Annotated in this window: 47 protein-coding genes and 1 pseudogene (1 of these 48 running past the window's edge); 26 read left to right on the top strand and 22 right to left on the bottom strand. The window is 70.2% G+C overall.

The window, feature by feature from the left end; genetic code table 11:
• Positions 1-595, bottom strand: partial view of a DsbA family oxidoreductase gene (locus G6048_RS12960; RefSeq protein WP_165339656.1) — the 5' portion only. It extends 89 nt beyond the left edge of the window; 595 of the gene's 684 nt are visible here — the first part of the coding sequence; the start codon lies at positions 593-595; the stop codon falls past the left edge of the window.
• A 666-nt stretch (positions 596-1,261) separates the two neighbouring features.
• Here G6048_RS12960 and G6048_RS12955 point away from each other — a divergent pair.
• Positions 1,262-2,326: a LacI family DNA-binding transcriptional regulator gene (locus G6048_RS12955; protein ID WP_165339655.1), complete on the top strand. Its 1,065-nt coding sequence runs from the start codon at positions 1,262-1,264 to the stop codon at positions 2,324-2,326.
• Here the strand turns inward: G6048_RS12955 and G6048_RS12950 are convergent.
• The 4 genes from G6048_RS12950 to G6048_RS12935 form a co-directional block, all read right to left on the bottom strand.
• Entirely contained in the window at positions 2,289-3,689 is a 1,401-nt protein-coding gene (locus G6048_RS12950) for a glycoside hydrolase family 32 protein (protein ID WP_165339665.1), read from the bottom strand. The two genes, G6048_RS12955 and G6048_RS12950, sit on opposite strands and share 38 nt — an antisense overlap.
• Before the next feature lie 5 nt (positions 3,690-3,694).
• Positions 3,695-4,555, bottom strand: coding sequence for a carbohydrate ABC transporter permease (locus G6048_RS12945; protein ID WP_165339664.1), 861 nt, complete (start codon positions 4,553-4,555; stop codon positions 3,695-3,697).
• Between the two features lie 77 nt (positions 4,556-4,632).
• Positions 4,633-5,637, bottom strand: coding sequence for a carbohydrate ABC transporter permease (locus G6048_RS12940; RefSeq protein WP_165339654.1), 1,005 nt, complete (start codon positions 5,635-5,637; stop codon positions 4,633-4,635).
• Positions 5,634-7,043 (bottom strand): ABC transporter substrate-binding protein, encoded by a 1,410-nt coding sequence (locus G6048_RS12935; protein WP_165339653.1) that lies wholly within the window; start codon positions 7,041-7,043, stop codon positions 5,634-5,636. The genes G6048_RS12940 and G6048_RS12935 overlap by 4 nt, the downstream gene beginning before the upstream one ends.
• A gap of 209 nt (positions 7,044-7,252) precedes the next feature.
• On the opposite strand from G6048_RS12935, the gene G6048_RS12930 reads away from it, so the two are divergent.
• Positions 7,253-8,839, top strand: coding sequence for a glycoside hydrolase family 32 protein (locus G6048_RS12930; protein ID WP_165339652.1), 1,587 nt, complete (start codon positions 7,253-7,255; stop codon positions 8,837-8,839).
• Positions 8,840-9,412: 573 nt separating this feature from the next.
• Here the strand turns inward: G6048_RS12930 and G6048_RS12925 are convergent.
• Entirely contained in the window at positions 9,413-10,057 is a 645-nt protein-coding gene (locus tag G6048_RS12925) for a TetR/AcrR family transcriptional regulator (protein WP_165339651.1), read from the bottom strand.
• Positions 10,058-10,368: 311 nt separating this feature from the next.
• Between G6048_RS12925 and G6048_RS12920 the strand changes: the two genes are divergently transcribed.
• The 4 genes from G6048_RS12920 to G6048_RS12905 all read left to right on the top strand — a co-directional run bounded on the left by G6048_RS12920 (position 10,369) and on the right by G6048_RS12905 (position 17,198).
• Positions 10,369-11,181, top strand: a complete 813-nt coding sequence (locus G6048_RS12920) for an SDR family NAD(P)-dependent oxidoreductase (protein ID WP_165339650.1) — start codon at positions 10,369-10,371, stop codon at positions 11,179-11,181.
• A 64-nt stretch (positions 11,182-11,245) separates the two neighbouring features.
• Complete coding sequence (locus G6048_RS12915; protein WP_165339649.1) at positions 11,246-12,679, top strand: amidase; 1,434 nt, start codon at positions 11,246-11,248, stop codon at positions 12,677-12,679.
• The gene (locus G6048_RS12910; RefSeq protein ID WP_165339648.1) at positions 12,672-15,707 is read left to right on the top strand and encodes an aminotransferase; all 3,036 of its coding nucleotides are present in this window, start codon (positions 12,672-12,674) and stop codon (positions 15,705-15,707) included. The genes G6048_RS12915 and G6048_RS12910 overlap by 8 nt, the downstream gene beginning before the upstream one ends.
• A 15-nt stretch (positions 15,708-15,722) precedes the next feature.
• Entirely contained in the window at positions 15,723-17,198 is a 1,476-nt protein-coding gene (locus tag G6048_RS12905) for a purine-cytosine permease family protein (RefSeq protein ID WP_165339647.1), read from the top strand.
• 82 nt (positions 17,199-17,280) lie between these two features.
• Here G6048_RS12905 and G6048_RS48655 read toward each other — a convergent pair whose 3' ends face one another.
• A complete protein-coding gene (locus tag G6048_RS48655; RefSeq protein WP_206341534.1) occupies positions 17,281-17,925 on the bottom strand; it encodes a hypothetical protein in 645 nt (214 codons plus the stop codon).
• Positions 17,926-17,927: 2 nt separating this feature from the next.
• The gene (locus G6048_RS12895) at positions 17,928-19,373 is read right to left on the bottom strand and encodes an amidohydrolase family protein (protein WP_165339646.1); all 1,446 of its coding nucleotides are present in this window, start codon (positions 19,371-19,373) and stop codon (positions 17,928-17,930) included.
• Between the two features lie 201 nt (positions 19,374-19,574).
• Here G6048_RS12895 and G6048_RS12890 point away from each other — a divergent pair, with 201 nt between their 5' ends.
• The 8 genes from G6048_RS12890 (at position 19,575) to G6048_RS12855 (ending at position 28,943) form a co-directional block, all read left to right on the top strand.
• Complete coding sequence (locus G6048_RS12890) at positions 19,575-20,432, top strand: LysR family transcriptional regulator (RefSeq protein ID WP_165339645.1); 858 nt, start codon at positions 19,575-19,577, stop codon at positions 20,430-20,432.
• Positions 20,433-20,656: 224 nt separating this feature from the next.
• A complete protein-coding gene (gene ureA, locus G6048_RS12885) occupies positions 20,657-21,361 on the top strand; it encodes an urease subunit gamma (RefSeq protein ID WP_165339644.1) in 705 nt (234 codons plus the stop codon).
• Complete coding sequence (locus G6048_RS12880; protein WP_165339643.1) at positions 21,358-23,067, top strand: urease subunit alpha; 1,710 nt, start codon at positions 21,358-21,360, stop codon at positions 23,065-23,067. The genes ureA and G6048_RS12880 overlap by 4 nt, the downstream gene beginning before the upstream one ends.
• Positions 23,068-23,084: 17 nt before the next feature.
• Positions 23,085-24,128, top strand: coding sequence for an agmatine deiminase family protein (locus tag G6048_RS12875; RefSeq protein WP_165339642.1), 1,044 nt, complete (start codon positions 23,085-23,087; stop codon positions 24,126-24,128).
• 9 nt (positions 24,129-24,137) lie between these two features.
• A complete protein-coding gene (locus G6048_RS12870) occupies positions 24,138-24,638 on the top strand; it encodes a hypothetical protein (protein WP_165339641.1) in 501 nt (166 codons plus the stop codon).
• 53 nt (positions 24,639-24,691) lie between these two features.
• A complete protein-coding gene (locus G6048_RS12865) occupies positions 24,692-25,237 on the top strand; it encodes a TetR/AcrR family transcriptional regulator (RefSeq protein ID WP_165339663.1) in 546 nt (181 codons plus the stop codon).
• A 180-nt stretch (positions 25,238-25,417) separates the two neighbouring features.
• Positions 25,418-25,858 (top strand): Lrp/AsnC family transcriptional regulator, encoded by a 441-nt coding sequence (locus G6048_RS12860; RefSeq protein ID WP_165339640.1) that lies wholly within the window; start codon positions 25,418-25,420, stop codon positions 25,856-25,858.
• Positions 25,859-25,928: 70 nt separating this feature from the next.
• Positions 25,929-28,943: an aminotransferase gene (locus G6048_RS12855; protein WP_165339639.1), complete on the top strand. Its 3,015-nt coding sequence runs from the start codon at positions 25,929-25,931 to the stop codon at positions 28,941-28,943.
• Between the two features lie 37 nt (positions 28,944-28,980).
• Here the strand turns inward: G6048_RS12855 and G6048_RS12850 are convergent, their stop codons facing one another.
• A complete protein-coding gene (locus tag G6048_RS12850; protein ID WP_165339638.1) occupies positions 28,981-30,372 on the bottom strand; it encodes a pyridoxal phosphate-dependent decarboxylase family protein in 1,392 nt (463 codons plus the stop codon).
• 101 nt (positions 30,373-30,473) lie between these two features.
• Here G6048_RS12850 and G6048_RS12845 point away from each other — a divergent pair, with 101 nt between their 5' ends.
• The 4 genes from G6048_RS12845 (at position 30,474) to G6048_RS12830 (ending at position 32,890) form a co-directional block, all read left to right on the top strand.
• Positions 30,474-30,944 (top strand): Lrp/AsnC family transcriptional regulator, encoded by a 471-nt coding sequence (locus tag G6048_RS12845; protein ID WP_165339637.1) that lies wholly within the window; start codon positions 30,474-30,476, stop codon positions 30,942-30,944.
• A gap of 81 nt (positions 30,945-31,025) precedes the next feature.
• A complete protein-coding gene (locus tag G6048_RS12840; RefSeq protein WP_165339636.1) occupies positions 31,026-31,421 on the top strand; it encodes a nuclear transport factor 2 family protein in 396 nt (131 codons plus the stop codon).
• Between the two features lie 102 nt (positions 31,422-31,523).
• A complete protein-coding gene (locus tag G6048_RS12835; RefSeq protein WP_165339635.1) occupies positions 31,524-32,366 on the top strand; it encodes a helix-turn-helix domain-containing protein in 843 nt (280 codons plus the stop codon).
• A 128-nt stretch (positions 32,367-32,494) separates the two neighbouring features.
• Positions 32,495-32,890 (top strand): nuclear transport factor 2 family protein, encoded by a 396-nt coding sequence (locus tag G6048_RS12830; protein WP_165339634.1) that lies wholly within the window; start codon positions 32,495-32,497, stop codon positions 32,888-32,890.
• A 165-nt stretch (positions 32,891-33,055) separates the two neighbouring features.
• Here the strand turns inward: G6048_RS12830 and G6048_RS12825 are convergent, their stop codons facing one another.
• Positions 33,056-33,451 carry a MerR family transcriptional regulator gene (locus G6048_RS12825; RefSeq protein ID WP_165339633.1) on the bottom strand — a complete coding sequence of 132 codons (396 nt, stop codon included), beginning with the start codon at positions 33,449-33,451 and terminating at the stop codon, positions 33,056-33,058.
• Between the two features lie 138 nt (positions 33,452-33,589).
• Here G6048_RS12825 and G6048_RS12820 point away from each other — a divergent pair, with 138 nt between their 5' ends.
• Positions 33,590-34,663 carry an alkene reductase gene (locus G6048_RS12820; RefSeq protein ID WP_165339632.1) on the top strand — a complete coding sequence of 358 codons (1,074 nt, stop codon included), beginning with the start codon at positions 33,590-33,592 and terminating at the stop codon, positions 34,661-34,663.
• A gap of 90 nt (positions 34,664-34,753) precedes the next feature.
• A pseudogene (locus G6048_RS12815) lies at positions 34,754-34,915 on the top strand (peptide deformylase); the annotation flags it as partial.
• A 44-nt stretch (positions 34,916-34,959) separates the two neighbouring features.
• Here the strand turns inward: G6048_RS12815 and G6048_RS12810 are convergent.
• From G6048_RS12810 to G6048_RS12800, 3 genes are all read right to left on the bottom strand, one after another.
• Entirely contained in the window at positions 34,960-35,616 is a 657-nt protein-coding gene (locus G6048_RS12810) for a response regulator transcription factor (RefSeq protein WP_165339631.1), read from the bottom strand.
• Positions 35,617-35,755: 139 nt separating this feature from the next.
• On the bottom strand, positions 35,756-37,990 hold the full coding sequence (locus G6048_RS12805) for an MMPL family transporter (RefSeq protein ID WP_165339630.1): 2,235 nt from the start codon (positions 37,988-37,990) through the stop codon (positions 35,756-35,758).
• 263 nt (positions 37,991-38,253) lie between these two features.
• A complete protein-coding gene (locus G6048_RS12800; RefSeq protein WP_165339629.1) occupies positions 38,254-38,877 on the bottom strand; it encodes a TetR/AcrR family transcriptional regulator in 624 nt (207 codons plus the stop codon).
• Positions 38,878-39,068: 191 nt separating this feature from the next.
• On the opposite strand from G6048_RS12800, the gene G6048_RS12795 reads away from it, so the two are divergent.
• From G6048_RS12795 to G6048_RS12785, 3 genes are read left to right on the top strand one after another with little or no spacing between them, the layout of a single operon-like run.
• A complete protein-coding gene (locus tag G6048_RS12795) occupies positions 39,069-40,415 on the top strand; it encodes a flavin-containing monooxygenase (RefSeq protein WP_328825786.1) in 1,347 nt (448 codons plus the stop codon).
• Positions 40,412-41,290: an SDR family NAD(P)-dependent oxidoreductase gene (locus G6048_RS12790; RefSeq protein WP_165339628.1), complete on the top strand. Its 879-nt coding sequence runs from the start codon at positions 40,412-40,414 to the stop codon at positions 41,288-41,290. The genes G6048_RS12795 and G6048_RS12790 overlap by 4 nt, the downstream gene beginning before the upstream one ends.
• Positions 41,287-42,699, top strand: a complete 1,413-nt coding sequence (locus G6048_RS12785) for an aldehyde dehydrogenase family protein (protein WP_165339627.1) — start codon at positions 41,287-41,289, stop codon at positions 42,697-42,699. Before G6048_RS12790 ends, G6048_RS12785 begins: the two co-directional genes overlap by 4 nt.
• Positions 42,700-42,726: 27 nt before the next feature.
• Here the strand turns inward: G6048_RS12785 and G6048_RS12780 are convergent, their stop codons facing one another.
• The 5 genes from G6048_RS12780 to G6048_RS12760 form a co-directional block, all read right to left on the bottom strand.
• Entirely contained in the window at positions 42,727-43,800 is a 1,074-nt protein-coding gene (locus G6048_RS12780) for an AraC family transcriptional regulator (RefSeq protein ID WP_165339626.1), read from the bottom strand.
• A 133-nt stretch (positions 43,801-43,933) separates the two neighbouring features.
• Positions 43,934-44,347: a PIN domain nuclease gene (locus tag G6048_RS12775; RefSeq protein WP_165339625.1), complete on the bottom strand. Its 414-nt coding sequence runs from the start codon at positions 44,345-44,347 to the stop codon at positions 43,934-43,936.
• Positions 44,344-44,604 (bottom strand): type II toxin-antitoxin system VapB family antitoxin, encoded by a 261-nt coding sequence (locus tag G6048_RS12770; RefSeq protein WP_165339624.1) that lies wholly within the window; start codon positions 44,602-44,604, stop codon positions 44,344-44,346. Before G6048_RS12770 ends, G6048_RS12775 begins: the two co-directional genes overlap by 4 nt.
• Before the next feature lie 144 nt (positions 44,605-44,748).
• Entirely contained in the window at positions 44,749-46,053 is a 1,305-nt protein-coding gene (locus tag G6048_RS12765; RefSeq protein WP_235989647.1) for an alginate lyase family protein, read from the bottom strand.
• A gap of 303 nt (positions 46,054-46,356) precedes the next feature.
• Positions 46,357-46,929, bottom strand: coding sequence for a DUF3455 domain-containing protein (locus G6048_RS12760; protein WP_165339623.1), 573 nt, complete (start codon positions 46,927-46,929; stop codon positions 46,357-46,359).
• A 398-nt stretch (positions 46,930-47,327) separates the two neighbouring features.
• Between G6048_RS12760 and G6048_RS12755 the strand changes: the two genes are divergently transcribed.
• Positions 47,328-48,746 (top strand): RtcB family protein, encoded by a 1,419-nt coding sequence (locus tag G6048_RS12755; RefSeq protein ID WP_165339622.1) that lies wholly within the window; start codon positions 47,328-47,330, stop codon positions 48,744-48,746.
• A gap of 27 nt (positions 48,747-48,773) precedes the next feature.
• On the opposite strand, the gene G6048_RS12750 is transcribed toward G6048_RS12755, so the two are convergent.
• Positions 48,774-49,235, bottom strand: a complete 462-nt coding sequence (locus tag G6048_RS12750; RefSeq protein ID WP_165339660.1) for an archease — start codon at positions 49,233-49,235, stop codon at positions 48,774-48,776.
• 102 nt (positions 49,236-49,337) lie between these two features.
• Positions 49,338-49,757 carry a CBS domain-containing protein gene (locus tag G6048_RS12745; RefSeq protein ID WP_165339621.1) on the bottom strand — a complete coding sequence of 140 codons (420 nt, stop codon included), beginning with the start codon at positions 49,755-49,757 and terminating at the stop codon, positions 49,338-49,340.
• 200 nt (positions 49,758-49,957) lie between these two features.
• Here G6048_RS12745 and G6048_RS12740 point away from each other — a divergent pair, with 200 nt between their 5' ends.
• Together G6048_RS12740 and G6048_RS12735 are read left to right on the top strand one after the other, a co-directional pair.
• A complete protein-coding gene (locus G6048_RS12740) occupies positions 49,958-50,608 on the top strand; it encodes a phosphoribosyltransferase (protein WP_165339620.1) in 651 nt (216 codons plus the stop codon).
• Between the two features lie 510 nt (positions 50,609-51,118).
• Complete coding sequence (locus G6048_RS12735; RefSeq protein ID WP_165339619.1) at positions 51,119-51,676, top strand: Rv1733c family protein; 558 nt, start codon at positions 51,119-51,121, stop codon at positions 51,674-51,676.
• 116 nt (positions 51,677-51,792) lie between these two features.
• Here G6048_RS12735 and G6048_RS12730 read toward each other — a convergent pair whose 3' ends face one another.
• Positions 51,793-52,836, bottom strand: a complete 1,044-nt coding sequence (locus G6048_RS12730) for a rod shape-determining protein (RefSeq protein ID WP_165339618.1) — start codon at positions 52,834-52,836, stop codon at positions 51,793-51,795.
• A 152-nt stretch (positions 52,837-52,988) separates the two neighbouring features.
• Positions 52,989-57,320 (bottom strand): SAV_2336 N-terminal domain-related protein (locus tag G6048_RS12725; RefSeq protein ID WP_165339617.1); only part of this gene is annotated, 4,332 nt, incomplete at its 5' end.

Genomic DNA, 57,320 nt, shown 5'->3' with positions numbered 1-57,320 from the left:
TCCGGCGGTCGAGGACAACGAACGGAACGCCGGTCGCGCCCAGCTCCACACCCTCGCGGCGGTCGGCGCGCACACGGTCGGCGTACTCGTTGCTCGTGAGGATCTCGCGCACTCGCTGCCCGTCCAGCCCGACCGACTCCGCGACGCCTGCCAGAGCGTCCGAGTTGTAGGGGTTGAGGGTGCCCGCGAAGAAGCCGTCCTGCACGTCGGAGAAGAACTCGAACCCGCGGCCCTGGTCGTTGGCGTACTGCACCACGCGGTGCAAGTTGAACGTGTTGGCGTTCAGGCGGTCCAGAGAGTACTCGAGCCCCTCCTTGCGAGCCACGGCTTGCATCTGGCGCTCCGCCTGGAGGACGTGGGCGGCGGTGCCGCCGTGGGTCCGGATGAAGCTCTCCTCATTCTTCTCCAGCTCCTGCGGCGCCTCCGGGTCCAGCTCGAAGGATCGCATCATGATCTTGAACCGATGCGCATCCGGGCGCTGTGAGATCGCGGCCTGGAGCCGGTGCTTTCCGACGTAGCACCAAGGGCAGCCCAGGTCGGCCCACACCTCGATGATGACCCGCGACCCCTTGGATCGTGCCGCCTGCTCAACCATCTTCCTCACCTCACTAGTAGTGCGTAACACCATCATGAGTGAGTAAGAGAGGGCCTACAAAAGGCACTTTCAAGTGCGTGGGCACCGCCCGACAGGCACTACACCCCCGTCTGCGAAGAGCCGGTATGGCTCAGGGCTTTGGAGGGTGTGTCCCGTACATGCGGACGGCGACGATCAGGCCGGAGACGGCGGTGAGGGCGCGACGGCGAAGCCGCCGTCGCGCCACAGGCGGTAGACCCCGACGGCGCGGGCGTGCCTTCCCGGTCCCGTCTCTGGTGCGTACTTCAACCCTCAGCACGTCGAGCGCCCGCCGGTCCGGCGTCAGCATGCGGTCGAAGAGTTCGATGGGGGTCCTCAGGGTTGTGGACCGCTCGGGATGTGTCTTGGCCATGGCCGGTAAGTGGTGAGGAAACGGCCCCGAGAGAAAGCGGCCTCGCAGGGAGCCCACGACGGTTGTCGAGGGCGGTCGAGGCCGAGTCTCATTGAGGCGTGCTGACAGCCGCGAGGGACGGCGGTCGGACGTCCACGGCCGCACAGCGACCTGCACCCCGGCGTGCCGAGGCCAGCGGCTGTTCTACCCCGGTGTCCATTCGGTCTGCGGCGGGCTCCGCAGCATCTCCCGCGGGTAGGCTTTGCCTGATCAGGCAAAGTCGGCGGGGACGAGGCATGGGCGGGGTCGAGAAGACGCGGGGTGGCGGGGCTGAGCGGGCGACCTCGCGGGATGTCGCCCGGCTTGCCGGGGTGTCGCACACGGCCGTGTCCTTCGTCTTCAACGGGCATGCCCAGGGCAACCTCTCCGCCGAGACGCAGGAGAAGATCCGCAAGGCGGCCGAACAGCTCGGCTACCGGCCGAACGCGGTCGCCCGCGGCCTGCGCCGGAGTCGTACCGCCGTGATCGGTCTGGTCACGGACGAGATCGCCACCTCGCCGTTCGCCGGGCGGCTGCTGCGCGGGGCCATGGACATGGCCTGGAGCAGTGAGCACCTGGTGCTCACCGTCGACTCCGGGCAGGACCCGGTCGCCGAGGACGCGGCTGTCGCCGAACTGCTCGACCGGAGGGTCGACGGGATCATCTACGCCGCGCTGTCGTTGCGCCGCGCCCGAGTCCCGGAAGGGCTGCACCGCACGTTCGCCGTGCTCGCCAACTGTCTCCCCGAGGACGGATCCCTCCCGGCCGTCATCCCCGCCGAGCGGGCCGGTGGCCGCAGCGCCGCGCGCGTCCTTCTCGACGCGGGCCACCGTCGTGTCGCCCTGGTGGGCGGTCTGGACGACATCGCGACCGCGGAACGGTTGCGCGGCTTCCGGGACGTGTTGCGGACGGTGGGGCTGACCGCCGAGAAGGACTGGATCATGCGGACGGGAGGGGAGATCGCCGCCGGGTACGAGGGCGCGCTGCGGCTGCTGGACGGTGTTCCCGCCCACCGGCGGCCCACGGGGATCGTCTGTTACAACGACCGGGTCGCCGCGGGCGTCCTCCACGCCGCCGCGCGCCTGGGCCTCGACGTGCCCGCCGAGCTGTCCGTCGTCGGCTATGACGACCAGGAACACATGGCGGCTTTCCTCAGCCCGCCCCTCACCACGGTCGCTCTGCCCCATCGCGCGATGGGAGAGACGGCCGTCCGCCTGCTCCTGGACGCCATCGACAGCGGGACCGCGCCGCCGGTCACCACCCGGCGGCTGGAGTGCCCCGTCGTCACGCGAGGTTCGGTGGGACCAGCTCCCAGCCCGTGACCTCGACGTCCGTCCCCGACACGGCCAACTCCGCGATGTCGTCGTGCCGTCGGTACACCCGTTCCGTGGCCGTCGCCCGGTCACCCGCGAACAGTTCCAGCAGGGAGCCGTCCACGAGGATCCGCACGGTGAGGGTCTCGCCCGGCGGGGTCGGCAGGACCAGGGGCGCCGTGCCGTCCGGGCGGGAGCGTGGCCAGGCCGTGCGGTCCAGGGTCACCGTGCCGGACGCCGGGTCGAGTCGCACGGTCAGTTCGGCCCCGGACGTGGCCCGCAGCAGACTCACGGTCGCCGCTGAACGGGCGGTCACCAGCAGGTCGTACGCGAGGGGGAGTGGCCGGTGCGCTCCTGGTGCGGCCGTGAACGGGACGGCCGCTCGCAGTAGTTCGAGCTCCGGAGCCGGTACGACCCGTAGCGTGCCGTCCTCGTGGGTGTCCATCACCCGGGGTGCCGTGAGGACTCCGGACCAGCCCGCGCGGTCCACCTCCTCGGGCGGGCGTGACTCCCAGGACCAGCCCCAGAGCAGGGCGCGGCCGGACTCCGTGTCCTGGAGGACGGAGGGGGCGTAGAAGTCACGGCCGAGGTCCAGCGGGCCGCCGCCCGTACCGGCCGCGAAACTTAACTCCCCTTTGCTGGCCTCGATCAGACGTCCCGTCAGGTAAGCCGTGCTCACTGGATCACCGTCCCACAGGGCCACCGCCAGCACCCAGTCACCCCCGGGGGTCGCCCACAACTGTGGGCACTCCCAGCCGATCGCCCGCTTGCCGAAGGCGCGGGCCGCCGCCGGGTCCCGGCCGTCCAGCAGGACCCCGGCGAACCGCCAGTCGTACAGGTCCTCACAGTCGTACACCAGGACGGACGGGGTGCCGTCGGCGTGGCCGGCGCCCATCAGCGCCCAGCGGCGTCCGGCGAAGCGGAAGACGAAAGGGTCCCGGAACATCGTCACGTCCAGGCCGGGTGGTGGGCCGGCGACCACCGGCACCGGCAGTTGCTTCCACTTCTGGAGGCCGTCGTCCTCTGCCACGGCGAGACAGATCGCGCTCAGGCCCTGGTGGTCGTGGTCGATCCCGGAGTACACCGCTGTCGGTACACCACCGTCGTCCACCACGCAGCCGGACCAGCAGCCCGCCTCGTCCGGGCCGTCGGGCGTGGGGCGCAGGGCGATCCCGTGGTCGTCCCAGTGGGCGAGGTCGGGGCTGGAGGCGTGGCCCCAGTGCACGTTCGTGTGCACGAGGGCGTCGGGGTTGTGCTGGTAGAAGAGGTGGTATCGATCGCCCCAGCGGAACGGGCCGTTCGGGTCGTTCATCCAGTTGGCCGGCGGGCGGACCCTGAAACGCGGGCTGTTGGCGTCGGTCGACCGGCTCACGGAACTCAACGATTGACTCCTGCGGATGTGATGCCCTCGCGCAGAGGGCGCTGGCCGACGACGAACACGACGACGGCGGGGATCATGGAGAGGACGACTCCGGCGAGGACGACGGAGATCGAGCCGGTGCCGAGGTTGCCCTGGAGGGAGACCAGGCCCAGGGGCAGCGTGAGGTTCTCGGTGGAGGTTTCGAGGATCAGCGGCCGGAAGAACTCGTTCCAGTGGTAGTTGAAGGCCAGCACGCCGACGATGGCGAGACCGGGGGCCGCCAAGGGGGCGTACACGGACCGGAAGACGCGCCACGGGCCCGCGCCGTCGATCATCGCCGCCTCGCCCAGGTCCTTCGGCATGCCCAGGAAGTACTGGCGCATCAGGAAGGTGCCGAAGGCCGTCGGGAAGGCCGGGACGATGAGGCCGAGCAGGGTGTCGGTCAGACCCATCGTCTTCAGTTCCAGGAAGACCGGGACCATGGTGACCTGCAACGGCACCATCATCGTGGCCAGGACCAGCGCGAACAGCGGCTTCTTGAAGCGGAATTCGAGGCGGGCGAAGGCATAGCCCGCCAGGCCCGCGGTGATCATCTGGCCGGCCGCGATCAGCGCGGTCACCAGGGTGGAGTTCAGTGCGTACAGCCAGACGTCGATCTGGTCGAAGACCCCGCGGTAGGCGTCGACGGTGGGGTCCGTGGGGATGATCTTCGGCGGCAGGTCGAAGGACTCCGCCGGCGTGCGCAGTGACGTCGACACCGTCCAGATGACCGGGCCGAGCGTCAACAGGGCGCACAGTGCCAGGCCTGCGATCCGGCCCCAGGGCGCCGGGCCGTGCCGTACGCGTGACGCGGTGGGGCTCGTGCGGGGACCCGGCATCGAACCCGACGCCGCACTCGATGCCGAACCCGATATCGAACCCGAGAGGGAACTCGTACTCATCTGACTCACCCGGCTCACTGGTAGTGGACGTAACGCCGGCTGAGCCGGAACTGGAGTGCGGTGACCGCCATGATCAGGGCGAAGAGCAGGACGCCCACGGCGGACGCCTCGCCGAAGCGGAGCTGCTCGAAGGCCGTCTCGTAGATGACCATCACGACCGTGCGCGTCGAGTCGCCGGGACCGCCCGCCGTGAGGACGTACGGCTGCTCGAAGACCTGGAGGGCGTTGATGATGCCGACCACGGACGCCACCAGCAGCGTGGGCGACAGCAGCGGCAGGGTGATGGCGAGGTGTTTGCGCACCCCGCTCGCGCCGTCCAGCGAAGCCGCCTCGTGCACCTCTTTCGGGATGTTGTTCAGGCCGCCGACGAACAGCAGGAACGAGAAGCCGAACTGCTGCCAGACGTACGCCAGGACCACGGCCGCCATCGCCCCGTTCTCCGAGGTCAGCCAGGAGACCGAGGGGATACCGACCGTGCCGAGGAGCCAGTTCACGGGGCCGAAGTCCTGGTTGAACAGGTACTTCATCACCACCGAGATGGACGCGGCGGACAGCACCAGCGGGAAGAAGAACGCCGAACGGAACACGGACCGCAGCCACTTGGGCATCCGGCCGTTCACCGCGATCGCCAGCACGAGCGCGATCAGCAACTGGAGTGCGACCGCGAGCACCATGAAGACGAGCGTGTTGCGGAAGGAGACGAGGACCGTCGAATCGGTCAGGATCTCCCGGTAGTTGGCCGCTCCGGCCCACCGCGGGTCGTCGATCACGTCCCACTGGAAGAGGCTGAGGACGACCGAGCCGACGATCGGTACGACCGTGAAGACGACGATGCCGACGACGGTGGGCGCGAGGAACAGTACGGCGAGGAGGCGGGTGCCCCGGGTGCGGATGGTGGTGGCGGCCGTGGACTCGGATGCCTTACGGGTCTGACCGGTCCTGCGGTTGCTGCGGTTCCTGTGGCTCTTGCGGGTGCGGGCGGGCTCCGGCCCCACGGACCTGATCTCGGTGTTCGTCACACTTCACGCTCCATGGCCTTCTCCAGGTCCCCCTGCAGCCGACGCAGCGCGGGACGCACCGCGCCGGGGCTCGCGAGGGCGGTTCCGGTGTGCTTGATCAGCAGCTGCTCGACCTCGTTGACCTGCGGCGGGGCCGGGATCGGGCCGGTGGTGGGGATCTTGTCGAGGGTGTCGTAGAAGACCTGCCAGTGGGCCGGTCCTGTCTCCCGGTAGCGGGCCTCGTCGACCATGGAGCGGCGGGCCGGAGTGGTCTGGTTGGCCGCGAAGAGCTGGGTCATCACGTCCTTGCGGGCGGTGTACTTGATGAACTCCCAGGCCTCGTCCCGCATCTTCGACGTGCGCAGCATCGCGTACCCGGCGGCGCCGAACTGGTGACGCCGGGTACGCCGGCGCGGGAAGTACCGCACGTCGTAGTCGGCCGGTTTCATGCCCGCCTGATGCAGGCCGCCCGCCCAGAAGCCGCCCGCGGGCGTGACACCGACGCGGCCGGTGGAGAAGACGCCGACGAGGTTGCGGCCGTCGCCGCCCTCCGGCCGGGTGCACAGGTCCTCCTGGACGAGGGAGGAGAGGTAGTCGTAGACCTCCGCGACGCGGTCGGAGTCGGCCAGGGGTGTCGTCCACCGGTAGCCGCCGCCCCGGCCGCGCCGCTGTGCCTCGGGATAGAAGGAGTTCCAGAGCCAGTCGCCGCCGGGGGCCTTGGACTCGGTGAGGAGGTTGGTGTCGTTGGCGAAGAGCCAGGGGACCACTCCGCCCCACAGCCGGTTGGTCCAGAAGTACGGGGTGAACCGGTCGCCGTTGCTGCGTTTCATCGCTCGCAGCAGCGTGGTGAAGTCGTCGTGGGTCCAATCGTCGTCGGGGAGGTCGGCACCCGCGCGTTCGAGGACCCGGCTGTTGAGGTACATGTCGGCCGCGTTGAACTCGACCGGCAGCTGGTGGAGGCTCCCCTCGTACATCATCGACTCGACCAGCGAGGGATGGACGTCGGCGAAGTACGTGCGCAGCTCGGCCGCGTCCCGCTTCGCCCACCTGTCCAGCGGTACGCCGAGCCGCTGGGCGAAGAGCTGTACGCCCTCGGTGGCGACGTACACGAGGTCGGGTGCCGTGCCCGCGGCGATCTGGGTGAGGATCTTGGAGAAGAAGTCCGACCAGTCGTAGGCCTGTACGGGGTTGATACGGATCCTGATGTCGGGGTGGACCTCGCGGAATCCGTCGCGCAGGGCGCGCTGGGCCTCGGGGTCGAAGGCGGAGCCCAAGGTGGCGATGACGAGCGAGCCGTCGTCGCGGCCGGGGATGTCGGCGGCGGTGAGGCGGTCCCAGCCGGCCGCGACGCCGGCGAGAGCGGCGGCTCCGGCGCCGTACGCGCCGTAGCGCATGAGGGCCCGTCGGGAGAGGAGCGAGTCGGTCATCGGCGAGCCTAACTCGTGTTAGCCGAAGTTTGATTTCACGATGATGAGAACCCCGCTGCGGCGCTGTCAAGGGATGTGCGCGGATGGGAAGTTACGGGAACGGCCGATGCGCGAAGGCTTGACCTTTAACGAGTTAGGTATACGGTTCCGGACCACATGAGCCGCGTCCCGACGACGACGTCGGGGGAGGGAGCCGCACGATGCGTGGCATGAGGAGGAGTTCGCTCGGCCCAGGGAAGACAGGGGAGACACTGTCCAGGCGGTCGCTGCTGACGGTCTCGGCCGTCGGCGCCGCCGGTGTTCTGCTGCCGGACCTCGTGAGACCGGCGGTGGCGGCGGCCCGCGAGGCGACGGCCGCGTGCACGGGCAGCTACCGCGCCGAGTACCACTTCACGGTCCCCGACCAGTGGATGAACGACCCGCAGCGCCCGATCTGGATCGACGGCGAGTACCACTTCTACTACCTCTACAACCCCGACTACTCGATGGGCGGCACGACGGCTGGCACCACCTGGCGCCTGGCCACCAGCACCGACCTCGTCTCCTTCACCGACCGGGGCATCGCCGTGCCGAAGGACACGACTCCCAACGGCGATGTCTGGTCCGGCTCGGCGGTGGTCGACACGGACGGCACGGCGGGCTTCGGCGCGGGCGCGGTGATCGTCCTCGCCACCATGGCGCCCGACGAGGTCACCCAGGCCCAGTACCTGTACTACTCGACGGACGACGGCCGCACCTTCACGAACCACGGCACCGCCCCGGTCCTCCCCAATCCCGGTGTACGAGACTTCCGCGACCCCAAGGTGATCCGCGACGAGGAGCGCGGGCGGTGGGTGATGCTGCTCGCCGAGAACGACAAGGTCGGCTTCTACCATTCCGCCGACCTCAAGGCGTGGACGTACGTCGGCGGCTTCGTCAAGGGCGGCATCGGCGTCCTGGAGTGCCCCGACCTGTTCCGGATCAGGGCGGACGACGGGACCTGGAAGTGGGTGCTGGGCGTCAGCGCCAACGGCAAGGGCTCCGGGCTGCCGAGCACGTTCGCGTACTGGACGGGTTCCTTCGACGGTACGACCTTCATCGCCGACGCATCCGATCCCCAGTGGCTGGACCACGGCTGGGACTGGTACGCGGCGGTCACCTTCGACAAACGTGACGCGAGCGGGGTCCTGGACCCGGACGCGCGGTACGCGATCGGCTGGATGAACCACTGGGACTACGCGAACACCACGCCCACGATCGAGTGCGACGGCTTCAACGGCACCGACTCGATCGTCCGCGAGGTACGGCTGAAGCACGCGTCGGGTACGTATTACCTGGCGTCCCAGCCGGTGGCGGCCCTGGACGACCATGTGTCGCGCACGGTGGATCTCGGCGACATCGCGGTCGACGGCACACGACCGCTCGACTACACGGGTACCGCGTACGAGCTGACCTGTGAGATCACCTGGGACCAACTGGTGGGCGCCGGCCTCCAGTTGCGGCGGTCGTCGGACGGTGGGCGGCATATCGACGCGGGGGTCTACGGCGACTACGCCTTCGTCAACCGCGGTTACACCGTGAGCCCCGACACCTCCGGCCGCTGGCAGGAGAGCCGCACGCCGTTCGACCTGTCCGCCGGCACGGTCCGCCTGCGGATCCTCGTCGACCGCACGTCCGTCGAGATGTTCGTCGGCGACGGCCGGTACGTGCACTCGACCGAGGCCTTCCCCGACCCGTCCGACACCGCACTGGCGCTGTTCACGATCGACGGGCAGGCGGTGTTCCGGAACGTGGTGATCCGGGAGTTCACGGTCTGATCCGACGGGGAGGCGGCCGGGGCGGGCCGAGACCGCACATGTGGTGGAGCCTCGCCCGTCGTATCCGCTGCTCGTGAGTTTGGGGCCGGGTCGGCCTGTCACGGCTTGTGGTCGCGTGACCTGCACGGATGCTTGCAGGCGCGTAGCTCGGGAGACCTGTTCTGCTGGGCCGTGCTGCGCTAGTGCCATGAATTGAGGCCATCCTGAGGCCGCTGGTAACGAGGACGGTGTTATCGCTGGTCTGTGCTCAGAGGGTGTTATCCGAGAGAAGGCTGGCAGAGCCCTGACCGCCGCCGCCCGCAGCGAACCCGACCTGCTCGAGGATCGGTACGTCCCCGTCGTCCACCTGACCGCTGTCGGAACAGCGATGGTCTTCGCGGTACGTGGACTGCTCGGCGGACGCCGGTACACGGTCGACTCCGGGATACGGGCGGTCCGGCCACCAGCCGGTGAGGTCGGGTGTCCCGGGTTCTGCCGCTGACCGCGTTCGTCGGCGGTGAGCGGTAGGCGAGATCAGCGGTGCCGCCGAGTTGTACGGAGAGGTGTCGTGCGTCCGGACTGCCGGGATGTGACCTACAGCCGCGCGGCGTTGCCGCGGAGCCCGAGCCTTGTGATCGTGCGGCGGAGTGCGGTGCGGATCGCCTGCGTCGTCGACGGGTCGAGCGGTGTGGAGAGGTGGTCGATCTCCAGACCCGCGATGACCGAGAGAATGATCTCTGAGTCTGTCTCGGGATCGTCCGAGCCGAGCCGGCTCGCGACATGGCTGACCTGGATCTGCAGCGCCTGGCGCCACGCCCGCGAGACGCGCGCGAGATCCGGCCTGCGGGTTGACTCGATCAGGAACTCGTACTCCGCGACCAGGCTCGTGCGTGCCTCGGTCAGCCCGTGGTGGATGAACGCCGTGAGGTGCTCGGCGATGTCGTCGGCATGGTCGCCGTTCTCGACACCCGCAAAGGCGGCGAGGACCCGGTCTGCCTCCCGGCGCGTGTGCAACTCGAACGCCTCAAGGATCAGATCGTCCTTGGTCTTGAAGTAGTAGCCGAGAGCTCCGAGCGGCAGCCCCGCTTCCGCCGCGATGGCACGCATGGAGAGCCCGGCGAGTCCCTTGTCCCCGATGACCCGCAGGGCTGCTTCGAGGATGGCCGCTTTGCGGACCCCGCCGCGCTCGGTCAGGACGGGGGTGTCTCGTTGCTGGGCGGATTCGCCGGGCCGGCTCATGTCTGTCGTCGTCCTTCTCACCTGTGGTGACCGCCGGGCGTCGCACGACGGCAATGGCCGCACGGTAGCAATCGGGGGGCAACCTGCCTGTGTGGTGCGCCGCGGCATCCTGTCCCTTCACCGCTGGAACTGGAACGAACGTACAACTTATATGGAGAAAAGTCGGCCGTCCTGCTCGGGTCCGTGACGGCTCTATTCCCTTGAGATGTAGGCGAACTGGCCATTGCTACGCCGCCTTGGTTCCCTTACTGTGACGAACGTTCAACTCAGTCACGCCATGAGGCGTCCAGGGAATCGAGGGTGAGCACCACATGAACCCGACCAACGCCGACGGCCTGCCCGTCGCGGTCATCACCGGGGTCGGCAGCGCATCCGGCATCGGTTTCGCCTGCGCCAAACGGTTGGCCGACGACTACTCGCTGCTGATCACCTCGACCACCGGGCGGATTCACGAGCGGGTGGCCGAGCTGGCGGGGAGCTGCCCCGTCCGCGGGGTCGCGGGCGATCTCACCGATCCCCGGTTCGCTGAGTCGGTAGTGGCCGAGGCGCTGGATGCCTTCGGCCGGATCGACGTTCTCGTCAACAACGCCGGCATGGCCTCGGTGGTCGAGCCCGAAGATCCGTCCAGCCTCGCGACGGCCTCCGACGAGCAGTGGCGTTCGGCCCTCTCACGAAACCTCGACACCACCTTCTACGTGACCCGCGCCGCGCTCCAGCCGATGCTCGACCGCGGGTACGGCCGGGTGGTGAACATGTCGTCGCTCTCGGGTCCGGTGATGGCCTACAAGGGCGACGTCGCCTATCACACGGCCAAGGCCGGCCTGATCGGTCTCACCCGCTCGACGGCCATGGACACCGCCTCGCGGGGCATCACGGTCAACGCCGTCGCGCCTGGCTGGATCGCGACCGGAGGACTCGACGGGCACGTCGACGCCCTCGGGGCGGCAACGCCGGTCGGTCGTGCCGGGCGTCCCGATGAGGTGGCCGGACTGGTGGCGTTCCTGGCCTCGCCGGAGTCGTCCTATGTCACGGGGCAACTGTTCGTGGTGGACGGCGGCAACTCCATCCAGGAGGAGCGCGGGCTGAGCCCGGCAGGCGGTCCCCTGACGCTGTTCGCGCAATAGCCCTTTCCTTATTCGACCAGTTTGCCCATGTGCTCGAACTGCCCGTCGCCAAGAGGAGCGAAGGATGGACCTGAACTATCTGTCGGCCGACGAGATGCTGGGGGCGTTTCGGCGGCGCGAACTGTCCCCGGTGGAAGTCCTGAACTCGCTGATCGAACGGGTCGCCAAGACCAGCGAGGTCAACGCGGTCGCCGAGGAGATGTTCGACGAGGCCCACGATGTCGCGCGGGTCGCCGAGGCCAGGTACGCGGGGAAGGGCCCGGCGCCCCGGGCGCTCGAAGGCGTCCCGGTCGCGGTGAAGGAGGAGATGCCGATCGCCGGCAGGTCTCATCGCTTCGGCTCCCTGCAGACCGAAGGCAACGTCGCGACGCAGACCCAGCCGATGGTCCAGCGACTGATCGACGCCGGTGCGGTCCTGCACCTGCGGACAACGACGCCGGAGTTCTCGATCGCCGTGACCACCCACTCCGAGCTGTGGGGCGTCACACGCAATCCATGGAACCTCGACTACAGCCCCGGCGGTTCGTCGGGCGGCTCGGGTGCGGCACTGGCTGCCGGGCTCGCCCCACTGGCCACCGGCTCCGACATCGCGGGCTCCATCCGGGTTCCGTCGGCTCTGTGTGGCGTCGTCGGGTTCCGACCCCCCTACGGACGGGTGCCGTCGCTGCCGCCGCTCAGTCTTGACACCTACTGTCAGGACGGGCCGATGGCCCGCACGGTCACTGACTGTGCTCTCTTCCAGAACGTCATCGCCGGACCGGACCCCGTCGACCACGCCTCGGTACCTGCTGCTCCACCGCTCCCGACGACCTTCGGATCGTGTGCGGGACTGAAGGTCGCGCTCGCGGTCACCATCGGTGACTTCCCCGTCGTCCCAGAGGCGGCGGCCAACATCGAGCGGTTCGCGAGCGCCCTGCGGGACGCCGGAGCCGAGGTGACCCCGGTCGAGATCCCGATCACCCGCCAGTCGATCATAGCCACCGCGGCGGCGCACTACGGCCTCCTCCTCGGGCCGTCCGTATTGGACTGGGCGCCGGCCGACGACCCGCGCTGGTCCCGGAACGTCCTCGATGTCGTCGAGGCGTGTGGGGCAGCCCTGGAGAAGGTCGGCGCCCTGCGGATCGTAGAAGAGGAAGGCCGCGTGCACGCCGTGCTCGCCGAAATTCACCGCGACCACGACGCCATCATCTGCCCGACCATGGCCACCACCGGCTACCCGGCGGACGCCACGTCCGCGGAGTCCGTCGAGCTCGCCGAGGGCGTGCAGTTCGCCAACCTCGTGAGCCAGTGCCTGACCCAGCTCTTCAACATCGCGAGCCGGCATCCGGTCCTCAACGTGCCCTCAGGTCGCGCGGGCAACGGGGTGCCGACCGGTGTGCAGATCGTCGCCCGACCGTTCGACGATCTGACCGCGTTCCGCCTCGGGGCGGCTGCCGAAGCACGTCTTGGCCTCTGGAGCGACCCGGACTGGCGGCCGAAGCCGGCGCACCATGGCTGAGGCGCAACGGTCGTTCACCGACGAAGGCGTGGTGGACGTGGCCGCCTCCGCCGCACCCTTCACCGGCCCGATGCTGTCGGAGCAGGACGCGACCCGCCTCCTGCGTGAGGAATGGGGAATCACCGGTCGGCTCACCGACCTGGGGAGCACCCAGGACCAGGTCTTGCTGGTCGAAGACGACAGTGACGGGCGCCGATACGTCCTGAAGGCGACCCTGGCCGAGGGCGGTGCGGAGGCAGTCCACGCCGAACACTTGGCGGTCCGTCACTTCCGGTCCCGGGATCCGGGCCTCGTGGCGCCGGAAGCCATCCCGACGCTGCAGGACCATGACCTCGTCGACCGCACCGGGCTCCGCGTGCGGCTGCTGGACTGGGTTCCGGGTGCACCGCTGGGCTCCGTCGCGCACCTCTCGCCGACGGCGCTGCGCGGCCTTGGCCGACTGGCCGCGAGATCGGTCACCGCACTCGCCGGGTTCGACCACCCCGGGCTGCACCGCCACTCTTCGTGGGATCCGCGCCACGCGGTCCAGACCGTGTCCGGGCTCACCGATCACTTCACCGGCGCGGAGAACGCGCTCATCGATCGGGCACTCGCTCCGGTGGCCGAGCTCGTCGGCGGCGGGACCGCCGGGCGACTGCCGGAACAGGTCGTGCACACCGACATCCACGAGTACAACGTGGTCGGTGACTTCGATGCCGATGGAGGGTTCGTCCCGACCGGGATCATCGACTTCGGGGACCTGGTGTGGACGTGGCGGGCCAACGAGGTCGCTACGCCGATGCTGGCCGCCATCGCACGTGCCCCTGAGGACCCACTGGGGGCGGCGCTGCCCGTCCTCGCCGGATACCTCGATCGGCTGCCGTTGGCCGAGGGTGAGGCCGAGGTGGACGCGGTCTGGACGCTGGTCCGCGCGCGTGCCGCGCTCTGCGCGGCGCTCCAGACCATCGCGTCGCACCAGGATCCGGATGACGAGGGGGCGGCCAAGGTCGCCGCCGAAGACTGGCGGGCGTTGGGGGCCGTGGTGGAGATCGACCCGGCGCTCGCCACAGCGGTGGTGCGCCAGGCCTGCGGTTTCGGCGCACCGGAGACCGACCTGGCCGATCTCGTCGCCCGGCAGTCGCCGAGCCCGATCCTCCGCTACCAGGAGTTCGGTCCGCTCCGGCCGGTCGATCTGAGCGTCGAGTCGGAGCTGTTCTCGGCGGGCAACTGGATGGATGGCGAGGCCTTCCCCCAGCTCGGATCCGACGCGGAGGTGGCCGTCGGGCGCTTCGACGAGATCCGCCTCGGTGAGCCCGACCTCACCGACCAGGCGCCCGCCACACTGCACCTGGGTGCTGACCTGTTCGTCCCAGCCGGCACCGCGGTTTTCGCCCCACTCGACGCCACGGTGGTCCGGGTAGATGGTCACGCCGTCGTGTTGCAGAGCCGCGTCGACACCACCACGTTCTTCGTCCGGTTCGCCGGAGTGGCCTCGCACTTCCCCGTCGGGCACACCGTGCGCCGTGGTGCCGAGGTCGCGCTGGTCGCACCGTCGGCCGGTCCGCTGCCTTCCCACGTCCACGTGCAGCTCGGGCTCTCACCCGACCTGCCGGGCTACGGCCGGGTCCGGGACCGTGCGGCCCTCCTGACGCTCTGTGCGGACCCGTCACCGCTCGTCGGGACGCCCACCAGGGCGGAGCGCGGAAAGGCGGTCGAACGCGTGCATGAGCGCCGGGCGAAGTACGTGGCCGGCGCCCAGTCGACGTACTACGAGACTCCCGTGCAGATGGTCCGGGGCTGGCGGCACTGGCTCTACGACAGCGCGGGCCGACGGTACCTCGACCTGATCAACAACGTCGCCGTCGTCGGGCACTCCCACCCCGCCCTCACCGCGGCGGCGGCTCGGCAGATGGCGTTGCTCAACACCAACTCCCGCTTCCTGTACGACGCCATGGGTGAGTACGCGGAACGGCTCGCCGACACCCTGCCCGAGGAACTGCACACCTTCTTCTTCGTGAACTCGGGCAGCGAGGCCGTCGATCTCGCCGTCCAACTGGCCCGGGTCTACACCGGGCGTCGCTCAGTGGTCGTCATCGAAGGCGCCTACCACGGCTGGACCTCGGACGTGTTCGCGTTGGACACGCTTCCCCATGACCGCCCGCGTTGGCGCGAGGAGCTCGACGAACACGTCCACGTCGCCGAGACGCCTGACCCGTACCGGGGACGGCACGGGGCGAGGGTGGAGCCGTATCTGGAGTCCGTGAGGCGAGCCTGCGCCGAAGCCGGCCCGGGCGGTGGCGTGGCCGCGTTCGTGGTCGAGCCCTTGCTCGGCAGCCAGGGGGGAATCGTTCCGCCGCCGGGATACCTGGCCGGCGCCTACGCCGCCGTTCGCGAGGCGGGCGGGGTGTGCATCGCCGACGAGATCCAGGTCGGGATGGGGCGGACCGGGTCGGCCTTCTGGGCGTTCGAAGGCCAGGGCGCCACCCCCGACATCGTCGTCGCGGCGAAGGCGACCGGCAACGGACATCCCATCGGTGTCGTCGCGTGCCGACCCGAGATCGCGGCGGGGTTCGGCCGACGAGCCGGGTTCTTCTCCTCCACCGGCGGCGGCCCGGTCTCGTGCCGGGTCGGTACGGCAGTCCTCGACGTCCTCCGTGACGAACGCCTGCCGGAGAACGCGCGCACGGTCGGTACGCACCTCGGCGCAGAGCTCAACGCCCTGGCCGCACGCTTCCCCGAGATCGGCGCCGTCTACGGGGAGGGCCTCTACCGCGGTGTCGACATCGTCGAACCGGGCGCTGACAAGAAGCCGGCACCCGCCGCCGCGACCCAGATCTGCGAACGCATGTTCGAACTCGGTGTCGTCATCCAACCCACCGGAGTCGAGCTCAACGTCCTGAAGATCAAGCCACCCCTCTGCTTCGACAACGCGGCAGCCGACTACTTCCTCGCTCAGTTCACCCGAGTGCTCGAGGAGCGGGCGCAGTCCCGCATGGCCATGACCCGATCGGTTCACCGGCATCCCACGACCACGCAAGGTTGCCGGTGAAAGGAATGAGAGCCCATGACAGGAACACCCGCCACTGAAGCCGGGATCGAACTGCACCACGTCGATCCGGTGCCCGAATCCCACCGAAGAGGCCGCCCCCGCGACCTCTTTCACGTGTGGTTCGCCTCCAACCTCAACGTCGGCAACGCCATCTTCGGCGCGATCATCTACTCGGTCTGCCGCAACATCGCGCTGGCGCTGCTCGCCGCCGTCATCGGCAACCTGGTCGGGACCGTCCTCATGGCCCTGCACTCGATCCAGGGCGCCAGGCTGGGGATTCCCCAACTGATCCAGAGCCGCGGCCAGTTCGGTTACCTCGGTGCCCTGGTGCCCGTCGTCGTGGGGTCCGTCATGTACGTCGGGTTCACGGTCTCGGTCTCGCTCGCGGGCGGCATCGCCCTCAAGGTGGCCACGGGCGGCCGGATCCCGCTGCCCCTGGCCATTTGTCTGATCGCCGCGCTGAGCGTGCTCCCCGCACTGATGGGAAACCGAGCCATCCACGCCGTCGCTCGCTACGCGACGTGGCCGCTCACCATCAGCCTGATCGTCGTCAGCGGCTACACCATCGTCCGAGGGGATGGCGTGGCGGTGACGTCCGGTCCGGTGTCGCTCGCGTCGTTCCTCGCCGGCACCGGAGTCGCCGTGACGTTCGCACTCACCTACGCCACGGCCGTCTCGGACTACTCTCGCTACCTGCCGCACGACGCGTCAGGCCGGGCGGTTTTCTGGTGGACGGCGGCCGGGGTGTTCCTGTCGTCCACCTTCTGCTGCGTCGTCGGTGTGCTGCTCGCGGCCAACTTCGCCGCCGCGGATCTCTTCCAGAGCGCCAGTGCCGCGCTCGGCGGTGGCGCTCTGGCGACTGTCGTCTTGGTGGTGACCGCGCTGGGCCTGGCTGTGACGAACATGCTCAACCTCTACGGCGGGATGCTGAACCTGATCACGGGCCTGTCGACCTTCGTCAAGATCTCGAACTCGTTCAGGACCCGTGCAGCGATGATGCTGCCGACCCTCGTCATCGGTCTCGGCCTGGCCGTCACGGCCTCACAGGACTTCACCGGCAACCTGACGGCGTTCCTGTCGTTCCTGCTCCTGCTGCTCATTCCCTGGGGTGCGGTGAACCTCGTGGACTTCTACCTCGTCCAGCACGGAGAGTACGACGTCCCCGGCATGTACATCCGCAGCGGAAAGTACTGGAGCGACCCGGGCACATGGACCCACAACGGGGTCAACCTCAAGGTCCTCATTGCCTTCGTGGTCGGCGTGGTGTCCGGCGTTCCGGCCATGAGCAACGCGTGGTACGTCGGACCCATCGCGCGACACTTCTCCAACGCCGACCTGTCCTGGATTCCCGGCATGGTGGTCACCTCGGTCGTCTACCTGGCGCTCGTCCGCGTCGGCCGCGGCGCCCGTGGAGAGTCGTTCACGGCAGTCGCGAGTCGGCACCAGACACCCTCTGTGACCAGGACTCCCAGCTCTGGTGCCCAAGCCTGACCTGCGTTTCGGCCCGCCGGCGTCGAGCATGGGTGACGCACCAGGCATCGCCGGCCACCGCCGCCGGCCGGCCGAATCCGGCTCAGGCACGCTCAGGCAACAAGGGACTCGAGCAGTGCGGCAACTGGGCCTGGGGCGGAGATGATGCCGTCATGCCCACCTGGGAGTTCTGCGAACTTCCAATGAGGCGTGAGGTAGGCCGACGCCGGTCAGACCCGGGTGTGCAGGGGGCCTGAGTTGCAGGTGATCGCGTCGGTGAATGCCTGGGGCAGGTCGAAGGGGCGGCCGGTGGTGTCGGCGTAGGCCCGGTGCAGGTTGAGGACGATGCGAAGTCGAAGCGCGTGCAGCCCGGTGGGATGCGCACGTCGTCCTGCGGGCCGTGGATGGCGTAGGGGTTGGTGAAGTAGAAGGCCGGAGCCTCGTACCACTGCTCGGGCGGGCCTGCCTCCGGTCCGCCCAGTCTGGCCACGCCCTCGACATGGCTCTCGAAGGTCATGAAGTCCCGCACGGTCGGCGGCTGGGGAATCGGCGCCCGCAGCCTGAGCGAGGCGTAGGGGTGCACGGTACGGGGATCGCGCAGCGCGCTGCCTGCGGCGTTGTGCAATCGCTGCGGGTCGTCGAGCAGGTCGATGAGACGGATACCGGGTGGGAGCGCGTGGACAAGATCGTCGGCGTCGAGTACGCCGACGCGGTCGCCGTCGCTTTCGGTGTAGGTGACGAAGCGCATGATCACTTTCCGGGCTGCTGGGGTTCCGGGGTCGCCTGGAGTTCTGACGACATGCGGGCTATGAGGCCCCAGCCTTCCGGCGGGGTGCCGGGCAGGGGGCGCCCGGCGTCGGCGAGCCGACCGAGGACGGTTTCGGCTGAGGCGTCCGCCCGTGCGAGCAGGGCCGGAAGATCTGTTCCGGTGAGCCGGCCGTCGCGCTTGACGAAGCGGCCGGCGATCAGGACGTGGCGGACGTCGGCGGGGGTGGTCTGGAAGACGAGGGTGCCGGCCGGGTCGAGGTGCGGGTGCTGGGCCATGCCGGGCCCGCCGGTCACGATGATGTCGGCCTGCTTGCCGGGGGTGAGGCTGCCGATGCGGTGATCGAGTCCTATCGCCTCGGCCGCGTTGACGGTGGTCCAGGCCAGTGCCTCCTGCGCGGTGATGGTCACCGTGGTGGGGTCCCCGCCGGTGAGGTTGAGGTTCTCGGTGTCGGCCCAGCGTTGGAAGGCCAGGCCCATGCGGGTCTGGGTGAACAGGTCGCCGGTGTTGAGGGAGACGATGTCGCTGGACAGGGTCGGTTTGATGCCGTGCCGGCGGGCGGCGGCGAAGGCGGGGCGGCCCATGCCCATGTTGAGTTCGGTCTCCACCGAGATCGACAGCTTGGCGCCGTGGTCGGCCAGCAGGCGCCACTCCTCGTCGGTGAGGGTGTTGCAGTGCACGTGGACCTGGTCCGGTCCGAGCAGGCCCGCCGCGGCGAATTCGCGCACGCCGCTCGGCAGTGACCACACGCAGCCGGTGTGCGTGACGATCAGCGCGTCCAGCTCGCGGGCGGCGGCGATCTCGGCGCGGGTGGTGTCGAACGGCAGCGTGCCGTACTCGGTGAGCGCCACCCCGAGGGTCAGCAGTGCGTCCCGGTTCGGGAAGTGGGTGTCGGCGACGCGCCGGAAGTCCGCGAGGCGCAAGGCGTGGTCGGTGAAGTGCGGCGGCTGGAGCGGGTTCGACTCGAAGAAGCCGTAGCCGAACACCGCGCGGATTCCCGCGTCCCGCAGCCCGGTGATCGCGGCGTCGGCGTGCTCGGGTGTGTTGTTGCAGTGCGAGAAGTCCAGGATCGTGGTGACGCCGGAATTCAGGGCGTCAAGGGCGCCGAGGTGATTGCCCAGGTGGACGTCCTCGGCGAGGTAGGCCGGTGAGACGCCGAGCCGGATGCCGAACAGGTAGTCCGCCAGGGTCCAGTCGGCGCACAGGGCGCGCAGCTGCGTCTGCCAGGTGTGCCGGTGGGTGTCGATCATGCCGGGTGCCACGATGTGTCCCGTGACGTCCACCGTCTCCGCGTCCTCGACGGAGAGGGCCGGTGCCACCGCGGCGATCACACCGTCCTCGATCAGCACGTCACCTCGGGGCAGGTTTCCCAGGTGCGGATCCATGGTGAGGACGGTGCCGCCGCGCAGCACAACGCGATGCCGAGCCATGATGATGACCCCTTCGTCATCCGAGCCACAGAGGCGGTGCCTCCCGTGGACTCACCTCACCAGAGGAGGAAGCCGGGGATCATCAGCCGAAATGGTTGTGAACCGGCCGTGACCGAGGTGTTGACGGCTCGACCTCCTCTGACGTAGACGGAAGCACCGGCTGTACGGGCGGTACTCAGCGGGAGGCACGGAGGCACAGGGATGGACATCCGGGCGCTCCGCTACGCGGTGACACTGGCGGAGGAACTGCACTTCGGCAGGGCCGCGCAGCGGCACTACATCAGCCCCCAGCCCTTCGGCCGCCACATCCAGCGACTGGAGCGGGAACTGGGCACCCAGCTCTTCGAACGCACCAGCCGCCGGGTGACCCTCACCCCTGAGGGAGAGCGGCTGATCGCCGAGGCCCGGACTCTGCTCGACACCGTGGACTCCCTCACCGGACGAAACCGCCGCCGCACCGCCGACGGAAACCTTCTTACGCTGGGCGTCCTGGGATTCGGACTCGCCGAACGCTGGAGGGACCTGACAGCGGCGGTGCACGGACACGATCCCGCCATCGCCTTCTCCTACGCCGAACTGGACCTGGCCGACCAGTACGAAGCGGTCCGCAGCCACCGGGTCGACGTGGGCATCGTCCAGTACGTCGGCCCCGTCGACGGACTCGTCTTCGAGCACGCCCTGACCATGCCCCGGGTCGTGGTCGTCCCCGCCCGCTCCCCTTTCGCCGACGCCGACCGGCTGACCGAGGCCGACGTCAGTGACAGCCCGTGGCTGCCCACCGCCCTCGCCCATCCCGCGCTCGAAGCATGGTCCGGCCCCGCCGCCGACGGGTCCCACAGCCGTGGCGCCCTGCGCCACCCCGCCGCCATACCGTCAGCCGTGGCGACGACCGGCCGTATAGCCCTGCACGCCGAGGCCGCCAGTCGCTTCTACCCACACCCGGACGTCCGGTTCGTCCCGCTCGACGGACCGCCCGTGGAGATCGCCGTCGCCACCCGTGCCACCGACGACCGGCACGCCATCGCCGCCGTCCGCCATGCCACGCGCTTTCTCGGCTGAGGGTCTGCGTCGTATCGAGGTGACCGATTCGCCGGGGACGGTGTCGACTCCGCGCTGTTCCATGGGTATGCGGGTTTCCCTTGACCGGCCGCCTGAGGTGTACCGAAGATTAGAGTGACGTTCTATGTGTGGATCGTTTCAGTCCCAGTCCACCCCTTTCGCCTAAGGCGTTCTCTCTTTAGAGTGATGCTCTAATTCGAGGGAAGCGAAGAGGTGCCCGCGGCATGAGGCTGACTCCCACGGAGCGTGACCGGCTGCTGCTCTTCGGAGCCGCCGAGCTGGCCCGCGCCCGCCGCGCCCGCGGACTGCGGCTCAACGTGCCGGAGGCGACCGCGCTGATCGCGGACACCGTCTGCGAGGCCGCCCGCGACGGTGCCCGGCTCGCGGAGGCCGTCGAGCGCGCCAGATCCGTGCTCGGCCCGGACGACGTGCTGCCGGGTGTCGCGGACGTCGTCACCGAGGTGCAAGTCGAGGCGGTCTTCGACGACGGTTCGCGGCTCGCGGTCGTGAGCGACCCGATCGGCGGGAGTCTCGGTGAGCGGGCTCCGGGCGCGCTGCTGCCGGGACCCGAGCATGCCGAGCCCCAGGCAGTCGTACGGCTGACGGTCAGCAACACCGCCACCGTGCCGGTCTCCGTCACCTCCCACTTCCACTTCTTCGAGGCCAACCCGCGGCTCGACTTCGCACGGGAGAGGGCCTACGGGATGCGGCTCGCCGTACCCGCCGGGTCGTCCCTGCGGTTCGGGCCGGGGGAGAGCCTTGAGGTCGGACTGGTGCCCATCGGGGGCGACCGGATCGCCATCGGGTTCGCCGGCCTGGTCGACGGGGCATTGGACGCGCCCGGCGCCCGCGAGGAGGCACTGCGCCGCGCCGCCGCCTGCGGCTACCTCGGCGTACCGGAAACACCTGATCAGGAGGTCGAGCGATGAGCCGCCCAGGAGGCCACCCCGCAGCGGCCCGCCGCCTCAGCCCGTACGAGTACGCCGCCACCCACGGCCCGCGCGCGGGCGACCGGATCCGGCTGGGCGACTCCGGCCTGACGATCCGCGTCGAGTCCGACTCCCAGCGCTACGGCGACGAGTTCCTCGCCGGGTTCGGCAAGACAGCCCGGGACGGACTGCACCTCAAGGCGGCCGCCGTCCGGGAGACCTGTGACCTCGTCATCAGCAACGTCGTCGTGATCGACGCGGCGCTGGGGATCCGTAAGGTCTCCATCGGCATCAGGGAAGGCCGGATCTGCTCGGTCGGGCGGGCCGGGAACCCCGACACCCTTGACGGGGTCGACGTCGTCGTGGGCACCGGGACCTCCATCGTGTCCGGCGAGGGGCTCATCGCGACCGCCGGAGCCGTCGACACCCACGTCCACCTGCTGTCGCCGCGGATCATGGAAGCCTCGCTCGCCTCCGGCGTCACCACGATCATCGGGCAGGAGTTCGGGCCCGTGTGGGGCGTCGGGGTCAACTCGCCGTGGGCGCTGCGGCACGCGTTCAGCGCCTTCGACGCCTGGCCGGTCAACATCGGCTTCCTCGGGCGCGGTTCGTCCTCGCACGAGGCGCCCCTGATCGAGGCGCTGGCCGAGGGCGGGGCCAGTGGCTTCAAGGTGCACGAGGACATGGGCGCCCACACGCGCGCCCTGGACACCGCCTTGCGTGTCGCCGAGGAGCATGACGTTCAAGTCGCCCTGCACAGCGATGGGTTGAACGAGTGTCTGTCGGTCGAGGACACACTGAGGGTCCTGGACGGGCGCACCATCCACGCCTTCCACATCGAGGGCTGCGGCGGCGGACACGTCCCGAACGTGCTGAAGATGGCCGGCGTCCCGAACGTCATCGGCTCCTCCACCAACCCCACCCTCCCCTTCGGCCGGGACGCCGTCGCCGAGCACTACGACATGATCGTCTCCGCCCACGGCCTCAAGACCGACCTGCCCGGCGACGCCGCCATGGCCCGCGACCGCATCCGCGCCGGGACCATGGGCGCCGAGGACGTGCTGCACGACGTGGGCGCGATCGGCATCACGTCGTCGGACGCGCAGGGGATGGGGCGGGCCGGCGAGACCGTCCGTCGTACGTTCGCGATGGCCGGGAAGATGAAGGCCGAGCTCGGCGCACCCGACGACCACGACAACGAGCGCGTCCTGCGCTACATGGCCAAGCTGACGATCAACCCGGCCATCGCGCACGGCCTCGCCCACGAGGTGGGGTCGATCGAGGCCGGCAAGCTCGCCGACCTCGTGCTGTGGCGGCCGGAGTACTTCGGCGCCAAGCCGCAGCTGGTGCTCAAGGCCGGCTTCCCGGCGTACGGCGTGGTCGGCGACCCGAACGCCGCCACCGAAACCTGCGAACCCCTCGTCCTCGGCCCGCAGTTCGGGGCCCACGGCGCCACGCCCGCCGACATCTCGGTCGCCTTCGTCGCCCAGGCGGCCGTCGACCAGGGCGACGACTTGATGCCGTCCCGGCGCCGCAGGGTCGCCGTACGGGGCACGCGCGGCATCGGGCCGGCCGACCTGCGCCTCAACTCCCGTACCGGAGCGGTCGATGTGGACCAGCGCACGGGGCTGGTCACGCTCGACGGGGAGCCGCTGCGCTCCGAACCGGCCGAGTCCGTGTCCCTCAACCGCCTGTACTTCCTCTAAGGACGTAAGGACGCTTCATGTCTGCTGCCGCCGACGGCTTCCGCATGCCCGCCGAGTGGGCCCCGCACGAGCGCACCTGGATGGCGTGGCCGGGCCCGAACCCGACCTTCGACGACCCCGAGGGCCTCGCCGCCGCGCGCGTCGCCTGGGCCTCGGTCGCCCGCGCGGTGCGCCGCTTCGAGCCGGTGACGGTGGTGTGCGGCCCCGGACAGTCGGCCGAGGCGCGCGCTCTGCTCGGGCACGGCATCGACACGGTCGAGCGGGACCTCGACGACGCCTGGATGCGCGACATCGGGCCCACGTTCCTCACCGACGACGCCGGTGAACTCGCCGCCGTCGACTGGACGTTCAACGGCTGGGGTGCCCAGGAGTGGGCGCGCTGGGAGCACGACGCGAAGATCGCCGAGTACGTCTCCGACCTTGCGGGGTCGGCGAAGACGTACACCTCGGAACTCGTCAACGAAGGCGGTGCCATCCACGTCGACGGCGAGGGCACGGTCCTGCTGACGGAGACGGTCCAGCTCGGGCCGGAACGCAACCTGCACTGGACCCGCGAGCAGGTGGAGGCCGAGATCCACGCCCACCTCGGCACCCGCAAGGCGATCTGGCTGCCGCGCGGCCTCACCGGCGACTACGACGGCTTCGGCACCCTCGGCCATGTGGACATCGTCGCCGCGTTCGCCCGGCCCGGTGTGGTCGTGGCCCATGTGCAGCCGGACCCGGCCCACCCCGACCACGAGGTGACGCAGGAGGTCGTCGGCCTGCTGAAGGCGCAGACCGACGCGCACGGCCGCCGCCTGGAGGTCGTCGAGGTACCCGCCCCGACCGTCCTGGAGGCCGACGGCCACTGGGCCGACTACTCCTACATCAACCACTATCTCTGCAACGGCGGCGTCGTCCTATGCGGCTTCGACGACCCCCGGGACGAGACCGCGGCCGGCGTCTTCCGCCGGCTGTTCCCGCAGCGGACGGTGACACTGGTGGACGCGCGGCCGATCTTCGCGGGCGGTGGCGGCATCCACTGCATTACTCAGCAGCAGCCGAAGGTCGTGGTCAGGTAGAACGTACGGGTGAACGTACTGCTGCTCTGCACGGCCTGCGGCCATTCCCTCACCGAGCCGCTGCGCCGGCTGCCCGAGCTGCCGGAGCGCCCCTATTTTGACGGGCTGCCGGGCCCGGACGGCTCCCGGCACGCCCCGCCGACGGTGCCGCGCGGCACGTACGCGGTGGATCCGGAGCCGTCCGGGGCGCCTTTCGTGCCGCATCCGGATCCTGAGTGGGCGGGAGCGGCGATCCCAGGGCTGTCCATGTCGGACCCCGACGGCGACGGGTTCCTGATGTCCGCCGGGCCGCGCGACACCCTGGTGACACACCCGGAGGACACCGCCGGGCGGCTCTCCCGCAACCCCGAGTCGTCGGAGGCCGGCTGCTGCGGGAGACCCGGCCAAGAGGGGCCCAACCAGGTGTGCGGCAGCTGCGGCGCGGTGGTCGCGACCCTGTTCAGCGACTGCTATGTCCCGTACGAGATCCACTTCCTGCCCGACGTCGTACGGGTTGAGGCCGCCGAGTGACCACCCGCCGGCGCACCCCCGCCCCGCCCCGCGAGGACGTACTCGCCGCAGCCATGGACATGATCGCCGAGCGCGGTCTGGAGAAGCTCACCATGGCGGCGCTCGGCCGTGAGGTCGGGATGAGCAGCGGGCATCTCCTCTACTACTTTCACTCCAAGGACGAGCTGCTGCTGCAGACCCTGGAGTGGAGCGAGGGCCGGCTCGGCGCCGAGCGCGGCCGGCTGCTGACCCGCACCACATCCGCCCGTGAGCGGCTTGACGCGTACGTCGACCTGTACGTGCCCGACGGCCACCGGGACCCGCACTGGACGCTGTGGCTGGAGGTCTGGAACCGCTCGCAGAACGCCGACGACGCGGCCCGCGACCGCCAGGCCGCGATCGAGGGCGCCTGGCACCGCGACCTGGTGGCGCTGCTGGCGGAGGGGGTGTCGAGGGGCGAGTTCCGGCCGGTCGACCCGGACCGTTTCGCCGCCCGGCTGCGGGCGCTGCTCGACGGGTTCTCCGTCCATGTGGCGATCGGGCTGCGGGGCACGGACCGGGCGCAAGTCCTGCGCCACGTACGGGAGTTCCTGGACGACAGCCTCCTCGCGGGCTCCTGAGTCCACGCCCGGTTAGGACGCAGCACTTCACACAACGTCAGGACTCTCGAGCGCGCACGGGAGCGCGTACATCTGATTCGCTCGATTCCGTCGTACTCACACTTGAATCGAGCGCACAGGTCCGGCATCGTGCTTGAAACAAGCGCAATGCCTGCCGTTCACGCAGGAGAGAGGTGCTGCATGGACGACATCGACCGGGCCATCCTGCGAGAGCTGCAGGTCGACGGCCGGATCCCTTACGCCGATCTGGGGCCGAAGGTGGGGTTGTCACCCTCGGCCGCGCGGCTCCGGCTGCAGCGGCTGATCGACACCAAGGCCGTCCAGGTCGTCGGAGTGACCGACCCGATGACGATGGGCCGGCAGACGATGGCACTCCTGGGCTTGCGCATCGACGGCGATTCCCGGGCGGTCGCCGATGAACTGTCCCGGCACGACGAGGTCGTGTACACGGTCCTGACGGCCGGCGGCTTCGACCTGTTCGCGGAGGTGGTGTGCCCTCAGCCCCGGGATCTTCTGGACTTCATCAACGATGTCGTGCGGCCCGTCGAGGGTGTCGCATCCGTGGAGAGCTTCCCCTACTTCGCGATTCACACCCACCGCTTCTTGTGGCACGTCGACTGAGGGATCCGAGCGTCCGCGCCCTGTTCGCCCGCACCAGCTCCCTGTTGCCCGCACCAGCCGAGGAACCCGCATGCTGCCCGACGAGCACCGCACGATCGACTTCTTCACCGAGGACGCCCTTCCCGCACCCCGCATGGCGCCGGGCGAGGCTGAGCTCATCGCTGCCGAACACCTCGGCATCACCGCTCGCGCGCAGGCGCTGGGCAGCCAGCAGGACGCCAACTTCCTGCTGCACGCCGACGACGGGACGCCCGCGGCGATTCTGAAGATCGCCAACCCCGCCTTCGGCACGGTGGAGACCGACGCCCAGGACGCGGCGGCCGACCTGATCGCCACGGCCCGCTCGGAACTGCGTATCGCCACGGTCCTGCGCCGCCCTGACGGCTCCCCGCGGCGTACGACGGTGGACACCGAGGACGCTCCGGCCGTCGCGCGCCTGCTGCGCTACCTGCCCGGTGGCACGCTCTCGGGACCACGGCATCTGTCCGCCGGCAGCGTGGCGGGCATGGGCACGCTCGTCGGAAAGGTCAGTACCGCCCTGCGCGACTTCCGGCACCCGGGCCTCGACCGCGTGCTCCAGTGGGACCCGCAGCACGCCGATCGCGTCGTCGCCAAGCTCGCCGGGCACATCGACGAACCCGACCGGCGCACCGCCGTCCGGGCCGCGACCGCCGAGGCCTGGGCGTATGTCCAGAAGCTCGCCGCCGCGCTGCCGTCGCAGGCCGTGCACTTGGACCTCACCGACGACAATCTGATCCGCCGTCCCGACAGCCGTCCGCCCATGCCGGACGGGGTCATCGACTTCGGTGACGTGACCACGAGCTGGGCGGTCGGCGAACTCGCCGTGTCACTGTCCTCGATGCTCCACCACGACGGTATCGAGCCGCACCACGTGCTGCCGGCCGTCCGCGCCTTTCACGCCGTTCGGCCGCTCTCCCCGGAGGAAGCCGAGGCGGTGTGGCCGCTCGTGGTCCTGCGTGCCGCCGTCCTGGTGGCCAGCGGGCGGCAGCAGGCCGCCGTCGACGAGGACAACGTCTACGCCAGGGCCGCGCTCGACCGCGAATGGCGCATCTTCGAACAGGCCATCCGGCTGCCCCTGCCGGTGATGATCCGCCTTATCAGGGACGCGACCGGCATGGCCGACATGCCTGCCCGGACCGACCGGACCGACCGGACCGCCCGGACCGCCCGGACCGCGCAGGCCGCGCAGGCCGATGCGCCGGTGCGCCCTCTCCTGCGGGACCTCGTCGCCGACGACATCACCCTCCTCGACCTGTCCACCGACGCCGATTCCATGGACCACGGAGCCTGGCTGGACGCCGGCACCGAGGCCCGGCTGGTGGCCTCCGCGCTCGCGGACGGAGCGGCCGCCGTCGCCACCCGGTACGCCCATGCGCGACTCACTCGGACACCGGCGCTGTCGGCGGTGTCCACCGCCACGGTGCCCACCGGAATCGACCTCTGGCTCGGCCGGGATGCCATGGTGCAGGCGCCCGCCGACGGGAAGGTCCTCGCCGCGGCGCCGGGCCACGTGGAACTCACCTACGGCGCACAGGTGTTGACGCTGTCCTTCCCCCGCGCGGTCCAGCCCCTGTTCACCACCGGTGCGACAGTGCAGGCGGGCGAGGACATCACCCACCTCAGCTCGGGTGCCTCGGTCCACGTCGCACTGCGCGACGCCGACGGCCCCGCTGTCCCGCGGCTGGTCCGTCCCGAGTACGCCGCCGGCTGGCTCGCGCTCACCGCCGACCCCGCCCCGCTCCTCGGCCTTCCGGCCGCATCCGACCGTACGCGCGAGAAGGACCTCCTCGACCGGCGTGACGCCGCGTTCGCCACCGTGCAGGAGCACTACTACGCCAACCCGCCGCGTATCGAACGTGGTTGGCGCCACCATCTGCTGTCCACCGACGGCCGGTCGTACCTCGACATCGTCAACAACGTCACCCCACTCGGCCACGCCCACCCCCGCGTCGAGCAGGCGGTCTCCCGGCAGTTGCGGCGGCTCAACACCAACTCGCGCTTCCACTACGCCTCCGTGGTGGAGTTCACCGAGCGCCTCGCCGCCCTCCTCCCCGACCCTCTGGACACGGTGTTCCTCGTCAACTCCGGTTCGGAAGCGGTGGATCTGGGCCTTCGCCTGGCCATCGGGGCCTCCGGCCGGCAGGACGTCGTCGCGCTGCGCGAGGCGTACCACGGCTGGACGTACGCCTCCGACGCGGTCTCCACCTCGCTCCAGGACAACCCGAACGCCCTGGCCACCCGCCCGAGTTGGGTGCACGCCGTGGACTCGCCCAACTCCTACCGCGGCCGCCACCGCGGGCCGGACGCCGTGCGCTACGCACCCGAGGCCGTCGCGGTGATCGACGAACTGGCCGCTGCCGGCCGCCCGGCGGGAGCATTCATCGGCGAGACCTTCTACGGCAACGCCGGAGGAGTCGCCCTTCCCGACGGCTATCTCGCCCAGGTGTACGCGGCGATACGGCGTCACGGCGGCCTGGCCGTCGCCGACGAGGTCCAGGTCGGATACGGCCGCCTGGGACACTGGTTCTGGGGCTTCGAGCAGCAGCAGGTCGTCCCCGACATCGTCTGTGTCGCCAAGGCCATGGGCAACGGACACCCCCTCGGCGCCGTCATCACGTCCAAGGAGGTCGCGGACCGGTACCGCGACCAGGGCTACTTCTTCTCCTCCACCGGCGGCAGCCCCGTCTCCAGCATCGTGGGCCTCACCGTCCTGGACGCCCTGCGCGACGAAGACCTCCAGGGCAACGCGGCGCGCGTCGGCGGCCATCTGAAAAGCCGGCTTGAGGCACTGGCCGACCGATACGGCATCATCGGCGCCGTCCACGGCTCGGGCCTCTACCTCGGCGTCGAACTCGTCCGGGACCGCGCCGGCCTGGAACCCGCCACAGAAGACACCGCCGAACTCTGCGACCGCATGCTCGACCTCGGCGTGATTGTCCAGCCCACCGGGGACCACCTCAACATCCTCAAGATCAAGCCACCGCTGTGCGTCGACACCACCGCGGCCGACTTCTTCGCCGACATGCTCGACCTGGCCCTCACCCAACTCGGCCACTCCCGCTGACGCCGCACCACGTCGCAGGTCACTCGACCTGCACTCACTAGCGGAGTGTGCGGAGCGTGTCGATGATGTCGTCGGCACGGGTGTCCGGGTTGACGAAGGCCATGCGGAGCACCGTTGCGCCGTGCCACTGGGTCGGCACGCACAGCATGGCGCCCGTTTCGGCGGCACGGGCGGACCATGACGCGTAGTCCTGCGGGCCCCAGCCAGGGCGTTCGAAGAGGACGACGGACAGCTCGGGCTCGATCGTCAGGCGTAGATGGTCACTGGCGCGTATGGCGTCGGCGACCAGTCGGCTGGTGGTCAGTGTCTGTTCCACGGCACGCGCGTACCGCTCGGTTCCGTGGACGGCCAGGCTGAACCAGAGCGGCAGACCGCGGGCGCGGCGGCTGAGGTGGAGGGCCAGGTCCGACGGATTGTGGACGTCGCGGTCGATGGCGTCGAGATAGTGCGCCGACTGACTGTGCGCGGCGCGTGCCGCCGCGGGGTCCCGGTAGAGCAGGGCGCAGCAGTCGTAGGGGGCGAAGAGCCATTTGTGGGGATCGACGATGAAGCTGTCGGCGCGTTCGATGCCGGAGTAGAGGTGCCGCACACCGGGTGCCGCCAGGCCCGCTCCACCGTAGGCACCGTCGACGTGCAGCCACACCTGGTGGCGTTCGCACGCCTCGGCGATGTCATCGAGGTCGTCGATGAGACCGGCATTGGTGGTCCCGGCGGTCGCCACCACGGCGAACACGCCGGCCGTGGAGTCCAGGACCGCGTTCACGGCGGCTCCGGTGAGGTGTCCCCGCTGGTCCACGGGCGCGGTGACGACTTCGATGTCCATCGCTTGGGCCGCGGACCTGATCGAGGAGTGGGCGCTGTCGGCACACACGATCTTCCAGCCGTCCGTCGGCCGGGGCCGGGACGCGGCGGCAGTGGCGCGGGCCGTGATGAGAGCCGAGAGGTTGCCCATGCTGCCGCCGCTGACGAAGCATCCCGCTGCGGTGCCGGGCCATCCGAGCAACCGGGTGAGCCAGGCCAGCGCCTCGTTCTCGGCGTGAATGGCGCCGGCTCCCGCCTCCCAGGTGCCCGCGAAGATGTTCGCCGCGCCGGTGACCGCGTCGAAGGCGAGTGCCGCACGGGTGGGGGCCGCGGGGATGTACGCGAGGTTCGTCGGTCCGTTCTGGGCGCGGGTGGCAGGTGCCAGGACTCGGTCGAAGAGTTTGAGGGCCGCGGCGCCGCCGATTCCCCAGGGGGTGATGGCCGCACCGGCCGCGAGGGCGAGGTCGGCGGCGGGGCGGGCGCCGGTCACCGGATCCGGAGCCCGCGTGATGCGCCGCCGTGCGTAGTCGAGGGCGGCCGCCACGATCTCGTCCTCATCACCCCATACCCGTTGGTCCGCGCGGGAGGGTCTGGTCGTTGACGTGTTGTCGCATTGCGCTTTTTGCATGGCGAGAACCTAGAAAGGTACATCGGAATGCGCAATATGCGGCAGGAATTATGAGCAGAATGCTCAATGCGGCACGCCCGTGCTGTGCCATACTGAGCACCATGCGAAACGTCGACGCCCTCGACGCCCGGATCCTCCTGGCGCTCGACGCGGACCCCCGGGCCACGACGGTTGCCCTGGCCGACCGGCTCGGTCTGGCCCGCAATACCGTGCAGGCGCGTCTGAAGCGACTGGAAGAAGGCGGTCAACTCAGGGAGCACAGCCGGCGCGTGGCACCCGAGGCTCTCGGCTATCCGCTGCTGGCCCTCGTCACGATGTCGATCAGCCAGCGCGTAGGGCAGTCCACCCGCGAGGCGATCCTGCGCATTCCCGAGGTGGTCGAGTTGCTCTTCACCACCGGCGACGGCGACCTGCTCGCCCGCGTGGTCGCCCGCGACACCGAAGACCTGCACCGCATCACGAACCTGCTGCTGGAAGCGCCGGGGGTTGTCCGGTCCAACACCACCATCGTCCTGCTCGAGGTGCAGCCCTTCAGCGTCCGGTCCCTGTTGGAGCGACACGCCGGCCCCTGACTCCGTCCTCTGGAGCGGCCGGGACTCGTCGGCACCGGCCCCGCACAATGGTGACTCACAGCTGGGACGAGGAGGTGCCCGATGACCGAGGAATACGGGACCGAGGCGGACCTGCGGGAGATCGAGCGCGTGGCCGACGCCTGGGCCGCGGCGATCGTCGCCGACGATGCCGACGCGATGGCGGAGTTCATGGCGGAGGAGTGGTGCATGGTCGCACCGACCGGCATCGACGGCCGCGACAAGCTGCTGTCGCTGGTGCGCTCCGGCACGCTCTCGCATTCGGCGATGGAGCGGGTAGGCCCAGCAAGGCTGCGGGTCTACGGCGACACGGCGGTCTGGTCGGCGCGCGTGACGAACACGGCGCACTACGGCGGCGAGCGGTACGACGCCGATGAGTGGACGACCGACGTGTACGTCCGCCGCCGCGGGCGCTGGGTCTGCGTGCTGACGCAGACGACGCCGGCCGGTTCGGAGTAATCCAGCGGTAGGCCCGCGCTGGGCGCTGCGAGGCCGGGGCTTCGAGCCGGACGCGCCCAACGCCCGTACCGGGGTGCGGTGTTCGTGAGCCACACTCGGTCTATGAGGCAACACAATCTCTTCGGTGCCGCACTTCGGGCGCGGCGTGAAAGTACCGACCCTGCCGCGGTTGCCCTCACCGCAGGGGGCCGACGTCGTACTCGCGGACTGCGCAGAGAGGAGCTTGCCGACCTGGCCGGCGTCTCGGCGGACTACATCAGGCGGCTCGAGCAGGGCTGGAGCCACCCGTCGGCCGGTGTCGTGAACTCCCTTGCCCGGGCGTTACGCGTGGACCGGGCCGAGTACGAGCATTTCTGTGCGCTGGCGGGGCACGCCCCCGCTGACGGACCCGTCCCTCGTGACATAGGGCCGGGCGCGCGACGGCTGCTCGAGCGTCTTGAGGGCACTCCGGTGTGCGTCTGCGACGCGACGTGGACGGTGGTCGCCTGGAACAGCGCATGGGAGGCGCTGGCGTGCGGGGAGCAGATGTCACACAGCTGGGATCGGAACCTCGCGTGGCGGGCCTTCAATCCGGATTCCGGTCGCGTCCGCAGATCTGCCGACCAGGCGGCCAGGTTCGAGGCGATGCTGGCGGCGGAGCTTCGGACCGCGTCACTGCGCTACCCCGCGGACGACACCCTGGCCGCCCTGATCGATGAGCTGCGGAGTACGAGTCGGTCGTTCTCTACCTTGTGGGGCAGGGCGGGGGCCGTTGCCCACCAGGATGACCAGTCCGTACTCAGTCACCCCGAGGTGGGTGATATCGCCCTGGACTGTGACCTGTTGACGGTGCGTGACAGCGATCTGCGGGCCATGGTCTTCACTGCGCAGCCGGGTTCTGAGGACGCCGGCCGGCTCAGGGAGCTCGTCGGTGGTGCGGGGCGCGGGCCGACGTCGATGGTGTGACAGTTTGGCCCAGGCTGGGCCCGGGGACCCGTTGCCATCCTTGATCGACAAGGTGAGCCGGTCGGTGCGAGGGCGCGAAGGCGCGTGCCAGGAGTCGAGCCGGCCACCGGCAGTCGTATACCCCATTGATGGAGACGGTGAGCTCGGTGAGCGGTACGGAAATCCTGCAGCGCATGGAAAAGGCGATGAACGAGCACGACTTGGACGAATTCGTCGACTGCTTCACCGAGGACTTCGTCTCGGAGCTCCCGCTCCATCCCGAGCGGAATTTCGTCGGTCGCGAGACCGTCCGGAGGAACTGGGGCGGACTCTTCGCGCACGTTCCGGACCTCGTGGGGACGGTCCTGCAGTCCGTCGAGGACGGTGACCAGATCTGGAGCGAGTGGGAGATTCGCGGGGATACGCAGGCCGGTGTGCCGTACCTGGCGCGTGGTGCGGCCATCCATGGCGTCCGCGACGGGAAGCTGGCGTCGGTGCGGTTCTATCTGGACACCGTCGAGGACGCCACTGAGGCTGCTGGGTAGCCTCGCCGGGCAGAAGTGCGGGCACGGCCGCTGGTGATCATGTGGTTGTCGAGACCCATGAGGACCGAACGAGCCGTGCCTGCGCCGTTTCCTGGTCCTTGTGACTGGTCCTTGTGGCTGATCCGTGTGCCCACGAAGTCGAGCTCGCGAGCCAGGACTTGAGTACTAGACGACCGAAGCTGCCGTGGCACTCCCGTTCGCCTGACGGGCGTCGCGATAGGCCTGCGCCGCGGCCATGAGCGCGTCGAGTGCGTCGCGGGTGTGCTGCAGCTCCTCGATGTGGGCGGAGAGCCGGTCCCGTTCCTGGGCCATGCGCTCGATCGCGGCGTCGGAGTTTTCGTCGCTGGGCGAGTCCACACACGGCAGCGTTTCGAGGATGGTGCGGCTGGACAGTCCGCCTGCGTACATGCGCTGGATGAAGGCGACCCGCTCGACCTCGTAGTCGGTGTAGTGCCGCTGTCCGCCGGCGCTGCGGGTGCTGGTGAGCAGCCCTTGTTCCTCGTAGTAGCGCAGTGAGCGGATGCTGACTCCGGTGCGCGCGGCGAGTTCGCCGATCCGCATCTCGTTCTCCTGTCTGTGACCCCGGCCACATGACTTGCCTCTCACATGGATGTCAGGTTTTACGTTACCTGCCGGGCCCGCCGTTCCGGGTCCTCCGACCAGTACGGACCAGTACAGACCAGTGCGAGGAGTACCGGCATGACCACGTTGTTCGACCGCCACCGTCTCGGTGACCTGGAACTGCCCAACCGCGTTGTGATGGCCCCGATGAGCCGGATCCGGGCCGCGGCCATGGGTCTCGCGACCCCGTCCATGGCGGTCTACTACGCCCAGCGGGCCACCGCCGGGCTGATCATCAGCGAGGGGGTGCAGCCGAACCTGGTCGGGCAGTCCAACCCGGGCACGCCGGGTCTGTACACCGATGAGCAGGTGGCCTCCTGGCGGCCTGTCACCGACGCCGTGCACGCCAACGGCGGGCGGATCTTCGCCCAGCTCATGCACGGCGGCCGGGTCTCGCATCCCGACACCACGGGACTCCAGCCGGTCGGGCCGTCCGCGGTCGCCGCCGCGGGGGAGGTGTTCACCCCGACCGGGCCGCAGGCCCCACCGGTACCCCGCGCCCTGGAGACCGCCGAGGTGCCCGAGCAGGCGCGTTCGTACGCCGATGCAGCCCGGCGCGCCGTCGACGCCGGCTTCGACGGTGTCGAACTGCACGGCGCGAACGGCTATCTGATCTCACAGTTCCTGTCGTCCAACGCCAACCTGCGCACCGACGCCTACGGCGGCCCGATCGCCCACCGCATCCGCTTCGCTGTCGAGGCGGTCGCCGCCACAGTGGACGCCGTGGGCGCGGCCCGCACCGCGATCAGGCTCTCTCCCGGCGGCACCTTCTGGGGTGTGGAGGAGACCGAGGTGCCGGAGCTGTACGCGGCCCTGCTCGCCGAACTCGCCCGCTTCGACCTCGCCTATGTGCACCTGGAGGCGACCACGGAGGAGGAGGTGCTGGTCGGGCTGCGCCGCGCGTGGCCGGGCACACTGATCGTCAACCCGGTACTCCCGATGGGCCCCAAGCAGGCCGACCGAACCGCCGCCGACCACTGGCTCGGGCTGGGCGCGGATCTGATCAGCTTCGGCCGCGCCTTCATCGCCAACCCCGACCTGACCGAACGGCTGCGCACCGGCCTGCCGATCGCACCCGCCGACGAGACCACGTACTACCAGGGCGGCGACGCGGGCTACCTCACCTACTCGGCCTACCAGCACACCGCCTGACCGAAGTCGGCAGGCGGCGGCGGAACAGCGCGATCCCGGCCGGGGATGCTGCGCGCCTCGGCGCCGAAGCGGGAGCCCGCTTCGGCGCCGCTCGCACGATGCCTGCAGCACGAGACCGACCACCTCTTCGGCCACACGTATCTCGACCGACTGTCCAAGCGCGACCGCAGGGACGCGCTGCGGCAGATGGAAGACCGCCGCGAGGACGTCTTCGCGCACCGCGCGACCAAGGCGGCCCGCCTGGGCCAATGAAGAAGCTCGCTGGCAGTGGCGTGGGGTGCACGTCATCTGGTGATTCAGCGGCTGAAGGCGCGGCCGGCCGGCAGTCCGGGGCTGACGAGTCCGCTCTCGTAGGCGATCGAGACCAGGTGAGCGCGGGAGGAGGCGCCGAGCTTCCGCAGGATCCGGTTCACGTGGGACTTGACCGTGAGCGGGCTGATGCTGAGCAGGTGTGCCAGCGTGCTGTTGTCGGGCTCGGTCGCGACGAGGGTGAGTATCTGCCGTTCCCTGGTGGAGAGTTGGTCCAGCATCTGGCTCGGAGGGGCGGCGGCGACCCTCGTGCCGGTGGACGGCGATGAGACGACTGTCCCGCCCCGGCCGATCAGATCGAGTGCCATCACGAAGGGGGCGGCCTCCATCTGCCGGTCGAGGACGCCGGTGACGCCGGCGCGCAGGAGTGGGTCGACGTCCTCGGCGGGTGTGTCACCGATGACGGCGAGCGTGGTCCGGGCTGCGGCTCGGCGCAGGGACAGCAGGGTGGTGGTGTTCGGGGAGGGGGCCAGGGCCATGGCGTCGATGAGGAGGATGTCCGGCCTCGCGGACGGCAGTTGGGCCAGAGCATGGGCGAGCTCGGGGATCTGTGCCTGGACGGTCAGGAAGGCGGAGTCCTCGATGATGCGCGCGTAGGCCTCGCGCAGGAGGGCTGGGCCGCCCGTCAGGAGTACCCGGTGCATCGTTCGTCCTTTGGGTCGCCTAGGGGAGAGTTGAGGAGGGGAGGGGGGATTCGGGCGGTGGCGGTGCCGCTCGAGGTGGGCTCGCGATGTGGCCGGCGCCGCGAGCCCACCGGATGGATCCGTACGTACCCGGGTGTGCTCAGGAGACGGGCTGGGGTTCCTTGGCCCCCTCGGCTTCCTTGGCTTCCGTGTCGTCCGCCGATGTGGCCTTCTGCAGGCTGATGCCTTCGATGTCGAGGTCCGGCAGGACCCTGTCCAGCCAGGCCGGCAGCCACCAGGCGCCCCGTCCGGCGAGGGCTAGTACCGCTGGTACGAGCGTCATGCGGACGGCGAAGGCGTCGATGGCCACGCCGACCGCCAGGGCGAACGCGATGGGTTTGATCAGGGCGTCGTCGAGCGGGAAGAACCCGGCGAAGACGGTGAACATGATCAGTGCGGCCGCGGTGACGACCCGTGCGCTGTGCCGCGCACCGTCGACGACCGATTGGCGGGCCCGGCCGGTGTGAGCCCATTCCTCGCGCATCCCGGACACCATGAACACCTCGTAGTCCATGGCCAGTCCGAACAGCACGCCGATCAGGATGATCGGCAGGAAGCTGACGACGGGGCCGCTGCTGGGCACACCGAGTACGCCGGCCAGCCAGCCCCACTGGAAGACGGCGACGACCAGGCCGAGCGAGGCGCCCACCGAGAGCAGGAAGCCGACGGCGGCCTTGACGGGGATGACCAGCGACCGGAAGACGATCATCAGCAGGAGCAGGCTGAGGCCGACGACGATGGCGACGAAGGGGAGGAGGGAGTCGCTGAGCCGGGTGGAGATGTCGATGTTGACGGCGGTGGTGCCGGTGACCGCGATGGTGGCGCCGGTGGTCTCACGGATGTCGGCGTCCGTCGCGCGGATGTCGCGTACGAGCTGGTCGGTGCGGACGCTGTCCGGGCCGGACTTGGGGAAGACGGTGATGACGCTCTGTGCCGGGTCGCTGGTGGGCTGGGGCGGCAGCACGGCCTGTACGTCCTTGAGGGTCCGCAGCTTCTCGGCCACCTGGGCGCCGGCCTGTGAACTCGCCGCACTCGTACCGTTCTTGGTCTCGGCCAGTACGAGAAGCGGGCCGTTGAAGCCGTCGCCGAACTTGTCGCTGATCGTGTCGTAGGCCTTGCGCTCGGTCGAGGCGTGCGGGGCGGAGCCGTTGTCGGGCAGGGCCAGGCGCAGGTCCGTGGCGGGCAGGGCGAGGGTCACCAGGATGCCCGCGACGGCCAGCACCGTCAGCAGCGGCTTGGCGATGACCAGCTTGGTCCAGCGGGCACCCAGGGTGGGGCGACCGGCGTCCCCCTCGGTGTCGGCGGCCCGCTTCGCGGCGCGGCTGCCGGGCTTGGGGGTGAGCCGGGAGCCCGCGAATCCGGCGACGGCGGGTACGAGGGTGATCGCGGCCAGTACGGCGATGAGTACGGCTCCGGCGGCCCCGAGCCCCATCGTGGTCAGGAACGGGATGCCGATGACGCTCAGGGCGGCGAGCGCGATGATCACGGTGGTGCCGGCGAAGACCACGGCGCTTCCTGCCGTGCCGGTGGCCAGCGCGATGGATTCCTTCGGGTCGGCTCCGCGGGCCAGTTGCTGGCGGTGGCGGGAGAGGATGAACAGGACGTAGTCGATGCCCACGGCCAGGCCCAGCATCAGGGCGAGCGTGACGGCCGTGGACGAGATGCTCACCGCGGGGGCCAGGGCCAGCAGCCCGGTCAGACCGACCGCCACACCGATCAGCGCGGGCACCAGCGCCATGCCGGCGGCGAGCAGTGAACCGAACGTCACGACGAGGACGAGCAGGGCCACGGCCACGCCGATGATCTCCGCCGGACCGACATGAACTCCCTTGCTGCTGTAGACGGAACCGCCGACCGAGGTCTTCAGCCCGTCTGCCTCCGCCGCCTGGGCCGCGTCCTCGATCGCGTTCACGGATGAGGTACGGACCTCCGCGTTCTGCACCGGGTACTGGACCTGGACGATCGCCGTGGTTCCGTCGGCCGAGACGGCGCCGGTGGCGCGCGGAGCGGCGACCGTGCTGACCTGAGGAGCCTTCTCGGCCGCCGTTACGGTCCGGGAGATGGCCGCGGCGTAGGGCGCTTCGGTTATCCGGTGGCCCTCGGGGGCGGTGAAGACGATCTGGGCATTGGCGCCCGAGGCTTCCGGAAGGGTCTTGCTCAGGCTGTCCAGCGCACGCTGCGACTCGGTGCCAGGCACCGTGAAGCGATCGTCGAGCTTGCCGCTGAAGACGCTGACGCACGCGATGAGCGCGGCCAGGACGAAGAGCCATATGCCCAGGACCAGCTTGCGGTGCCGGTAGGCGCTGAGGCCCAGCCGGTGGAGCAGTACGGCCATGACGAACTCCCTAGGTCGGGTGGGGGCCCCGCTCGCCTGGTCGCGGACACGGGCGGCGGAAGCGGGCGGGACGCCGGTCGGACTCCGGCCAGTTGACATGGGCCGATACCGACCGGCGACTTGGTCGATGGCTCGACTTTATCACTTGCTCAAGTCGATCGAACAAGTCGTGCGACTGTTGTGTGAGTCACCCTCGTATAAACAGACTCGGGCGCACCCGTGCACGTACGTGCACGGGTGCGCCCGAGTCGCGCGCTGTGCCGTCAGCTCGCCGGAATCGACACCAGCTCCAGTCGGCCGCCGGCCATGGCCACCACGGCGGACACGAAGGCCTGGAGGCAGGTGTGTTCGGCCTCCTCGTCGGGGAGTGAGAGGTGTTGCATCGTGAGGCCGTCGAAGCCGGCGAGGAAGAAACGCGCGATCGTCTCCGCGGGCTGGGCGAGGGGCTGCCCGGTGCGCTCGGCCGCCTCGGTCACCAGCCGCGCCGTCACCTCGTGCACACCCCGGTGGTGGTTCTCGAGTGCCTCGCTCAGGGCGGGGGTGCGGAGCGCGAATTGGGTGAGTTCCGCGAGGAGTTGATGGCTGGCGGGCTGCTCGCGCACCGTGCGCCAGAGGGCGGCGGCCAGGGTGCTGACCGTCTCCTCGAACCCGGCGCCGGCCGGCGCCGCCGCCTCGACCTGGGCGATCAGATCCTGCGCGAGCTGCTCCATCACGGCGCGGTACAGCCCTTCCTTCGTGCCGAAGGTGTAGTGCACCGTTGCCTGGGCCACCCCCAGCTCGGCGGCGATGGCGCGGGTACTCCCGGCTGCGACTCCTTCCCTCGTCATGAAGTCGATGGCCGCTTTGATCAGCTGGGGGCGGCGCTCGGCCGCGGGAACGTGAGCCATGACTGCATCATACCGACTGAGTCCCACGAACAAGTCGTGCGAACAAGTCGGATCGCGCACAGACGGATGCCGTGCCGGTGGCGCGGCCGCTGAGGTCCGGTCCCTGGCCGCGCGGGTCAGTTCCCGCTGAACGGCGGGTGCATACGTTTCCTGCAACACCCGTGAAGCGGGACGAACGAGGAGGCAGGTCCGTGAAAGAAAGCCAGTTGGATACGTGCGTGATCGGGGCGGGACCTGCCGGTCTTGCGGTCGCCAGGGCGCTCGCGGAGCGGAATCTGCCGTACACGCATCTTGAGCGGCACTCCGGGCCCGGCGGCATCTGGGACATCGACAACCCCGGAAGCCCGATGTACGAGTCGGCCCACTTCATCTCCAGCAGGACGCTGTCAGGGTTCGGCGGTTTCCCGATGCCCGACCACTTCGCGGACTACCCGCCGCACCGGCAGATCCTGTCGTACCTGCGGTCCTTCGCCGACGCCTACGGCCTGACGGACCGCATCGAGTTCGGCGTCGAGGTCGCGAACGTCGAGAAGAACGCGGACGGCACGTGGACGGTCACCCGGGCCGACGGGCGGGAAAGCGCGCACGGTCAGGTCGTCGTCTGTACGGGCTCGCAGTGGCACCCCAACATCCCTGAATTGCCGGGGGAGTTCAGCGGAGAGGTCCGGCACACCATCGGCTATCGCAGCGCGGATGAGCTGCGGGGCAAGCGGGTCCTGGTCGTGGGCGCGGGGAACTCCGGCTGCGACATCGCCTGCGATGCGGCCCGGACCGCGGACCGCGCGGTGATCAGCATGCGGCGCGGGTACTGGTTCATCCCCAAGCATCTGTTCGGCCGGCCGGTGGACACCATCGCCAACAGTGGGCCGCACCTGCCGATGTGGCTGGCGCAGCGCGTCTTCGGCGGGCTCCTTCGGATCATCAACGGCGACCCGACGCGGCTGGGGCTGCCGAAGCCGGACCACAAGCTGTTCGAGACCCACCCGGCCATCAACTCGATGCTGATCCACCATCTCCAGCACGGCGACATCACCGCCAAGCCCGGGATCGCCCGCACCGAGGGTCAGACCGTGTACTTCACCGACGGCACGAGCGACGAGTTCGATCTCGTCCTGCTGGCCACGGGCTACGTCCACAAAGTGCCGGTCGCGCAGCGGTACTTCGGCGACGAGCAGCACCCGGACCTGTACCTGTCGTCGTTCTCGCGCGAGCACGAGGGCCTGTTCGGCGTCGGCTTCATCGAGACCAACTCCGGTGCCTACCAGCTCTTCGACTCCCAGGCGCAGCTGATCGCCGCGTACATCCATGACACGCGTCACCTGCTGCCGAGCGCGGAGCGGTTCGCTCAGATGATCCGCGCCGACCGGCCGGACCTGACCGGCGGGCTGAAGTTCGTCGACTCGCCCCGCCATACCGGCTACGTCGACAGCGCGGCCATAGTGAAGTACCTGGGCAAGGTCGCGAGGCAGATGGGCTGGCGGACCGAGGGCCAGCCGCCGCCCGTACGGTCCCTTCGGCCTGCGGAGGCGACGGCATGAGCAGATTCGACTTCACCGACAAGGTCATGCTGGTGACCGGTGGCGCGGGCGGCATCGGCAGTGCGCTGTGCCGTCGTTTCGCCTCCGGCGGCGCCCGCTGCGTCGTCGTCGACATCGACGGGGTACGCGCCATGAAGGTGGCCGCGGACCTGCCGGGCATCGGGCATACCGGCATCGGCTGTGACCTGCTGGACCGCGCCCAGGTGGAGCTGCTGTTCCAGGTGGTCGCCGATGACCACGGCCGCCTGGACGTACTCGTCAACAACGTGGGCATGACCAACGCGGAACGCTTCGACGTCCGCAGCGTCGAGAGCATCGAGCGGGAGATCACCCTCAACCTGACGTCACCGCTGGTCGCGACCCGGATCGCGATCCCCCTGCTGAAGGCTTCTCGGGACGCCCGGGTCGTCACCACGGTCTCCCTCGGCGGGATCTTCCCGCTGGGCGAGACCCCGATCTACACCGCCTCCAAGTTCGGGCTGCGGGGCGCGATGCTCGCCATCGGGCTCGACCTGAGGAGCAAGGGCATCCTGGCCGGTTCGGTCCTGCCGTCGGCGACCGATACCCGGATGCTGCGTCAGGAAGCCGTGGACGGCGGGAACTCCATGCAGTTCCAGGACCGGCCCCAGCAGCCCGTCGACGTCGTCGCGGCCGTGGTGAGCCTGCTGGACAAGCCCCGGCTGGAGGCCTACCCGCGGCCCGGCGAGTCCCGGCTGGTGCGTTTCGCGATGCTCATGCCGAACCTGCTGCCCAAGGTTTTCCCGCTGTTCCGCAAGCGCGGTGACCGCGGAATGGCCCGCTATCTGGAGGAACTCCGCCGACGGGGACTGGCCCGCCAGAGCGACGGCCGCTGGGAGCTGGTGGAGAAAGCATGACCACGAACGAGACGCTGCGGGTCGTCAACCCTGCCACCGGTGAGCCGATCACCTCCCTGCCCGCCGCGAGCACCGACGACGTCGCCAAGGCGGCCGAGCAGGCCCGGCAGGTCCACGACTCCGGGGTGTGGTCGCGGCTGCCGGTCCGGGAGCGCGGGGCGGTGCTGCTGCGGCTGGCCGACCTCATGGAACGGGACGCCGAGGTCCTCGCCCGGCTGGACAGCGAGGACGCGGGCAAGCCGATCACGGAGTGCCGTACGGGCGACGTACCGGGCGCGATCGAGTCGGTGCGCTGGTTCGCCGAGGCGGCCGACAAGGTCTTCGGCCGTATCGCGCCGAGCGGGCCCGACGCTCTCGGTCTCATGAGCCGCGAACCGGTCGGCGTCGTCGCGGCGATCCTGCCGTGGAACTACCCGCTGGCCATGACCGCCTGGAAGGTCGGCCCGGCCCTGGCCGCGGGCAACTGTCTGCTGGTCAAGCCCGCCGAGGCGACCCCGCGCTCGGCCCTGCACCTGGCCGCACTCGCCACGGAGGCCGGCCTGCCCGAAGGGGTGCTCACGGTACTGCCCGGATACGGCCAGGAAGCCGGGGCGGCACTCGCCCGCGCCCCCCTCGTGGGGGCGCTCTCCTTCACCGGATCCACTACGACCGGCCGGCACATCCTCAGGGCCGCCGCCGAGAGCAACTTCAAGCGTGTCTCGCTGGAGATGGGCGGCAAGAGCCCCCAGGTGCTGATGGCCGACGCGCTCTCCTACGGCGATGAGCTCATCGACAACATGATCGAGTCCGCGTTCCTGACCATGGGGCAGAACTGCACGGCCGGCACCCGGATCCTGGTCCACCACAGCATCGCCGAGGAGGTCCTGGAACGGTTCACGGCCGCGGCGATTGAGCTCGTCATCGGCGATCCGGCCGACCCGCGCACGCAGTTGGGGCCGCTCATCAACCGCGCCGCCTTCGACCGGGTCGCGGGAGCCGTGGAGGCCGCCCGGGCCGGCGGAGCCCAGATCCACACCGGGGGACTGCCGCATGGTCTGCCTCCGCGCGGCGCGTACTACCCGCCCACCGTGATCACCCGAGCCCCCGACGGCAGCGACGTCCTCACCACGGAGTTGTTCGGTCCGGTCGTCACCGTCCAGACCTTCACCTCCGAGGACGAGGCGGTACGCAGGGCCAACGCCACCGAGTACGGTCTCGCCGCCTCCGTCTGGACCCGCGACCTCGATACGGCGCTGAGGCTGGCCCGCGGTATCGAGGCCGGCGTGGTCTCCGTCAACGCCTACAGCGAGGGTGACATCACCACGCCCTTCGGCGGCTGGAAGCAGTCGGGATTCGGCGGAGCGGAGAAGTCCACCGACGCCTTCGACCAGTGGAGCCGGGAGAAGACGATCTGGATCCGCACCCGCTGACCCAGGGCGTGTAACACGCCCTGGACCTCAAAGGCGATCGGCACGCATCCGCTCCCGGAGCCGGCCCGGAGACGTGCCGTGCCAGCGGCGTACCGCGCGGCGCAGCGCCCGTTCGTCGGAGAATCCCGCCCGGCGGGCGATGTCGCGCAGGGTCAACTCCGGGCGGAGGAGGAGCTGTTCGACGCGTTCCCGGCGCACTCCCTCGACGAGTGCCTCGTACGTCGTGCCGCAGTCGGCCAGCCGACGGCGCAGCGTCCGCTCGCTCGTCGCATGCCGCCGCGCCTGCTCACCGAACGACGGCACCACCGGGAGGCTCTGCGCGACGGAGACCTCCAACACCTCCAGCAGATCCTGCTGGTCACGACGGGAAGCCATCTGCGCGTCGAGCGTCTCCAGCGTCGACGCGTAGCTCACCGGATCCCGGCCGGGCATCCGGATACGGGCCCACGCCGGGTCGATGACCATGCGGTTGGTGGGCGTACCGAATCGGACCGGACAGCGGAACAGGGCGCCGTACAGGTCGAGTTGGCGTGGTGACGGAAAAGAGAACTGCACCGCTCTCGGCGCGAAGGCCGGATCGACGGCCAGCCGGGACAGGGTGACCACGGAGGCGTACGCCTCCTCGATCAGGAAGGTGGCCACGGCCGGGTCCATGGCGGGATCGGGAAGATCGGCGCGTATGACGAAGGCGTCGTCCTCCTCGTCCACACCGGCCGACCACACCACCATCGCCCCGGACAGATTCTGGTACTTCACCCCGGTCTCGATGGCGTGCCGCAGCGTGTCGTCGGCCATCAGCGCGAAGCCGAGCAGACCCCACGCGGTCAGATGCTGCGCCGCGCCGACCTTCAGCCCCAGGCGCTCGTCCCCGGTGAGCTCCAGCGCACGCCGGATCAGCGCACTGCCCTGCCGGTACGACACCCGCAGCGCGGCGGAGCGCATGAGCGTCTCGTCCAGTCCCATCTGTTTCAGCAGGGGACGCAGATCGACGCCGCGCTCGTCGGCGACCGCGACCAAGTAACGCAGGATGTTCGGCTGGATCGTCGCCGACGTACTGCGGCTGGTCCCGGAAGAGTCTGCCGCGCCGGGGGCAAGAGACATCGCACTCACCTTCTCCTCGACGACCACCGTAGACAGCCGACATCACCGGCCGCGCACTGTGGCCTCCGAAGCCCGCTGTACGGCCCCTGGTGTCCTGAGCCCGCCTTCCGCGCTTGGTACGACCGCGCGGGCTCTAATGCCTGAGGTCGATCATGCGCACCGGCTGCCCTGTCGTGCGGGCGATGGTTTCGAAGTCGCGGTCGAAGTGGAGCAGGGTGAGGCCTGCTTCTTCCGCGGCGGCGGCCACGAGGAGATCGACGGATCCCGTGCTGCGGTGCTCCCCTTTGGCGGTCAGTTGTTCCTGGACGACGCGGGAGCGGCGGTAGACGCCGTCCGGCATGGGGCACCAGGCGTAGTGGGCGTCGAATGTGGCCTTCAGGCGGGTGCGGTCCGGGGCCGAACGGGCCGAGTACAGGACTTCCAGTTCGGTGAGGTCGCAGATCGCGACGAGGCCGGCGCCGATCCTGTCGTCCCAATCGGCCGTGTTCTGGCGGAGCAGGACGCGGGCGAGGGCGGACGTGTCGATCAGGTAGTCGGCGACGGTCACTCGTCCGCTGCGGTGTCGCGGTCGTCGTCAGGGCCCGTGCTCGTGGGGCGGTACGAGTGCTTGTCCAGGAGCAGGTCGATGTCCAGGGCACCGTCGGCCACCAGTTGGCGGGCTTCTTCGAGAGAGCGCAGCCGCCGGTAGCGGGCCGTGACTTCCCGTAGGGCCGTGTTGATGGTGTCGCGCTTGGTGGTGGTGTCGAGTTCCTTGGCCGCTTCTTCCAGCGCCTCGTCGTCGAGATCGATGACCGTCCGACTCATGATGCCTTCCTCCGCCCGCCGACCGTGTATATCAGGACACCCGGTCGTTTATATACCGGCCAGGTCCGAGCAGTGGAGCCGCTCCTCCCGCCCGCGCATGCAGCGGGGGGAGGGAGACGGCGGTGCCATATGGCGTCCCGCTGGTCAGAACAGCTCCGACGACAGTAGTTCGGCGGCGGGCCGCAGAGTCCAGAGGTCGCCGCCGGGCGGTGGGGTGAGCTGGGGCAGTGCCGCCCGCGCGTTGCGGTCGCCCGCGTCGGCGGCTGCGTGGATGACGTCGTTCGCCTTCCAGATCTCGAACTTGGACTCGGGGTGGGGCCAGGGCGCCGTGCCCGTAGCGGCAGGGAGAAGGAAGTCGACGGCCTTGAACACGCTCTGGCCGTCGGGGCCTTGGTGCTTCCAGAGGTTGACGCCCACGTGCCGTCCGACGTCGGCGAGCCGGGCCAGGGCGAGCAGGTTGAAGGCGGAGTAGTGGTAGCTGCGGGTGCGACGGATTTCCTCCGGCTGGCTGCCGTCCGGGGCGATGCCCTGGTCGATACGGGTGGTACGCGCCTGGAGGACGGTCTCGCGGGCCAGTTGGGGGCGCCCGACGGACAGTGCGATGGCGGCCACCTGCATGTCGGCGAAGGTTCCGTGGTTGTTGACGGCCGCGGACTCCTCCTTGCCGAACTCGCTTGTCGTCCACCAGTCGAGGAACTGGGCGGACCAGGAACGGAATCCGCCATGGTCGGCACGGGTCCAGCCGGGGGCACCCGTGTCCAGGATCGCGGCCGCGTCGAGCAGGCTCGTAAAGCCCAGGGAGAACTCGATGAGACCGGCCGCCCGGCCGTCGTCACCGCAGGGCACGAACTGGGCGTTGATCAGGCGCGGGTTCATCCTCGTCTCCGGGGTGACGAACCAGGTGCGCAGGATGTCGGACGCGTGCCGGGCGTAGGCGGCCTTGCCGGTGTAGTACCAGGCGAGGCTGAGGGTGTAGGCGGAGGCGAAGACGTAGGCACGTTCGGAGTGGTCGGGGATCTGGTCGGCCTCCGGGTTGCGCTGGCCGTCCTTGCTCACATACGGGCAGCCCAACGGGTTGTCGGGCGTCTTCGGTTGGCTCGGCCACCAGTACGGGGCCTGACTCAGGTAGTCGTGCTTGTCACCGCTGGGCGGAGTCTGCGTCTTGTCGGCGACGCTCCAGGGGCCCTGGCCGAGCCAGTTGTCGGCTTGCTCGACCAGGTCGGCGAGGGCGCGTCGCCGCACCGGGTCGCCCTGGTTGAGGCGCTGCTTCGCGTGCACCAGGCGTTTGCCGTCGAGCACGACGGTTCGCGGGGCGTGCTGCCCGGCGACCACCGTGCCGGCCGGGACAGCGGCCGCGGTCGGCACGGCGGCTCCGCTCGGGACCGCGGGGACGAGCAGTGACAACATGGCCGCGCCTAGGGACAGCAGGCCGACGGTACGTTTGTGCATGACGGCTCCTCATCACATGGATGAACGACGTTCACATGCGCACCCGTTGGACGGTAGAAGCGTCACTCGCTGACGGCAATACCCGTGACGTGATGTCATCCGATGAATGGGCGCAACTTGGCCAGTCATTCGTCGTGACGGGCAGCGGGCTTGGCTCTGCATGCGCCGAGAGGTCGGACCTATGGGCGGTGAGCGTGGTCGGGTGGGCTGCAGAGCAAGGACCCCTCGAAATCGTCCGGATATCCAGACGTCCCGAGGGGCCCTGTCGTTGCTGCTTACCGCATCACTTCGCTGCTCACCGCATCACTTCGCGGGCTTGTAGAAGGTGTAGACGGCGGAGTACGGGACGCTGGTCTGGTCGCTGCCCGTGCAGGCGGTGGTGGGGGCGACGCCGCCACTGGTCTTGAGGCGCTGGATGTAGGAGACGTCGGCGAAGACGCCCGTGCCGCGCGTGCCCGTGGACTCCAGGAGGAGTTCGGGGATGGTGCCGGACTTGGGGGAGGTGGCGACGACGGCGGCGTTGACCGCGCTGCCGTCCACCGTGGACACCCAGACGGGGCCGCGGGAGTGGAGGGCGATGGGGCGGTGGGAGCCGTCCTTCTTGTCCGAGAGGGTGGCGGCGGGTTCCAGCAGCTTCCAGGCGCCGTCGGTGCAGGTGTAGGTCTGGACGCCCTTGGCGTTGAAGACGCCGGTGAGCCGGTGGCCGTCGGGGACCTTCAGGGAGTCGGGGATCTTCGGCGTGGCGGCGGCCTTGGTATTGGCGCCGGCGGGCTTCGACGTTGGTGTGGCCTGGCCGGCCGTCGCGCTGATCAGCGTGCCGGCGGTCACGGCGGCTATGGCCGTGGTGGTGAGGATGAGACGTCTGGCGAGCTTCATCAGGTGTGTCTCCAGAAAGATTTTTCTGAGCGTTTCCTGGCTGTGGACGCGAATGCCGTGCATGTCCCGAGTGCCGGGACGGCATGGTCTGGTCCGTCAAAGCATCCGGGGTCCGATAAATGATCTTGAACCCTCAATGGCGCACTGTATCGTCCGGACCGCCGACGAGAACGAGTGGGGGGCACACCCGGCGGCCGGGCCGCCGCGACAAGAGCCCCCACGCGCACGGAAGTTGGACATTCCAGGTGTACGAAGGGCATCACCGCCCGTGCCCCTTCACCTTCCCGATCACGGGCCGCGACCGAACTCGCCAGAAGCCCCGATTCCGCGAACCGCCCCCGGGTACCCGCAGCATGCGGCGCGACGCCACGGCGCACGCACACCCCCGGGAGGCCGCCATGGAACTCACCCTCGTCGAGGAGAATCCGTACCGCTTCCGGATCGAACCCCGAGGCGACATGCGCGTACCGGGCATCGTCTTCGCGTCCCACGACCTGCTCGAGGACGCCGAGAAATCGCTGGAGCAGGTCGTCAACGTGGCCACGCTGCCCGGCATCGTCGGAGCCTCGTACGCCATGCCGGATATCCACTGGGGCTACGGCTTCCCCATCGGCGGCGTGGCGGCGACCGACGTGGACGACGGCGGCGTCGTCTCGCCCGGCGGGGTCGGCTTCGACATCTCGTGCGGGGTGCGGCTGCTGGCCGCCGACGGTGACCGGCGGTCGCTGTGGCCCGCGTTGCCCGATGTCATGGACGGGCTCGACCGGGCGATCCCGCGCGGCGCGGGCCCCGGAGGGGTGTGGCACCTGAGCGGGCCCGGGGAACTGGAGCGGATCCTGGACGGCGGTTCCCGGTACGCCGTGGAACGCGGCCACGGCGAGGAACGCGACCTCACCCGCTGCGAGGACGGCGGCGCGGTCGCCGACGCCGACGGGGCGCAGGTCAGCGGCCGGGCCCGGGAACGCGGTCTCGGGCAGGTCGGCAGCCTCGGATCCGCCAACCACTTCCTGGAGGTCCAGCAGGTAGCCGAGGTGTACGACGAGCGGGTCGCCGCCGCGTTCGGGCTCGTCCGCGACCAGGTGTGCGTGATGATCCACTGCGGTTCACGGGGGCTCGGGCACCAGATCTGCACCGATCACGTACGCGCGATGGACCGGGCCATGAACCGGTACGGCATCACCGTGCCCGACCGGCAACTGGCCTGTACGCCGGTCGACTCGCCCGAGGGAAGGGCGTACCTCGGCGCGATGGCCGCCGCCGCCAACTACGGCCGCGCGAACCGCCAGTTGCTGTCCGACGCCACCCGCCGGATCTTCCACCGCGCCGCCCGCACCCGGCTGTCCCTCGTGTACGACGTCTCCCACAACCTCGCCAAGCTCGAGACCCACACGGTGGACGGGGCCCGGCGCCGGCTGTGCGTCCACCGCAAGGGCGCCACTCGGGCCTTCCCGCCGTGGCACCGCGAACTGCCCGAGGACATAAGGGAGTTCGGCCAGCCGGTGCTGATCCCCGGCACGATGGGCACCGCCTCGTACGTACTGGCCGGAGTGCCCGGCGGCGACGCCTTCCACTCCACCTGCCACGGCGCGGGGAGAGTGATGAGCCGTCACCAGGCCGCGCGTACGGTCGCCGGGAAGGAGCTGCGGGCCCGGCTCGAGCGGGGCGGCATCGCGGTACGCCCGCGATCGCTGCGCGGCCTCGCGGAGGAGACCCCGGAGGCGTACAAGGATGTCAGCGCGGTAGTGGAGGCGAGCGAGGGGGCGGGGTTGTGCCGTACGGTCGCGCGGCTGGTTCCGCTGGGGGTGGTGAAGGGCTAAGGCACCCCTCCCACTCATACTCACCCCTCACACATCAATCGTCACCGCGCACGTCCAGCCGTACGGACCCGGCTCGATGTGCAGTTCATGCCACGACACGGCCTTCGGTACGGCGCCGGTGATCTCCACGGCCGACAGGTCGGCGACGGCCAGTCGTACGTCGACGGCGCTGCCGGGCGTCTCCGTCTCGAGTTCGACGTCCACGGGGACCTGGCCGGGCACTTCGAGGCGGTAGACGACCTCGTCGAGGAGGGCGGCCAGGAGGTCGTCGTCGCAGTTCCCGGACAACTGGGCGCGCTGGACCGCCGTCGGCCGCACGGCGGAGACGTCGGCGAAGCAGTCCACCATCCCGTGCACGGCCTCTACCAGGCAGTTCTCCCGGGTCGTGCCCCACGCCTCGATCCGCACGTCCGCGGTGTGCGGCACCAGCCGATGGCCGCTCTCGCCCTGCGCACGGGCCTGCCTGTCGTCGTACGTCTCGCCGACCATGTTCACCGGGTGCCCCGTTTGTCCCGTACGCATGTGTCGTCGGCACGCAGAAGACGACGAAGGCGACGCCTGCGTGCCGACAGCACCTGCCTTACGGCCGCCCTACCTGTTCGGCTCCGCCTGGCTGATGTCGGCGAGCGCGGAGCGCGGGTCGCGTTCCACGGCCAGGTCGCCGATGCTGAGCGCACCGACGAGGTGGTCCTCCTCCACGACGGGCAGCCGCCGCAGGGCGTGCTCCCGCATCAGCCGCACCGCCTGGTCGATGTCGTCCTGCGGGGAGACGGTGACCAGATCGGTGCTGCACACCTCGCGGACGGGGGTGGCGGCGGGGTCCCGGTCCTCGGCCATGGCCCGGATCACCAGATCGCGATCGGTCACCAGGCCGCGTACGTGGTCCTCCTCGGTGATGAAGACATCGCCGATGTTCTTCTCCCGCATGAGCTTGGCGACCTCGGGGAGCGGGGTCTGCTCGGTCACCGTCACCGGGTCCGCTGTCATGACTTCCCGGACGTGCTGCGCCATGGCTACCTCCGTGTGACTCCCGGGATGAGCACCGGAAACGTGCCTGATGAGCCGGTGCTCGGTCGCTCCGCCGAGTACCCGGCGGATGTTCCTCCATGCACGCGTGAGGAGCCGGCCGCTCGGGTACTCGCAGGCTCGATCGCGGAGGGCCCGCAGGCGCGGGCGAACCTGGCGGACGTGGCGGAAAGAAGGCGGGCATCATGCGTTTCCAGAACCGTCGGCAGGCGGGGCAGGACCTCGCCGCCGCGCTGCTGCGACGGGCGGAAGGCGGCGGTTACGTCGACCCCCTCGTCCTGGCCCTGCCCCGCGGCGGTGTCCCCGTCGCGGCGGAGATCGCGCACGCCCTGCGCGCGCCGCTGGACGTCCTGGTGGTGCGCAAGATCGGCGCGCCGGGGCAGCCGGAGGCCGGGGTCGGCGCGGTCGTGGGCGAGGATCCGCCGGTGTTCGACCAGGAGGCGCTGGCGCTTCTGGACATGACCGAGTACCAGTTCACGCAGGCCGTCGCCCGACAGCGCGCGGAGGTCCACCGCCTGGAGTCGCTCTACCGCGAGGGGCGTCCCGCTCCCCGTCTACGGGACCGCACGGTGATCCTCGTCGACGACGGCCTCGCCACCGGCGTCACTGCCCGCGCCGCCCTCCTCCACCTGCGCCGTCACTCGCCCGCCCGGCTGGTGCTCGCCATTCCGGTCTGCTCCGGGCTCGGCGTCGTACGCCAGCACGAGGCGGACGACGTGATCTGCCTGCATCAGCCCGAGCACTTCTACGCCGTGGGGGAGTGGTACGTGGACTTCGGCCAGCTGTCCGACCGCGAGGTGATCGACACGCTGCGCAGCGTCCACACCAGGGCGTAGCCCGCCGCCGGAGGCACCCCGCGGGGAACGAAGCGACCGGCCACACTCAACCCGCACCCGACAACGAACCCGCTTGCTCAACCCCGGAGGGGCCGGCGCCCCACGAGCGGAGCCGGCTCGTTCGTAGCCCCCGGCTCAGTTCCCGCGCGAACTCCTCGATCAACGCCTGTGGTTCGCCCAACGGGGAGAGAGGAGAGCCCGCAGGGAGCTGCGGCGCCGGCGCATCCCCCGCCGGCACAACCCCCGGCATCGGCTGTCGTTCACCCATGACTCACGCTCGCTTACTGATAGCGCCGCCAGAAGTGGATCAGCGTACGGAATACGGGCAATTGCCGCGTCTCGACCCGCCGTCCGCGGGATGAAGAGCCCTCGGGCCGGCCCGAGGGCTCCGCGCCCGCCCAAGTGCTCCGCGCCGCTCGTGGGCGCACACTGGTAGGACACCCGAAGAGGTGGGTGCCGTCGGTGCTCACAAGGGGGTGCTGGCCGATGGCGAGGACACATCGCACGACGATGAGACTGTGGCGCTGGCGGAGCAACCCGCTGCGACGGCGCGTGGACGTCGTCGAGGCCTGGCTGCTGCTCGGCGCATGGCTGTTCGCCCTGGTGGGCGGTCTGATCGCGGGGCTGGCGACGGCCGAGGTGGTGAGCCGCAGCGTGGACCGGCAGCGCGAGGAGCGCCGCCCGGTGACGGCGCTGCTCGCCGAGAACGCCCCGGAACGGTCGGCGACCCAGTCCGTGGACGACGACCTGGTCTGGGCCACGGTCCGCTGGAAGACACCGGACGGCACGGCCCGCACCGGCGACGCCCAGGTCAAACCCGAAGCCAAGAAAGGCACCCGGACCACGATCTGGACCGACCGGCACGGCACCCTGGTGGCGAAGCCCCTCAACGACGCGGAAGCCGTCCTGCAAGCGGTGTCGGCCGGCCTGCTCGCCGCGACGGGCGCGGGCGGCGCCGTCTGGCTGACCGTCTGGACGGTGCGCGTACGCCTCGACCAGCGCCGTATGCGCGAGTGGGACGCGGAGTGGGAGCGCGCCGACCTGCGCTGGGGCGGGAGGACGGGCTGACCCCTCGCTCAACAAGCCCGGCGCACTCGCTCAAGCCCAGCCCACTCGCTACTCGCTCAAGCCCAGCCCACTCGCTCAAGCCCGGCGCCCTCGCTCGTGTGCCGCGCATGTGCCGCTCAGGCCGGCACCCGGTCCAGGCCCAGCGTGTGGACCCTGCCCTCCAGCATCGCGCCCACGCCGAGGGCGGCGCACACGTCGGGCCGCTCGGCGATATGCACCGGCATGCCCGTCGCGGACCGCAGCATGTGGTCGAACCCGGGCAGCAGAGCGCTGCCGCCGACCATCATGATCCCGCGGTCCGCGAGATCGGCCACCAGATCAGGCGGGCAGTCGCGCAGCACCCTGCCGATCCCGTCGAGCACCGCGGTGAGCGGTGTCTGGATCGCATTGCGTACGGCGGCCGTGTCCACGAGCACCGAGCGGGCGAGCCCCGTGGCCACGTCCCGGCCGTGGATCTCGGTACGGGCGGGCCCCTCCGGGGTGAGACCGTTGCCGGACAGGGCGAGCTGCAAGGGACGTACGGACTGACTCGGCAGCACCAACTCGTGCTCATGGCGCAGATGCTGGACGATCGCGTGGTCGACGGCCTCGCCGCCGACGGGGAGACGCTCGGCGGTCACGACGGAACCAAGGGAGAGGACGGCGACCTGCGTGGCCGCCGCCCCGCACACCATGATCATGGTCGCCTCGGGCTGCTCCACGGGCAGCCCGCAGCCGACCGCCGCCGCGATCAGCGTGTCCACCAGCTCGACCCGCCACGCCCCGAGTCCGACCAGCGTCTCGACCGCCGCGCGCCGGGCGAGCGGGTCGGCGTCGTGCGGCGTACAGGCCGCCGCCCGCAGCCGCGGCTTACGGCGCAGCGTGCGGCGGAGGCGTTCGCCGAGCAGTTGCCGCAGCATCCGCTGCGCCATGTCGATGTCGACGACCGTGCCGCCGGAAACGGGCTTGACGACGCGGATGTAGTCGGGCGTACGGCCGGTCATCCTCTCGGCCAGTTCCCCGACCGCGATCAGCCCGCCGGTCCTCGTATTGACGGCGGCCATACTCGGCTGATCCACGACCAGCCCGGCACCCTTCACGAACACACGGGTCCTCGCCGCCCCCAGATCGACGGCGAAATGACAGCGGCGCAACTGCTCCAGACTGGCACTGGCGGCCATGGCAGATCCTCCCGAGAGCGCAGACCGTGGGGGCCGCGCCGGGTGGCGGGCCTCTTTGGCATCGTGAGGGCGCTGACGAGGAGTCGCCTTTCGAGGTGGGCCGGGTGGGGTGCCGCTGAACGGGGGGATTTGCACGCGCTGGGTGCGAGGCGTCATCTGGGCCAGACGTTGTTGAGGACCTCTTCCAGGGACTCCACCGTCACCGCGCACTCCGTCTCCCGGCGCAGCAGCCCCGCGTGCCGCGGGCTCCGGGCGTAGCCGATGGCGGGCAGGCCGATGGCGCGGGCGGCGGTCAGTTCGGCGACGGAGGAGGCGATCAGTACGGCATCCGAGGGGAAGGTGTGCAGGGCGGTCAGGGCCCGGTTCAGGCAGTCGGGGTTCGGCATCAGGAGGGACAGATCCTCGGTACGTCCGTGGATGCCGCCCCGCAGGGTCAGCGCTCGTGGTCCGAGCGCCGTCCGGACGGCGCTCGGCGCGTTGTCCGCGACGACGGCGACATCACGGCGGTAGGCGCGGAGCATCACGATCAGGGTGTCGGAGCCACGGGTGGGCAGGGCCTCGGCGGCTGCCTCCTTCTCGATCCGGTCGAGCGCTCGGCGCAGCTCGGGGCTCAGGCGGTGCCCCGCGAGCGCGCGCAGCAGATCGAGCGGATTCGGACGTCCTTCCAAGGGTGGCGTCGGCCCGTCCGAGGCCAAGAGCCGCGCACCACTCAGCGCTTCGTCGGGGTCTCGCAGTTCGGCCAGGAGCGCGGTGAGCTCGCGGGTGGCCTGGGACTCCGACTTGTTCATGTCGTACAGGCGGACCAGTGGGCCGTCGAAGCCCAGCAGGACGGCCTGAGCGTCATCCAGGAGGGCGCGCAGGGAGGGGCGACGGACGGAGGCGCGGGCAGACGGCCGGCCGGACAGCCGCACCCGGTAGGTCACCGAGAGGCCCGGAACCGGCCAGGGGGGCAGGTTTGTTTTCAGCAGCCACACCGCCGGGTGCGCCCTGCGCAAGCTCCGAGTGATGCGCCCTCCCTCCTTACGGAAATGACCTAGCAGGAGTCCGGGCACGTCAGAGATGTCGGCCTGGACGAAGGCCACGGGATCGTCGACATGCCAGTGCAGCTCGATCGGCAGCTTGAAAGGATCGTCGCCGTAGCTTGGCAGGGTCATCGTGGTCGTCATCTCATGGGTGGTGAGGTCGACCTCGTAGTACGTGACGAGAGCGCCCGAAGTGCGCTCGCCGGGCGGCCGGGCACCGTCGAGCAGCGTCAGCGAGCCGTCGGGCAAGGTGTGGACGACGGCGGTGCGGCCCCCTGTGGGTGGGTGGACGGAGGTGACGTCGCGGGTGGTGAACGGGCCGCGCACCAGGTCGCGCGACTGCTCGGGCCCCGGTTCGGGTTCGGGCAGGGGATCCGGTTCCGCGGCCGGGCGCGGGAGTTCCAGCGAGCAGTACCAGGCGATGAGCCGGCCTGCGTCCGGCTCCCGGTACAAGGGCCGGAACCGCGCGGGGTCGACGGCGGCGGGGCCGCTCGCGAGCTCCTGATGGAGTACCGGGGAGAGGACGACCGTGACATCCGCCGTGTCGGTGTCGGAGCGCTCCAGCGCGGCCCCGAGGGCGGGCTGGGCGGCGTGCCAGAACGTCGCCCGGACCTTCGGCGGAGGCTGCTCCGACTCCGCCAGAACGGCGGGCAGTTCATGCAGCACGGCGTCCAGCAGCGGCAGCACGGAGGTGCCGGGCTCGGCGGTCACGAGGAAGCCGTCGTCGAGACCGGACAACTCGTACTGGCCCTCGTACTGGCCCGCCGACGACAGCATCCCGGGCAGAGCGTGCCCCAGGGCGTCGCGGGCCCGGGCGCGCTCGCGCCGCTCCGTGAACTCGACGAAGACGGTGGCCCCCGTGCGATCGGCGGTGAGCAGTTCCTGGTAGAGCTCCCGCAACGCCGCGTCGACCGGCTCCCCGTGCTGCCGCTGCCGGCGCTCGGCGTAGGACTCGTACGACTCGATGGCCTCGACGATCCGGCCCTGGCCGCGCAGCGCGAGGATGTGCAGTCGGCGGAAGTCCTCGCGCTCGGGGTGCTCCTGGAGGAGGGCATCGAGATCGTCGGTCGCTCGGGCGAAGTCACCCAGTTCCAGGTCGAGTTCAGCCCGCTGGGCGCAGAGGGTCAGACGCAGCGCGCGCAGGCGGACGCGGGTCGCCTTCGCGGCGGGCCCGGGCACGCCGTCCAGGGGATCGCCGTACCAGAGGTCCAGGGCTTCCTGGGTCAGAGCGCGCTGGGTGCGGGGGTCCTGCTCCTGCGTACGGCGGTTCAGCAGGTCCTCGCAGTGGAGTACGTCGATGTGGTCGCCGGCCGTGTGCAGTGCGTAGCCGTCCTGGAGGGCGGCGAGGGTGCCCGGGCCCAGAGCCTCTCGCAGGGCGATCGCCAGTGGACGGACACGGGCGGCGTCGTCCTCCCAGGGCGGCTCTTCCCAAAGCCCTTGGGCCAGTTCGGCGATGGTCACCCGGCGGCCGTGCCTGAGCAGCAGCATGCACAGCAGGGCCTGCGCCTTGGGGAACGGGAGGTCGAGGAGCCGTTCGCCGCGATGGACGCGTGGCGGGCCGAGCATGGTGAATTTCAGGAAGTCGGCCTCGGTGGCCATCGGCTCGAAGGCGGGCGACGAGGCGAGTTCCCTGACCGACCGGCGGAGGTCGTCGGTGTGCCGGCGGTCGTGCGAGGCATGACGCAGGACCTGTTCGAACCGTGCGTCGATCGCCGTATGCAAGGCCAGGTCCTGGAGCAGCCGGCCGAACTCGCGGAAGTCCGTCGACGCGTCGAGGCCCTCCGACCGCTCCCCCAGTGCGAACCGGCAGATCACGACCGTCCCGTCCGGCCGCAGCAGCAGGCCGTTCCGGCCCTCCTGCCCGCGCACCAGACCACGTGCGTGCAGGGCGTCCAGGCCCGCCGTCACGTCCCGCACCAGCCGGGCGAACAACCTGAAGGACAGGCCGGGTCCGCTTCCCCAGTCAAGTTCGGTCAGGGTCACGCCGTCCACGAACTCCGCCACCAGGTAGGGGGTCTCGCCCTCCACCCCGAAGTCCACCACGGGCACCACATGGGGATCCCGTAGTTCGGCCAGCTGACGGGCCTCCCGCAGGAACCGTTCGTGGGGCTCCGCCTGCTCCGGGTACTGGTGTACCACCACGGGACGGTTCAGTCGTCTGTCCATGGCGTGCCACATCCGCGACGACGCCCCACGCCGCCCGGCCAACCAGTACCGCCCCGCGAACAGCGACGACGACTCCTCGCCCTCGCTCCCGCCCAGCCGCCGCACGCTCTCCTCCCGCACAGCCGCGATCGGATCTCCGCTCGCCGTGGCCCCCTGCCCTCCCGGAGCGGCCACCCGGAACTCGCCCGCCGCCATCCCGGCGCGCGCGTCGATCACCGCCCCCGCCCGGGTGAGGAGTTCTGTCGTGCGGGAATGGGCGGTGCGCGGCAGGGTGCGCAGGAGGACTTCGCGGACACCCGGGCGGAAGACGTACGAACCCGGCGGGGCGCCCGGGGCGGCGCTGAGGACGCCGCTGAGGATGACCTCGGCCAGGTGCTGGGGCCGTGGCTCGGGCTCTGTCGCGGCCTGGATCAGGCGCATGACCGGCAACTCGGGGCTGCCGACGGCGAGATGGCCGGCGAGGCGGAAGGCCTCGGGGGAGGCCAGGGAGCGGAAGCGCAGGACCAGTTCCTCGGGGGAGAGGCGCTCGACGTCGCCGCGTCCCCGCTCGTCCAGCGGAGCCGGAGGCGGCTCCGGCCCCAACACGGCGACGGAACCCGGGAGACGGCCCTTCGCCCCGTCCGACACCAGGCCCGACCAGTGCGCCAGCCACGGCCCCGAGGGCTCCAGGACGGGAAGGGGGAGGGCATCGGGCGGGGCGTCCTCGAATGCGTACGAGTCCACCGTGTACGCCGCGTTGGGCGCCGCCGGTGACGGCGCGGCGATGCGGGCCGTCGCCGCCGGCAGGGCCGTGGTGCGCCACAGACGTTCCGGGAGCGGCTGGATCACCGCGACGGGCATCCTCGCCGTCCAGCGGCGCAGCGTGCCGTACCAGCGGCTGCCCGCCGGGCCCGCGCGCCACTGCGGCCCCATGCAGTCGCTGACCAGGATGGTGACCGTGCGGCCTGCGGCGTACGACGTCGGCCCGCCGGTGCCCCGGATCGTTCCGTCGGGGGCGAGCCGGTGCAGCTCCACCGTGCGGAAGACGCCCGACTGGGCCAGTGCCGTGTGGAGTTCGCGGACCAGCGGGCGCCAGACGGGCATCGTCGGGCCCGCGTCGTACACGAGGTGCAGGGTGAGCCAGCGCTCGGTGGCCGGGCGCAGCACCGGCAGCCACCACTGGGGTGCCGCGCCGAGCCGGGCGATGCGGTGGGCGGTCGCCTCCTCGTCCAGTCCCCGGCCGACGGGGGCGGGGACTCGGCGTTTGAGAGGCCGCAGGGCGCGTTGCAGGGCGAGCGGGCGGGCCAGCATCGGGGG

It is taken from the genome of Streptomyces ureilyticus, assembly GCF_011045025.1.
GTDB lineage: Bacteria > Actinomycetota > Actinomycetes > Streptomycetales > Streptomycetaceae > Streptomyces > Streptomyces ureilyticus.
Note: the sequence above shows the minus strand (reverse complement) of the source record. Positions and strands in the feature narration are given on the sequence as shown.

Bases quoted from the DNA above. Each gene is read 5' to 3' on its own strand.
- G6048_RS12955 (WP_165339655.1), top strand. From the start codon at position 1,262: ATGGGCGGGGTCGAGAAGACGCGGGGTGGCGGGGCTGAGCGGGCGACC.
- G6048_RS12945 (WP_165339664.1), bottom strand. From the start codon at position 4,555: ATGCCGGGTCCCCGCACGAGCCCCACCGCGTCACGCGTACGGCACGGC.
- G6048_RS12935 (WP_165339653.1), bottom strand. From the start codon at position 7,043: ATGACCGACTCGCTCCTCTCCCGACGGGCCCTCATGCGCTACGGCGCG.
- G6048_RS12930 (WP_165339652.1), top strand. From the start codon at position 7,253: ATGAGGAGGAGTTCGCTCGGCCCAGGGAAGACAGGGGAGACACTGTCC.
- G6048_RS12925 (WP_165339651.1), bottom strand. From the start codon at position 10,057: ATGAGCCGGCCCGGCGAATCCGCCCAGCAACGAGACACCCCCGTCCTG.
- G6048_RS12920 (WP_165339650.1), top strand. From the start codon at position 10,369: ATGAACCCGACCAACGCCGACGGCCTGCCCGTCGCGGTCATCACCGGG.
- G6048_RS12915 (WP_165339649.1), top strand. From the start codon at position 11,246: ATGGACCTGAACTATCTGTCGGCCGACGAGATGCTGGGGGCGTTTCGG.
- G6048_RS12910 (WP_165339648.1), top strand. From the start codon at position 12,672: ATGGCTGAGGCGCAACGGTCGTTCACCGACGAAGGCGTGGTGGACGTG.
- G6048_RS12905 (WP_165339647.1), top strand. From the start codon at position 15,723: ATGACAGGAACACCCGCCACTGAAGCCGGGATCGAACTGCACCACGTC.
- G6048_RS48655 (WP_206341534.1), bottom strand. From the start codon at position 17,925: ATGCGCTTCGTCACCTACACCGAAAGCGACGGCGACCGCGTCGGCGTA.
- G6048_RS12895 (WP_165339646.1), bottom strand. From the start codon at position 19,373: ATGGCTCGGCATCGCGTTGTGCTGCGCGGCGGCACCGTCCTCACCATG.
- G6048_RS12890 (WP_165339645.1), top strand. From the start codon at position 19,575: ATGGACATCCGGGCGCTCCGCTACGCGGTGACACTGGCGGAGGAACTG.
- ureA (WP_165339644.1), top strand. From the start codon at position 20,657: ATGAGGCTGACTCCCACGGAGCGTGACCGGCTGCTGCTCTTCGGAGCC.
- G6048_RS12880 (WP_165339643.1), top strand. From the start codon at position 21,358: ATGAGCCGCCCAGGAGGCCACCCCGCAGCGGCCCGCCGCCTCAGCCCG.
- G6048_RS12875 (WP_165339642.1), top strand. From the start codon at position 23,085: ATGTCTGCTGCCGCCGACGGCTTCCGCATGCCCGCCGAGTGGGCCCCG.
- G6048_RS12865 (WP_165339663.1), top strand. From the start codon at position 24,692: ATGGACATGATCGCCGAGCGCGGTCTGGAGAAGCTCACCATGGCGGCG.
- G6048_RS12860 (WP_165339640.1), top strand. From the start codon at position 25,418: ATGGACGACATCGACCGGGCCATCCTGCGAGAGCTGCAGGTCGACGGC.
- G6048_RS12855 (WP_165339639.1), top strand. From the start codon at position 25,929: ATGCTGCCCGACGAGCACCGCACGATCGACTTCTTCACCGAGGACGCC.
- G6048_RS12850 (WP_165339638.1), bottom strand. From the start codon at position 30,372: ATGCAAAAAGCGCAATGCGACAACACGTCAACGACCAGACCCTCCCGC.
- G6048_RS12845 (WP_165339637.1), top strand. From the start codon at position 30,474: ATGCGAAACGTCGACGCCCTCGACGCCCGGATCCTCCTGGCGCTCGAC.
- G6048_RS12840 (WP_165339636.1), top strand. From the start codon at position 31,026: ATGACCGAGGAATACGGGACCGAGGCGGACCTGCGGGAGATCGAGCGC.
- G6048_RS12835 (WP_165339635.1), top strand. From the start codon at position 31,524: ATGAGGCAACACAATCTCTTCGGTGCCGCACTTCGGGCGCGGCGTGAA.
- G6048_RS12830 (WP_165339634.1), top strand. From the start codon at position 32,495: ATGGAGACGGTGAGCTCGGTGAGCGGTACGGAAATCCTGCAGCGCATG.
- G6048_RS12825 (WP_165339633.1), bottom strand. From the start codon at position 33,451: ATGCGGATCGGCGAACTCGCCGCGCGCACCGGAGTCAGCATCCGCTCA.
- G6048_RS12820 (WP_165339632.1), top strand. From the start codon at position 33,590: ATGACCACGTTGTTCGACCGCCACCGTCTCGGTGACCTGGAACTGCCC.
- G6048_RS12810 (WP_165339631.1), bottom strand. From the start codon at position 35,616: ATGCACCGGGTACTCCTGACGGGCGGCCCAGCCCTCCTGCGCGAGGCC.
- G6048_RS12805 (WP_165339630.1), bottom strand. From the start codon at position 37,990: ATGGCCGTACTGCTCCACCGGCTGGGCCTCAGCGCCTACCGGCACCGC.
- G6048_RS12800 (WP_165339629.1), bottom strand. From the start codon at position 38,877: ATGGCTCACGTTCCCGCGGCCGAGCGCCGCCCCCAGCTGATCAAAGCG.
- G6048_RS12790 (WP_165339628.1), top strand. From the start codon at position 40,412: ATGAGCAGATTCGACTTCACCGACAAGGTCATGCTGGTGACCGGTGGC.
- G6048_RS12785 (WP_165339627.1), top strand. From the start codon at position 41,287: ATGACCACGAACGAGACGCTGCGGGTCGTCAACCCTGCCACCGGTGAG.
- G6048_RS12780 (WP_165339626.1), bottom strand. From the start codon at position 43,800: ATGTCTCTTGCCCCCGGCGCGGCAGACTCTTCCGGGACCAGCCGCAGT.
- G6048_RS12770 (WP_165339624.1), bottom strand. From the start codon at position 44,604: ATGAGTCGGACGGTCATCGATCTCGACGACGAGGCGCTGGAAGAAGCG.
- G6048_RS12765 (WP_235989647.1), bottom strand. From the start codon at position 46,053: ATGCACAAACGTACCGTCGGCCTGCTGTCCCTAGGCGCGGCCATGTTG.
- G6048_RS12760 (WP_165339623.1), bottom strand. From the start codon at position 46,929: ATGAAGCTCGCCAGACGTCTCATCCTCACCACCACGGCCATAGCCGCC.
- G6048_RS12755 (WP_165339622.1), top strand. From the start codon at position 47,328: ATGGAACTCACCCTCGTCGAGGAGAATCCGTACCGCTTCCGGATCGAA.
- G6048_RS12750 (WP_165339660.1), bottom strand. From the start codon at position 49,235: ATGGTCGGCGAGACGTACGACGACAGGCAGGCCCGTGCGCAGGGCGAG.
- G6048_RS12745 (WP_165339621.1), bottom strand. From the start codon at position 49,757: ATGGCGCAGCACGTCCGGGAAGTCATGACAGCGGACCCGGTGACGGTG.
- G6048_RS12740 (WP_165339620.1), top strand. From the start codon at position 49,958: ATGCGTTTCCAGAACCGTCGGCAGGCGGGGCAGGACCTCGCCGCCGCG.
- G6048_RS12735 (WP_165339619.1), top strand. From the start codon at position 51,119: ATGAGACTGTGGCGCTGGCGGAGCAACCCGCTGCGACGGCGCGTGGAC.
- G6048_RS12730 (WP_165339618.1), bottom strand. From the start codon at position 52,836: ATGGCCGCCAGTGCCAGTCTGGAGCAGTTGCGCCGCTGTCATTTCGCC.